Source organism: Streptomyces flaveolus (genome assembly GCF_044765825.1).
Classification (GTDB): domain Bacteria; phylum Actinomycetota; class Actinomycetes; order Streptomycetales; family Streptomycetaceae; genus Streptomyces; species Streptomyces flaveolus.
Genome location: NZ_JBIWKU010000001.1, coordinates 1,080,611 through 1,138,281 on the forward strand (window position 1 = coordinate 1,080,611; position 57,671 = coordinate 1,138,281).

Genomic DNA, 57,671 nt, shown 5'->3' on the forward strand with positions numbered 1-57,671 from the left:
CGGTGGAGCACGTGTCGCCCACGGCCGGCTACGGCGTGCCGGTCACCGCGGCCGCGCTCGCCCTGCTGCTCACCCTGTCGGCCCTCCCCCGCCGGTCCCGCCCGGCCGTCGCCCGGGCATGACGAAGGCCCCGCCGCTCGGGAGCGACGGGGCCTCGGCCCACATGGGAATTGTGGAGATGGCGGGAATCGAACCCGCGTCCAACGGTGTGGAATCAGGGCTTCTCCGTGTGCAGTCCGCTTCGATTTTCTCAGCCCCGGAGATCACGCGGACAAGTCTCCGACGGGCTCAGTCACTGTTTGATTTCCCTCTTCACCCCGTGACCGGGATCAAGGTTTAGTCCCCTAGCTGATGCCAGGATCCGGGTCGGGAACAGCCCCGGGCTGACACTCCCTTTGTAGGAGGCTCGCTTCGCTACCTGAGATCAGGCAGCGAGGGCGAAGGCCTGCTGGGAGGAATCGCGCTTGGAGTTGGCGATTATTTTTTTCGGCCTGTGGTTTACGAGATCATGGCCGCTTCCTCGACACGCTTCCCCTGCTTCGACAGCCGCTGTCGAAACCGATCATCCCCATGTTGTGTTTTCAAAACCCGCACCGTCCAGGCGGTGCAGGGCCCATCGTACGTGACCAACGCACGAGGGTGCCAGCCTATTCCCCCGGGGTCAGGCCCGCTGCTTGCGGCGGATCGCGGAGATCGTCCGCTCCGCCTCGCGCCGGTCCTGCTTCTCGCGCAGGGTCTGACGCTTGTCGTACTCCTTCTTGCCGCGTGCCAGCGCGATCTCCACCTTGGCGCGGCCGTCCTTGAAGTACAGGGCGAGGGGCACGATCGTGTGCCCGGTCTCCTGGGACTTCGACTCCAGCTTGTCGATCTCCACGCGGTGCAGCAGCAGCTTCCGCTTGCGGCGGGCGCTGTGGTTGGTCCAGGTGCCCTGGCTGTACTCCGGCACGTGCACGTTGTGCAGCCAGGCCTCGTGCCCGTCCAGCTGCACGAAGCCGTCGACCAGCGACGCCCGCCCCTGGCGCAGTGACTTCACCTCGGTCCCGGTGAGGACCAGTCCGGCCTCGTAGGTGTCGAGGATCTGGTAGTCGTGCCGCGCCTTCTTGTTCTGCGCGATCAGCTTGCGCCCTTTTTCCTTAGCCATAGTGCAGCCCATTTTGGCACTACGGAGGGGGTCCGCGGGAAGCCGATTTACGCGGGGCGGGGCGGGGCCGGACGGGGCGGGGCCTACCGTCCCAGTCCGCTGAGCACGGTCCGCGCCCGTTCCAGGGCGGCCGGGTCCGTCGGGTCGACGTCCAGGTCGGGTGTGATGCCGGTGCCGTCGACGCCGCGGCCGGAGGGGGTGCGGTAGTGCCCGACGGTCAGCTCGGCGACCGAGCCGCCGGGGAGCCGGCTCGGCATCTGCACCGAGCCCTTGCCGAAGGTGCGGGAGCCGATGACGACCGCCCGTCCGCGGTCCTGGAGGGCTCCGGTGAGGAGTTCGGCCGCGCTCATGGTGCCGCCGTCGACGAGCGTGACCAGGGGTCTGGTGGTGTCGCCGCCGGGTTCGGCGTGCAGGGCGCGCTGGTCGCCGTCGACGTCGTAGGTGGCGACGAGGCCGCCGTCGAGGAAGGCGGAGGCGGCGGTGACGGCCTCGGCGACCAGTCCGCCGGAGTTGCCGCGCAGGTCGAGGACGACGCCTGCGCCGGACGGCACCCGCTCCACGGCGGCGCACACCTGCCGGCCGACGCCCTTGGTGAAGGAGGTGACCTTGACGACGGTGACACCGTCGGCGTGCGTGCGGACGGTCACGGGGTCCGTGGACAGCCTGGCCCGGCGGACCGTCTGGGTCCACGCCCGCGTGCCGCGCTCCAGGCCGAGCCGGACGGCGGTGCCGGCGGGGTCCTCCTCGGCGTCGCCGCGCAGTATCGAGACGACCTCGGTGACCGGGCGCCCGTCGACCCGCTCGCCGTCGACGCTGCGCAGCCGGTCGCCCTCGCGGACCCCGGCGTCGGCGGCGGGCGACCCGGAGCGCACCCTGGTCACCTCGATGCGGCCGTCGCGCTCGCGGCGCGCGGAGAGGCCGACGCCGGTGTACTGGCCGTCGAGGGCCTCCTCCAACTCCTCGTACTCGCTCTGGGAGTAGACGGCTCCCCAGCGGTCCCCGCTGCGGCTGACGGCGCGTTCGGCGGCCTCCACCGGGGACTTGCCGTCGGCCATCGCCTCCGCCGCCGCGCGGGCCACGTCCTCGTGATGCCCGGCGGGTGCGGCCGAACGGGCCGCGTCCGACGTGGACTTCCGGTCGGACGCCGGGAACGATCCGGTGGCCGCCCCGGTGACGAGTACGCTCGCGAACACCAAGGTCAGGGCGGCCCCGTGGCGTGCGCGGCGGGGCTGACAGAACAGGTCACGACCTGACATGCCGGTGAGTCTAGGACAACGCGAGGGGGCCGAACGGTCGCTTGACCGTTCGGCCCCCTTGGCATGCGTCACACCTTCAAGTACTTGCGCAACGCGAAGAACGCGGCCAGCGCGGGCATCAGCAGACTGGTGGCCAGGATGAGCGGGAGCTTCGTCAGCAGGGCGTCCCAGCCGATGAAGTCGATCAGCGCCAACTTGTCGGACAGCGCGAGCCCGTGGTCGATGATGAAGTACCGCGCGGTCACCAGGAAGGCGCAGGCGACCGCGCCGCCGATCAGCCCGGCGACCGCCGCCTCCATGATGAACGGCGCCTGGATGTAGAAGCCCGAGGCGCCGACCAGCCGCATGATGCCGGTCTCGCGCCGGCGGCTGAACGCCGAGACGCGGACCGTGTTGACGATCAGCATCAGCGCGACGACCAGCATCAGCGCCATCACCGCCCGCGCGGCCCAGTTCATGCCGTTGAGAAGCTCGAAGAGGTTGTCCAGGGTGCTGCGTTGGTCCGCCACGGACTGCACGCCGTCCCGGCCGTCGAAGGCGGTCGCGATGACCTGGTACTTCTCCGGGTCCTTCAGCTTGACGCGGTACGACTCCTGCATCTGGTCCGGCGTGAGCGAGCTGGCCAGCGGCGAGTCGCCGAACTGCTCCTTGTAGTGCTTGTACGCCTCGTCCTGCGACTCGTACGTCACCTTCTCGACGACGTTCATCTCGTCGAGGTCGGCCAGGATCTGCTTCTTCTGGTCCTCGGTCACCGCGCCCTTGGCACAGGCCGGGTCGGACTTGGCGTCGCTCTTGTTGCAGAGGTAGACCGTGACGTTGACCTTGTCGTACCAGTAGCCCTTCATGGTGTTGACCTGGTCGCTCATCAGGAGCGAGCCGCCGAACAGGGCCAGGGACAGGGCGACGGAGACGATGACCGCGAAGGTCATGGTCAGGTTGCGGCGGAGACCGACGCCGATCTCCGAGAGCACGAACTGGGCGCGCATGGCGAGTGGTTGAGCCTTTCCGTGGAAGCCGGTGCGGTCTGCGGTCTCAGTGCTGGTAGCCGTAGACGCCGCGCGCCTGGTCGCGGACGAGGCGACCCTTCTCCAGCTCGATGACGCGCTTGCGCATCTGGTCCACGATGTTCTGGTCGTGCGTGGCCATCACCACGGTGGTGCCCGTCCGGTTGATGCGGTCGAGCAGCTTCATGATGCCGACGGAGGTCTGCGGGTCGAGGTTGCCGGTGGGCTCGTCGGCGATCAGCAGCTTGGGGCGGTTGACGAAGGCGCGCGCGATGGCGACGCGCTGCTGCTCACCGCCGGACAGCTCGCCCGGCCTGCGGTCCTCCTTGCCGCCGAGCCCGACGAGGTCGAGCACCTGCGGCACGGACTTGCGGATCTCGCCGCGGGACTTGCCGATGACCTCCTGGGCGAAGGCGACGTTCTCGCCGACCGTCTTGTTCGGCAGCAGGCGGAAGTCCTGGAACACCGTCCCCAGCTGGCGCCGCATCTGCGGCACCTTCCAGTTGGACAGGCGCGCGAGGTCCTTGCCCAGAACGTGCACCTGCCCGTGGCTGCACCGCTCCTCGCGGAGGATCAGCCGCAGGAAGGTGGACTTTCCGGAGCCGGAGGACCCCACGAGGAAGACGAACTCGCCCTTCTCGACCTCCAGGGAGACATCCCTGAGGGCTGGGTGGTTCTGCTTGGGGTAGACCTTGGAGACGTTGTCGAATCGGATCACGGATGCACCACGGGTCGCCGGGGGTAGATGAGCGTGACCATACGCGAACCGGGGAGCCGACCGCAGTCACCGGTCGGGGTTGCGCGGTAGTTGCGCGTTTTGTCCCGGCCACCGCCCCACCGGGACCGCGCGCAGGGACCCCCGGAACCTGGCACAGTGGAAGGGGAACGTTCACGGCTTCGTGGGCGTTGTGGTGAGTGAACCGGTTGCAAGGAGGGCGAGGCGCATGACGTACGACCGGTTGGTGTGCGCGAACTGCGCGGCGCCCGTGAGCGAGGGCCGGTGCCCGGTGTGCCGCGCGAACCGCGAGCGGCTGCAGCAGGACAACTTCCTCTCGGGGCTGAATCCGATGGCGCTGATCGCCCTGCTGGCGGTCCTGGTGGCGGCGGTGGCGCTGCTGGCCCACCAGACGGTGTAGAGCCCGCAAAGACACGACAGGGGCCCGGAGCGGTTGCGCTCCGGGCCCCTGTGTGTACGCGCTGTGCGCAGGCGCTGCCGTCAGGCGGCGGCGCCGCCGCGGCCGCCCATCATGCGCGGGAGGACGCGGAAGCCGATGCCGCCGGCGATCATCGTGGCGGCACCGATCAGCAGGAACGTGGTCTCCGCCGCACCGGTCTCGGCGAGCTCCTCACCGCTGCCCTGGGCAGAGGTGTCGGAGGCCTGGGCCTGTTCGCCGGTCTCGGTCAGGGCCGAGGAGCCCTGCTCCTGGGTGGAGGCGTTGGAGCCGCCGTCGGGGTTGGTGTTGTTGCCACCGCCACCGTTGCCGTTCCCGTTTCCATTGCCGTTCCCGTTCCCGTTGCCGTTGCCGTTACCGGGGGCCTCGGTGGGGTCGGTGGACGGGGTCCCGGTCGGGGGCTCCTCGGTGGGCGGTTCTTCGGTCGGAGGCTCCTCGGTCGGGGGCTCCTCGGTGGGCGGCTCCTCGGTCGGAGGCTCCTCCGTGGGCGGCTCCTGGGTCGGAGGCGTCTCGGGGTCCTCGGGGTCCTCGGGGATGGTGGTCGGCGGGGTCGACGGGTCCTCGTCCTCGCCGCCGGTGACGCTCAGGCCGAACCCGAGACCCTGGTCGTCGGCGCTCGCGCTGACACCGATCTCGAGCGCCGAGGCCGCGCCCGCGGCGGTCAGCGAGGCACCGGCCGCGATCACGGCACCGGCCGCTATGCGTGCGACACGGATCCGCGTCTTCTTGGTCATATGGTTGCTACCCCCAGTAGCTGAAATCGTCGGTGAGGCGGCGCCAGGGGCCGTGATCGACGGGGGGTTGGTAGCGCTGAAGCGAAGTCCCCCGGTTCACATGCGCCCCAGAAATACGCATGCCGCGCCTCACCCTTGCGAATGTTCAAAGCATCGTCAAGGTCATTGCGTACGCGATGTCCTGGTAAGGAACGTATGCCGGACACAAAGGGTGTGAGTGTGATGTAAAACCCGGACATCGCCGACGAAGAAAAGGCAACCGCCGCCCGTGAGGCGGCAGTTGCCTTGTCGACAAAGCGGTGCGGATTCCTTCCGCTACTTCTCCTGCTGCTTGCGCCAGCGAATTCCGGCCTCGAGGAAGCCGTCGATCTCGCCGTTGAACACGGCCTCGGGGTTGCCCACTTCGTGCTCGGTGCGCAGGTCCTTGACCATCTGGTAGGGGTGCAGCACGTACGAACGCATCTGGTTGCCCCAGGAGTTGCCGCCGTCGCCCTTGAGGGCGTCCATCTTGGCCTGCTCCTCCTGGCGGCGCCGCTCCAGCAGCTTGGCCTGGAGGACGTTCATCGCCGTGGCCTTGTTCTGGATCTGGGAGCGCTCGTTCTGGCAGGAGACGACGATGCCGGTGGGGAGGTGGGTCAGGCGCACCGCCGAGTCGGTGGTGTTGACGCCCTGGCCGCCGGGGCCGGAGGACCGGTACACGTCCACGCGCAGCTCGGACTCGTCGATCTCGATGTGGTCGGTCTGCTCGACCACGGGGAGGATCTCGACGCCCGCGAAGGAGGTCTGGCGGCGCCCCTGGTTGTCGAAGGGCGAGATGCGCACCAGGCGGTGGGTGCCCTGCTCGACGGAGAGGGTGCCGTAGGCGTACGGCACCTGCACGGCGAAGGTGGTCGACTTGATGCCGGCCTCTTCGGCGTACGACGTCTCGTAGATCTCGGTCTTGTAGCCGTGCTGCTCGGCCCAGCGCAGGTACATGCGCTGGAGCTTCTCCGCGAAGTCGGCGGCGTCCACGCCACCGGCCTCGGCGCGGATGTTGACGAGCGCCTCACGCGCGTCGTACTCGCCCGAGAGCAGGGTGCGGACCTCCATCTCGTCCAGCGCCTTCTTCACGGCCGTGAGCTCGGACTCGGCCTCCGCGCGGGTGTCGGGGTCGTCCTCCTCCTCGGCCATCTCGAAGAGCACGGCGAGATCGTCGATCCGGCCGCGCAGGGCCTCTGCCTTCCGCACCTCGGCCTGGAGGTGGGAGAGCTTGCTGGTGATCTTCTGCGCCTCGTCCGGGTTGTCCCACAGGGAGGGCGCTGCCGCCTGCTCCTCGAGCACGGCGATGTCTGCCCTCAGCTTGTCGAGGTCCAGGACGGCCTCGATCGACTCCATGGTCGAGGAGAGGGACTTCAGCTCTTCGGATACATCGACGACTGCCACGCATCCAGCGTAACGGCTCCGCCGGGCGGTCCACGCCGGGCCGTGGCGGACGGCGGCGGTGGCGGCGTGTCCGGCCTCACGGAGAGGCCGGTGCCGAGTTCCGCGTGTCCTGGGGGCCCGCGCCGCCCTCGTCACCGCTCGTGGCCAGCCAGGTACCGACGCCGATCGCCGCGACCAGGGCGACCGTGCCCGCGCCCAGCGCGAGCCGGCGACGCCGTGCGGCGGCGCGGTTGCGGGCCGAGCCGGGGCGGGGGGCGCCGGACGCGCGCGGGGCCCGGGCGGTGCCGCGGGCGCCGCCGGCCAGCTCGTCGGGGGCCGGTACGCGCATGGAGGTGTGCGTGTCGCGGTTGGAGTCGGCCGGCTTCGCGCCCGGCACCAGCGGCACCGCCCCCCGGCGCCGGACCGGCCGGCCGGCGGGCGCGGGCGAGGCGGCGGCCTCCTCGGGCTCGTCCTCCTCCTGGTCCGCGTCGGGCTCGTCCACGTCCAGCGGCGCCATCCCGGCCAGCATCGGCAGCAGCTCGCGCAGCCGGACGCCCAGCTCGGAGGCGCGCAGCCGGGAGGCCGGCGCCTTGGCCAGGCACTGCACGAGGAGCTGCCACAGCTCGTCCGGGATGCCGGGGAGGGGGACAACGGTCTCGGTGACGTGGCGGCGCAGGACCGCGCCGGGGTGGCCGCCGCCGAAGGGCGTGAAGCCGGCGAGCAGCTCGTACAGGACCGTGGCCAGGGCGTAGATGTCGACCGAGGCCCGCGGCGGCAGGCCCTCGACGATCTCCGGGGCCAGGTAGTCGGGAGTGCCGATGATCTTCGTGGCGCGGGTGCGCCGGGGGGTGTCGATGAGCTTGGCCACACCGAAGTCGGTCAGCAGCGCGGGGTGCGAGCCGCCGGGGCCGAGCGGTCCCTGCATGTCCAGCAGCACGTTCTCGGGCTTGACGTCGCGGTGCACGACCCCGGCGGCGTGCGCGGCGGCCAGGCCGTCGGCGACGTCGGCGACGATGGCCACGGCGGCCTCGGGCGCCAGGCGCCGCTCCCGGTCGAGGCGGGTGCGCAGATCCGTGCCGCGGACCAGGTCCATGACCAGCGCGAGGTCGTTGCCGTCGACGACCAGGTCGCGCACGGAGACGACGTGGGGGTGCTCCAGGCCGAGCAGGGCGGTGCGCTCCTGGACGAAGCGTGAGACGAGTTCCTGGTCGGACGCCAGGTCCTCGCGCAGCAGCTTGATCGCGACGGGGCCCTCGGGCCCCTCGCCCAGCCACACCGTGCCGGCGCTGCCCCGCCCGAGGATCTGGTGGGCGGTGTACCGGCTGCCGATCTTCCGTGCCAAGACTGCTCCTACCGACGCGTGTTGCGCACAAAACTACGCGTCCCGAGAGCCGGCCTTCACCGCGGAGGCGGAAATCACCCGCCAGTTGTCGACAAATCTCCAGAGTCGGGGTCGCGCGGCCCGCCGGAAGGTCAGTTGCCGCCCGAGCCGCCCAGATCCCCGATCCAGCCGGTCACGGTGCTGAACCAGTCGCTGAGCTGGTCCCAGTAGCCCTTGCCGGTGCCGATCCAGTCCTGGAGCGGGCTCAGCTCCCAGATCAGCCAGCCGGCCACGAACAGGATGACGAGGGTGACCAGGCATCCCTTGAGGCAGCCGAGTCCGGGGATGCGCATCGGGTTGGCGCTGCGCTGCCGCGGCGGCCGGGGCTCCCGCCGGGGCGGCTGAGGCTCGGGCGCGGGCGGCGGGGCGTAGCGCTGCGGCTGGGGCTGCTGGGGCTGGGGCGTGGCGTACCGCTGCGGCTGGGGCTGCTGCGGATAGCCGTAGCCCTGCGGCGGCTGCTGGGGCTGGTGCTGCTGGGGGCGCGGCTGCTGCTGCGGTCGGGCGACCTGCCGCTGGGGGCGGCGGCGCAGCGGGTCCTCGTTCGGGTCGAGGTACTGCACCTGCGTCTGCTCGTTGCGGTCGCGGGCGGCGCGCAGCTGGTTCTGCCAGGGGTGGGGATCCTCGGGCCCGCCCGACTGTCCCGGCGGCACCGGCGGCATCACGGCGGTCGGGTCGGCCGCGCCGCGGTTGGGCAGTACGGCGGTGGGGTCGGCGGCGCCCGCGGGGCTGCCGGTGTGCGGCAGGACGCTGGTGGCGCCGTTCGGGTCGTAGGCGCCGTTCGGGTTCTGCGGGAGGACCTGCGTCGGATCGGCGGCGCCTGGGGCGCCGGGCACCGGCGCGGGGGCCGGGTCGGGGGCGAGGAGCGCGCCGACGTTCTCGGCGGCGCCGATCCGGTCGCTGTTCGCGTGCACGCCGATGCCCTCGGCGACGACGCGCAGGCCGCGGGCGAGGTTCTCCGCGCTGGGGCGCTCGTCGGGGTTCTTGCGCAGGCAGCGCTCGATGACCGTCCACAGCGGGCCGGGGACGGTGGAGGGGCGGCGCGGCTCGGCGCTCAGGTGCTGGTGCAGCACCTCGAGGGCGGAGCCGCCGGAGAACGGCGGGCGGCCGGTGACCAGCTCGTACAGCAGGATGCCGGCGCCGTAGATGTCGACGGCGGAGGTCTGCGGGCGGCCCTCGGCGGACTCCGGGGCGACGTACGCGGGCGTGCCGACGAACTCGTGGGTGCGGGTGAGACCGGGCGAGTCGGCCAGGCGGGCGATGCCGAAGTCGGTGAGCATCGGGTGCATCTCGCCGCCGTTCTGCTTCAGCAGGACGTTGGCCGGCTTCAGGTCGCGGTGGACGACGCCGTCGGCGTGGCTGGCGGCGAGCGCGTCGGCGATCTGGGCGGTGAGCAGAGCGGCGGCGACCGGGGTGAACGGCCCGTTCTCCCGCAGGTAGCGGTGCAGGTCGGGGCCGTCGACGAGGTCCATGACCAGCGCCAGCAGCTCACCCTCGACGACCAGGTCACGGACCCGGACGATGTTGGGGTGGGTCAGCCGGAGCAGGACGGAGCGCTCCCGCAGGAAGCGCATCACGATGTCGGCGTCGCTCGCGAGCTCCTCCTTGAGGACCTTGATCGCGACGGTCTCGCCGGGCTGTCCGGCCACGGCCGCCTCGGCGCCCGCGGTCTCCCGCTGGCGGGCTCGCCAGACGGTGCCCGTGGCGCCGCGACCGAGGGGCTCCTCGAGGAGGTACTTGCTGCCTACCGGCCGCACGTCATGCGCTCCCTGTTGCTCGCTGGCTGTTCCGACCCACTGTAGTGCCGCGGTGTGCGGCCCGGGCTGTCGTCGTCCTGTGGTTCCCTTTGGTCCGCCGGTGCGTCTTACGTTCCGCTTCCGGCGCGTGTTCGAAGGAAAGACGCTCCACCCGGTCCCTTGGTTGCCGGGCCCGGACGTGACCGATCTCAAGCGGTCACTCCTCGATCATCGGCAGGCCGTCCGTCAGGCATTTTTACGGGCAGAGCCGACCAATCAAGATCATTTGGCGGTGGTGGGCGGGCGCGTTGTCAGTGGCAGGTGCGAGGATGCCTCCAGTACTGGCCGACGTGCTCGTGTGGCGGTGGGGGAAGTCCGCGGTGGGGGACCGCGGAGAGAAGGCTTCGTCCCAAGCGATCGCGGGCGCCCGCGCGAAGGGACCGCTGACGGCGATGCAGATCCGGCTGACCGTCGTAGATCCGCTGGGCCCGCACGTATCCACGGGGGGCCGCGCACACGCCGCGAGCTGCGACGTGCTGGTCACGGCGCCGGCCGGCACGGCGTTGGCCGCGGTCGCCTCCGCGCTGGCCTCGGTGGTCCCCGGCAGTGACGGCCAGGGATCCGGCCAGGTGGTCCTGTATGCCGGCGCGCAGCGGCTCGACGCCCAGCGCAGCACCCTGGGCGAGCCCCCGCTGATCGACGGCGCCGTGCTCTGCCTGGGCGCCCCGGGCGAGCCCGACCCGCACACCGAGCCCGCCGACGTCCCGGCCCAGCTGCACGTGGTCGCCGGCCCCGACGCGGGCGGCGTCCACCTGCTGCACGGGGGCCAGATCCGGCTCGGCCGGTCCGCCGACGCGGACGTCGCGCTAGACGACCCGGACGTCTCCCGGATGCACTGCGCCGTGACCGTCGCCGCCGACGGCCGTGTGTCGGTCGCCGACCTCGGCTCGACCAACGGCACCACCCTGGACGGCACCCGCGTCGGCGAGCGTCCGGTCCGCTTCGCGCCGGGGGCGCTGCTGCGGATCGGCGAGTCGGCGCTGCGGCTGGTCCCGGCCGCCCCGGGGGCCGCGATACGGGTGGCGACGACGCCGGACGGCGAGGGGTACGTGCGCCTGCCCGGCGCGGTGACCGACGGGGAGCAGGTGGCCCACGGGCGCGTGGGCGACGGCGCGGACATCCCCGCCGAGCGCACGCACCACGCCCACGGCACGGCGGCGTACGGCACCGTCGCGGCACCGGCCGGCCCCCCGCTGGTGCCCGGCCAGGGCGCCGCGCCCCGCGTCGAGAGCCACGGCACCGGCTTCCCGGGGGACGCGCCGTCCCCGGCCCCGCCCGGCGGTGCGCCGCGCCCGCTCCCCGGGGCGGGCGGTCCGCGGTCCGGCGCGGCCGGGGTGAGCGACACGCACGCCGGGGCTCCCGGGGCGGGGAGCGCCCCCGCGGGGGCGACCGGCGCGGGCTGGGGCTACGCGGGGATGGCTGACGCGGGCGGCCCCGGCCGTGCGGGGACGGCCGATGCGCGGGGCGTGGGCAGGGCGGGAGCTTCCGGGACGGACCGGGGACACGGAGAGACTTACGGCGCGGACCGGGGCGGCGAGCAGCGGGCCTACGGCGCGGGAAGTGCCGAGGCGGGGGCGTCCGGCACGGGCCGCGGAGGCGGGACCCGCCGTGCGGAGAGGTCCGGGCCGACCGGTACCGGCGCCGGGGTGTCCGGCACGGGCGGCCACGGAGCAGCGCCCGGCATGGAGGGCACGGACCCGGCGGGCGCCGGCCGCAAGGGGACGCCGCTGCGGGGGACCGACGTACCGCAGGGCGTGCGCAGGCGCGGTGGGCTCGGGGCGTGGGCGCGGCGGCTGACCGGCGGGCGCGGCGCGCAGGACGCCGCCGGGCCCGACGCGTACGCCTACGACGAGGAGGCCGCCGGTCCGGCGCAGGCGGCACCCCCCGTCGGCGCCTCCCCCGTGCCGGAGACATGGCCGGACTCCGCCTCGCTCCTGCTGACGGCGCTGGGACCGGGGCCGCGGCTGTGGGAGCGCGGACCGGGGCACCCCGAGGTGCTCGCCGTACGGCTCGGCACGGCCGACCGGATGGCGCCCGGCGGTGACGCACCGCTGCCCGCGGTCCCGGTGACCGTCGGGCTGCGCGAGGCCGGGGCGCTCGGGCTGGCGGGCCCGCGGGCGCGGCTCACCGGGCTGGCCCGCGCGGTGCTGGCCCAGCTCGCCGCGCTGCACTCCCCCGACCTGCTGGAGATCGTCCTGATCAGCGCGGACCGCTCGCGCCCCCTCGCGGAGCGGACCGCCGAGTGGTCGTGGCTGGGCTGGCTGCCGCAGGTGCGCCCGGGGCACGGCCAGGACTGCCGCCTGCTGCTCGCCTACGACCGCGATCAGGCCACGGCCCGCGCCCAGGAACTCCTGCGCCGCCTGGAGGATCACCTGACGGACGCGCGAAGCGGACCCCGGCCGCCGGCCCCCGCCGGCACGATCCCGGCCCAGCCGACGGCTCCCGCCCAGGACATGCGGCCCGGCGTACCGGACGCGCCCCGTACGCCGGACGGGCCCGGGGCCGTCACGGGGACCGCCCGGCGGCCCTCCTGGGCGCGGGCGGACGACGGGAGCGAGGCGGCCGACGGCTTCGCGGGCCCGTACACCGTGGTCGTCGTGGACGGCGACCCGGGCGGCGCCGACGTGCGCGAGGTGGTGGCGCGGCTGGCCCTGGAGGGGCCCCGGGCCGGCATCCACGTCGTGTGTCTCGCCGAGACGGCCGCCGCCTCCCCGACCTCGCCGGTGATGCAGACGTACGAGTCGGCCTGCGCGGCGTCGCCGGTCTTCCGCGACTGCGGTGCCGTGGCGCTGCTCAGCGGTGACGTGGCGACGACCCTGCGGCTGCTGCGCGTCGCGCGCAGCGGATCGTCCCCGAGCGGCCCGGTCGGCCACGGCACCCTCGGCACGGTGGACGCCGTCTCCCCCGCCTGGGCGGAGCGGTTCGCGCGCGCCCTGGCACCGCTGCGCACCGACGGCGCGGGGGGCGAGCGGCACGCGCGCGTGTCCACGCCGCTGCCCCAGGCGGCCCGGCTCCTCGACGAGCTGGGCCTCGCCCGGGCCACCCCGGCCTCCCTGATGGCCCGCTGGGCGGACGCGGCCGACGACGCGGAGTCCCTCGGCGGCCGCGCGCACGCCGTGCTGGGCGCGGGACCGCGCGGCCCGGTCGCGGTGGACCTCGCCGCCGAAGGGCCGCACCTGCTGATCGAGGGCCCTCCCGGCAGCGGCCGTACGGAGCTCTTGCGGGCGCTCGTCGCCTCGCTCGCCTCGGCCGAACGCCCCGACCGGCTCGGCATCGTCCTGATGGACGGCCGGGACAACGTGGGCGCGGGCAACGGGCACGGCGAGGGCCTGCGCGTCTGCACGGACGTGCCGCACGTCACCACGCACCTCATCGCCAACGACCCCGTCCGGATGCGGGAGTTCGCCCAGTCGCTGAGCGCCGAGCTCAAGCGGCGTGCCGAGCTGCTCGGGCGGTCCGACTTCGCCGAGTGGCACACCGGGCGCGAGGTGTCGGGGCGGATGGTCAGCCAGCGCACGCCGGCGGGCGGCCCCGGGACGATGTCGGAGACCGGGGACGTCGAGTCGCCGCCCAGTTCGACGCTGCGGCTGCGGCCGGGCGCGTCCCGGCGACGGGCGGGAGCGGTGCCGCCGCTGCCCCGGCTGGTGGTCGTCGTCGACGATCTGGACGCGCTCGTGACACCGCCGCTCGGGTCGCCGGGGCGGCCCGCGGCGGGGTCGGTGATGCGGGCGCTGGAGGCGGTGGCGCGGGAGGGCGACCGGCTCGGGGTGCACCTGGTGGCGGCCGCCGGGCCGGGGGGCCGTACGGCCCAGACGGAGCCGGCCCGCCGGGCGTCGCTGCGGGTCGTGCTCGACGCGCCGGCGGCGGGGCCGGACGAACCGTTGCCGGGGCGGGGGCGGCTGGACCGGGCGGACGGGCGGAGTGTGCCGTTCCAGGCGGGCCGGGTCACGGGGCGTATCCCTCGTACGGCGACCCTGCGGCCCACCGTCGTGGCGCTGGAGTGGCACCGGATGGGGGATCCGCCCGACCGGCGTCCCGTACGGGAGTTGGGGAACGGGCCCACGGATCTGGCGCTGCTGGCCAGTGCGTTGGAGCGGGCGGCCCGGGAGGTCTCGGCGGCGGAGGTGCCGTCGCTGCTGTGACGGGGGCGCGGGCCGGGTGGGAAACATCGCCACCCGGTGCTGCTGCTCTGCTCGGGGTGGGTTGCGCGGCCCGGCGTTGCGGGGTGCCGCATCCGGGGCCCGCAGGCCGCCGCCGCGAGTCACGACGCGATTACGATCTTCGGTCCCACCACGGACGCGCTCTTGCCGCCCTCACCCCCCTGGCGTACACCAGAGCGCACGGGACAGCGCCGGACGTTCGACGAGGAACGAAGAACGGGGCAGTGATGCGCACGAGCAGCACCATGCGGACAGGCAGCGCCGCGAAGAGGACCACCAGGGCCGCCGCCGCCCTCGCCGCGGGAGCCCTCGCGCTCTCGCTCACCGCGTGCGGCGGTGGCGATGACGACAACGGCGGTGGCGACGAGGGCAGTCAGGGCAACGGCACCAAGAAGCCCGCCACCCTCACCCTTCCCAAGCTGGACGGCGAGAGCCTGGAGGTCGCCGCCGTCTGGACCGGCGCCGAGCAGGAGAACTTCAAGAAGGTCCTCGCCGAGTTCGAGAAGCGCACCGGCGCCAAGGTGACCTTCGTTCCGGCCCAGGACCCGATCATCAACTTCCTCGGCTCGAAGATCGCGGGCGGCGCCCCGCCGGACGTGGCGATGCTCCCGCAGCCGGGCGCCATCAAGCAGGCGGTCGACAAGGGCTGGGCCAAGCCGCTGGGCGCGGAGGCCACCAAGGAGCTGACGAAGAACTACTCGCAGGGCTGGCAGGACATCGGCAAGGTCGGCGGCAAGCAGTACGGCGTCTACTACAAGGCCGCCAACAAGTCCCTGATCTGGTACAACGCGCAGGTCTTCGAGAACGCGGGCGCCGCCGAGCCCAAGACCTGGGACGAGCTCCTCACCACCGCTCAGACGATCTACGACTCGGGCGTCACGCCGTTCTCCGTGGGCGGCGCGGACGGCTGGACGCTCACCGACTGGTTCGAGAACGTCTACCTCTCGCAGGCGGGCCCGGAGAAGTACGACCAGCTGGCCAAGCACGAGATCAAGTGGACGGACCCCTCCGTGAAGGAGGCCCTGACCACACTCGCCCAGATCTGGGGCAAGAAGGACTTTGTCGCGGGCGGCGCGTCCGGCGCGCTGCAGACGGAGTTCCCGGCCTCGGTGACGCAGACCTTCACCGGCGGCGACCAGCCCAAGGCCGGCATGGTCTACGAGGGCGACTTCGTGCAGGTCAACATCGGCGAGACGGACGCGAAGGTCGGCACGGACGCGAAGGTGTTCCCGTTCCCGGCCGTCGGTGACACCGCGCCGGTGGTCTCGGGCGGCGACGCGGCCGTGATCCTCAAGGACTCGAAGGCGGCGCAGGCGCTGGCCACCTTCCTGGCCTCCCCGGACTCGGCGGCGATCCAGGCGAAGCTGGGCGGCTTCCTGTCGCCGAACAAGGCCATCGACACGAGCGCGTACCCGAACGAGGTGCAGAAGAAGATGGCCGACGCGCTGATCGCGGCCGGTGACGACTTCCGCTTCGACATGTCGGACCAGGCCCCGCAGGCCTTCGGCGGCACGCCCGGCAAGGGCGAGTGGAAGGCGCTGCAGGACTTCCTGAAGAACCCGAAGGACATCGCGGGCGCGCAGGCGAAGCTGGAGGCGGACGCGGCCGCCGCCTACGGAGGCTGACGCGATGGCGTCGGCCACGGCGGCAGGGGCCTCACCGGGCCCTGCCGCTCCCAAGTCGCGCAAGAGCGTGACCGGCACCCGCCGGACCGTGGCGGCCCTGTTCCTGCTGCCCGCCCTGGTGCTGCTCGGCGCGCTCGTGGTGTACCCGATCGGGTACTCCCTGGTCCGCAGCTTCTACGACCAGTCCGGCGACTCGTTCGCCGGATTCGACAACTATCAGGCGCTGTTCACCGACGACGGCATCCGCACCGCCCTGAAGAACAACGTCATCTGGGTGGTGTTCGCGCCCACGGTCGCCACCGCGCTCGGTCTGATCTTCGCGGTGCTGACCGAACGGGTGCGCTGGGGCACGGCGTTCAAGCTGGTCGTCTTCATGCCGATGGCGATCTCGATGCTGGCCGCCGGGATCATCTTCCGCCTGGTGTACGACCAGGCGCCGGAGAAGGGCGTCGCGAACGCGGTGTGGGTGGGGGTGCACGACACCTTCGCCGAGTCGTCGGCGTTCCCGAAGGCGCACCCGGGCCGCGATTCCCCGCTGAAGCCGGCCGGCGGGGGCGCGTTCATCACCAAGGAGCCGGTCGGCGCGGGCCAGGTCGTCACGCTGCCGCTCGTCGGCGTGGCCCCCGACCAGATGCCGGACGGCGCGGAGAAGGCCGTACCCGCCCGGCCCGAGGACGGGAAGATCACCGGCACCACCTGGCAGGACTTCACCCGCGGCAAGGGCGTCGGCAAGCTGGGCGGCGTCGACGCCGCCGAGCTGGGCTATGCCGGGATGACGATCGAGGCCGTCAAGGACGGCAAGGTCGTCGCGTCGACGAAGGCCGCCGGCGACGGCACGTTCACGCTGCCCGCCGAGGCCGACGGGGCGCTGCTCAGGCTGCCCGCCGACAACTTCAAGGAGGCCTACAACGGCCTGAACTGGCTCGGCCCCTCGCTCGTCACCCCGGCCATCATCGGGTCGTACGTGTGGATGTGGGCGGGCTTCGCGATGGTGCTGATCGCGGCCGGGCTGGCGGGCGTCCCCCGGGAGCTCCTGGAGGCCGCCCGGGTGGACGGCGCCAACGAGTGGCAGGTCTTCCGCCGGGTCACGGTGCCGCTCCTCGCGCCGGTCCTCGCGGTCGTGGTCGTCACCTTGATGATCAACGTGCTGAAGGTGTTCGACCTGGTCTTCATCATCGCCCCCGGCTCCTCCCAGGACGACGCGAACGTGCTCGCCCTGGAGCTGTACCGCAAGGGCTTCGCCTCGGACCAGCCGGGCGTTGCCAGCGCCATCGCGGTGTTCCTGCTGCTCCTGGTCATCCCGGTGATGTGGTTCAACGTACGGCGGCTGCGGCGGGAGGTGCGGCGATGACGGAGCGTCCGCCGTGTGACGGCTGGGGGTCCGGGGGTCGCCCCCCGGGAGGACGCAGTAACGTACGGCGGCTGCGGCGGGAGGTGCGGCGATGACCGTGGACGCGGGTTCTCCCACCAAGGCGGCCACCGAGCCGTCCGGGACCGCCGTGAAGGCGAAGCCGTCGCTGGGCTCGCGGCTCGCCGAAGGCGTCAGCGGCGGTCTGGTCCGGGTGTTCCTGATCGTGGTGGGCCTGTTCTGGCTGGTCCCGACGATCGGACTGCTGCTGTCCTCGCTGCGCACGCCGAGGGACATGGCGGCCAGTGGCTGGTGGAAGGTCTTCACCGAGCCGTCGCAGCTCACCTTCCAGAGCTACGAGGAACTGCTGAAGAACGGCGACATCACCTCCTCCCTCGTCAACACCGTGCTGATCACGGTCCCGGCGACGGTCCTGGTCGTCGTCATCGGCTCGCTCGCGGGATACGCGTTCGCGTGGATGGACTTCCCGGGCCGCGACTGGTGGTTCCTGGCCGTGGTCGGGCTGCTGGTCGTCCCCGTCCAGGTGGCGCTGATCCCGATCGCCGAACTCTTCGGCAAGATCGGCCTGTTCGGGTCGATCCTGGGAGTGATCCTGTTCCACGTCGGCTTCGGCCTGCCGTTCGCGGTGTTCCTGCTGCGGAACTTCTTCGCGGAGATCCCGAGGGAGCTGCTGGAGGCGGCCCGGCTCGACGGAGCGGGCGAACTGCGGCTGTTCGCCCGGGTGGTGATGCCGCTCGGCGGGCCCGCGATCGCGAGCCTCGGCATCTTCCAGTTCCTGTGGGTGTGGAACGACATGTTGGTCGCGCTGATCTTCTCGGACTCCGGGAGCCAGCCGATCACGGTCGCCCTGCAGACGCAGGTACGGCAGTTCGGCAACAACATCGACGTACTGGCACCGGGCGCGTTCATCTCCATGGTGATCCCGCTGGCCGTGTTCTTCGCGTTCCAGCGGCAGTTCGTCTCCGGCGTGATGGCGGGCGCCGTCAAGTAACCGCCGTCGCATCACCCTTGAGGGGGCGGGCCGGAAACCGGTCCGCCCCCTTCTTCGCGCGCGCGAGATCCCTCGAATGCCGCGACGACCGTAACCAAGGCGCCCTCTGGGCCGTTCCCGGGCCGAACGCCCGCGCCGACCCATGGATGTCCCCGTGCCCCGGTTCAGTGTCATCGTCCCCGCCTACCAGGTTCAGGCGTATCTGCACGAGTGCCTGGATTCGGTGCTGTCCCAGTCCTGCCCGGATCTCGAACTGATCGTGGTCGACGACTGCTCGCCGGACGCCTGCGGCGAGATCGCCGACGAGTTCGCGGAGCGCGACGCGCGGGTGCGGCCCGTGCACCTGCCCCGCAACGAGGGCCTGGGCCCGGCCCGCAACGCCGGGATGGAGCGGGCGACCGGTGACTACCTGGTCTTCCTCGACGGCGACGACACCCTCGCCCCGGACGCGCTGCGGAGCATCGCCGACCGGATCAAGGAGACCGGCGAGACGGACGTCCTGGTCTACGACTACGCCCGCACCTACTGGACCGGCGAGACGGTCCGCAACCGGGCCGCGGCGCACCTCACCGAGCAGGGCCCGGCACCGTTCCGGCTGACCGACCGGCCGGGGCTCATGAAGCTGCTGATGGTGGCCTGGAACAAGGCCGTACGGCGGGAGTTCGCCGAGCGCGAGGGCTTCGTCTTCCCGCCCGGCCACTACGAGGACACCCCGTGGTCCTACCCGGTGCTGATGGCCGCGGAGTCCCTCGCCACGCTGGACCGGGTCTGCGTTCACTACCGGCAGCGCCGGCGGGGCAGCATCCTGGGCACCCCGAGCGAACGCCACCTCGACGTCTTCGCCCAGTACGACCGGGTCTTCGCGTACGTCGAGTCCGACCCGGAGCTGGCCCGCTGGCGGCCGGTGCTGTTCCGCCGCATGGCCGACCACCTGGCGACGGTGTTCACCCGTCCCGACCGCCTCCCGCGCTCCCTGCGCGCCGAGTTCATGCGCCGGGCCCGCGTCCACTGCCGCCGCTACCGCGTCCCCGGCGCCCCCGTCCCGCCGGCCGTCCGGCTGCGCCACGCCCTGCTCCGCCTGGGCCTGCGCCGCACCTACGAGGCCCTGCGGCTGGTGTCGGCCCTGCGCCGCCGGACGCTGAAGGGCTGCGCCAAGCTGCTCGGGACGGCACGCACGGCCGCCCTGCGGCTGCACTACCGGATCCAGCGCCGCCTCCCCCTGCGTGCCGACCGCGCCGTCTTCGCCGACGGCGGCGGCCGGGGGTACGGCGGCGACCCGGCCGCGCTGGAGGAGGCGTTCCGCACCTTCGCGCCGCACGTCCGCACCGCGTGGGCCGCCGACCCCGCGCACCACCACACGGTCCCGCCCGGCACCCGCCGGCTCACCCCGGACACGGCCGCGTACTGGACGGCGCTGGCCCGCTCCCGGTACCTGGTGCACCACACCGGTCTCGACGCGGGCCTGGTCAAGCGCCGGGGTCAGGTGGTGGTCCGGACGCAGGCCGGGACACCCCTCGCGTACACGGGCCTGGACCTCCAGGAGCGCCCGGCCGCCGCCCGCGGCACCGACTTCGCCCGGCTCCTGGACACCGTGGACTCCTGGGACCACCTGGTCTCCGCGAACCGCCACTCCACCCTGACCTTCGAGCGCGTGTACCCGGGCCGCTACACCACGCTGGAGTACGGCCGGCCGCGCACCGACGTGCTCCAGCGGGCGACGGCGGCGGACGTGGCCCGGCTGCGCGAGACGCTCGGCATCCCCGAGGGCACCGTCGCGCTGCTGTACGCGCCCACGTACCGCGACTACCGCCGCACCCAGCGCGCGGGCCTCGACCTGGAGCGCCTCGTCACCCGTCTCGGCCCGCACTTCATGGTGCTGGCCCGCGCCCACCCCCGGCACGGCGGCCCGCTGACCACCGCCCGGCACGACCGGATCGTCGACGTCACCGGCCATCCGAGCGTGGAGGCGCTGTGCCTCGCCTCGGACGCGCTGATCACCGACTGCTCGACACTGATGTTCGACTACGCGGGCCTGGACCGGCCGATCGTGCTCCACGCCGACGAACCGGAGGCCTTCGAAGCGGCCCTCGGCACCTATGTGGACCTCCGCTCCTTCCCGCCGGGCGCGGTGGCGAGCGACGAGGACGAGCTGATCGGCGTCTTCGCCGGCGGCCACTGGTGCGGCCCGCGGTCCGCCCAGCTCAGGGCCGCTTTCCGGGAGCGGTTCTGCCCGTACGACGACGGCCGCGTCGCCGAGCGCGTCGTCCGCCGCGTCGTGCTGGGGGAGACGGACCTCCCCCCGGTGGTGCCGCTCGCCGAACGGCACCCCGCCCCCTCCGCCGCCGCGGCCCTCTCCCGGCCCCCGCTCGCCACCGTGCCGCAACCCGCCGGGCCGCGCACCGTCACCGACAGCCTCTGATCGCCGTTTGTCCACTGGGAGTTCGCATGCCCCGCAGCTCGTCGCGGCCCACTCCGACCCGGCCGCCCACCTGGCGGCCGACCGGACGGCCGGGCCGCCAGGCGGCCCGAGCGACGGGGGTCTCCCGTCGGACCAGGACAACGAGAGAAAGAGCAGTATGCCCCGCTTCAGCATCATCGTCCCGTCCCATGGGGTCGCAGGGCGGCTGTCCCAGGCCCTGGACTCGGTCCTCGCCCAGTCCTTCGGCGACTTCGAGCTGATCCCCGTCTGCGACGCCCCGGACTGCGCCGCGGCGGACATCGCCGCCGACCGCGCCGCGCGGGACTCCCGGGTGGCGCCCGTGCACTCGCCGCCGTCGGGGGGCCCGGCCGGTGCGCGCAACACCGGGGCGCGGGCGGCGACCGGCGCCTATCTGCTGTTCCTCGACGGCGACGACGTCCTGGTGCCGGGCGCGCTGGCGGCGCTGGACGCGCGGCTGGCGGAGACCGGCGGCGCCGACGTGCTGTACTTCGAGCACGAGCGCGTCCCCTGGTGGGAGGGCGAGCCGGCCAACCCGGCCGCCCCGCTGCTGGCGAAGACACCGGACGGGGCCTTCTCGCCCGGCCGCGCCCCGCACCTGACCGGCGTGCAGCTGCCCGCGTGGAGCGCCGTCTACCGCCGCGCCTTCCTCGCCGAGCGGCGGCTGGAGTTCCCCGCCGGGCACTACACGGACATCGGCTTCGCCACCCGGGCCGCGACGGACGCCGACCGCATGACGGTGCTGCGCGCCATCGTCGTACGGCACCTGGTGCGGCGCCAGGGCAGCCGGCTGAACCAGCCCGGCGAGCACCATGCCGAGCTGCTGGACCAGGCCGAGCTGGCGCTGGCGTACGCCGCCGGGCGGGGGCTGCCGGCCGAGCGGCGCGGGCCGCTGTTCGAGCAGCTCTTCGCCCTGATCCTGAAGACGGCCGCCCACCCGAGGCGGCTGACCCGGGGGCGTCGCGCCTTCTTCCGCCGGGCGAGCCGCCTGTACCGGCGCCACCGTCCCGCCGGTTTCCGCGCGCCGGGCGGCCGGCTCGGCGTGCAGCACCGGCTGCTGGCGTCCGGGTCGTACACGGCGTTCCGCACCCTGCGGGCCGCCAACCGCGCGGCGGCCGGGATCCTCGGCCGGCTGCCCCGCCCGCAGGGGCTGCGGACCCGCCTGCGCTATCGGCGCCGGCTGCGCGCTCCGCTGGACCCCAACCTCGTCGTGTACTGCGCGTACTGGGGCCGCGGCTACGCCTGCAACCCGGCCGCGATCCACGCCAAGGCCCGCGAACTCGCCCCGCACCTGCGCGGGGTGTTCCTGGTCGAGCCCGACCAGGCGCACACCGTGCCGGAGGGCGTCGAGCACGCCGTCATCGGCAGCCGGCGCTACTGGGAGGTGCTGGCCCGGGCCACGTACCTGGTGAACAACGCCAACTTCGCCGAGGGTGTCGTCAAGCGCCCCGGCAGCGTGCACCTGCAGACGCAGCACGGCACCCCGCTGAAGACGATGGGCGTGGACCAGTCGACGTACCCGGTGGTGGCGGCGGCCAGCGGCAGCTTCGCCAAGCTGCTGGGCCGCGTGGACCGCTGGGACTACAACCTGTCCTCCAACCGCCACTCCACCCAGATGTGGGAGCGCGCCTTCCCCGGCTCGTACGAGCACCTGGAGTACGGCTATCCGCGCAACGACGTCTACTACACGGCGACCGCCGACGACGTCGCCCGCATCCGGCGCGAACTGGGCGTACCGGAGGGGAGGACGGCCGTCCTGTACGCGCCCACGCACCGCGACCACGAGACCGGGTTCGGCGCGGGCGGCCTGGATCTGGAGGCGTTCTGCGAGGCGGCCGGCGAGGACGTGGTGGTGCTGCTGCGCGCCCACTACTTCTACGACCGGGGCGGCCGGAGGGAGGGCAGCGGCCGGATCATCGACGTCACCGGGCACCGCTCCTCGGAGGACGTGTGCCTGGCCGCCGACGCGCTGGTCACCGACTACTCGTCGATCATGTTCGACTACGCCAACCTCGACCGGCCGATCGTCGTGTACGCCGACGACTGGGACGTGTACCGGGAGACCCGCGGCGTCTACTTCGACCTGACCGCGGCCCCGCCCGGCCCGGTGGCGCACACCCCCGAGGAGCTGGCCCGCGTCTTCCGCGACGGCTCGTACGCGGGCGCCGAGTCGGCGGCGCTGCGGGCGGCGTTCCGGGAGCGGTTCTGCGAGTTCGACGACGGCCGGGCCGCCGAGCGCGTGGTGCGCCGGGTACTGCTCGGCGAGCCGCCGGAGGCGATCGCGCCCGTGACCCCGCTCGCGCAGCGCGTCCCGGCCCCCGCCGCCGCCACCCTCGTAAGGAGCTGACCCGCAGTGCCCCGCTTCAGCGTCATCATCCCCTGCTTCAAGGTGCAGGGCTTCCTGCGCGAGTGCCTCGACTCGGTCCTGGACCAGTCCTACCGGGACATCGAGGTGATCGCCGTGAACGACTGCTCGCCGGACGGCTGCGGCGCGATCCTCGACGAGTACGCGGCCCGCGACGACCGGCTGCGCGTGCTGCACCTGGAGGAGAACGTCGGCCTCGGCCGGGCCCGCAACGCCGGGATGCCGCACGCCACCGGCGACTACCTGTTCTTCCTGGACAGCGACGACACCCTCACCCCGGGCGCCCTGCGGGCGATGGCCGACCGGCTCGCGGAGGCGGACGACCCGGACGTCCTGGTCTTCGACTACGCGCGCACCTACTGGTGGGGCGGCACCCGGCGCAACGTCCTCGCCCGGGTCCTCGCGGAGGCCGGCAGCGGCACCTTCACGGCCGCCGAGCACCCGGAGATCCTCGAGCTGCTGATGGTGGTGTGGAACAAGGTCTACCGGCGCGACTTCACCGAGCGGGAGGGCTTCACCTTCCCGCCGGGCTACTACGAGGACACGCCCTGGACGTTCCCGGTGATGTTCAGCGCCGGGCGGATCGCCGCGCTGGACCGCATCTGCCTGAACTACCGGCAGCGGCGCAGCGGCAACATCCTGTCCACCACCAGCCGCAAGCACTTCGACATCCACGAGCAGTACGAGCGGGTCTTCGCGTTCGTCGACGCCCGGCCCGAGCTGGCCGGCTGGCGGCCGTTCCTGCACGCCAAGATGGGCGAACACTGCCTGGACATCCTGTCCAAGCCGGACCGGCTGCCCCCCTCCGACAAGGCCGAGTTCTTCCGTCGCACCGCCGAGATGTTCCGCGCCCACCGGCCGGAGGGTGCCCCGGTCCCGCCCGGGCTGCGGGTGCTGGAGCGGGGCTACACGGCGTACCGGCTGCGGCGGCAGTCCGGGCGGGCGGCCCGGGAACTGGTGCGGCGGACGCGGCAGGCGGGCGGCGCGGCCGCCGGGCGCCTGGGCCGGGTCCGCTCCGCGGTGAACACCCGCCGCCCCCTGGACCCGCACCTCGCCGTGTACTCGGCGTTCTCCCACCGGGGCGTCCTCGGCGACCCCGCGGCGGTCTACCACAAGGCCCGCGAGATCGCGCCGCACCTGCGCGGAGTGTGGGTGGTGCGCGACGAGGAGGACGCCAGGCTGCTGCCGCCGGGCACGGAGCACGTGCTCCTGGGCAGCTCGGCCTACCGCCGGGTGACCGAGCGGGCCACGTACTTCGTCAACAACGTCAACTGGCCCGGCTCGCTGGCCAAGCGCCCCGGCAGCGTCCACATCCACACCCACCAGGGCACCCCGCTCAAGTTCATGGGCGCCGACCTGCTGGACAAGCCGGGTGCCCGGCACGGCCTGGACGTGCCGCAGATGCTGCGCCGCGCCGACCGCTGGGACTACAGCCTGGTCGCCAACCGGCACTCGGAGCTGGTGTGGGAGCGGGCGTACCCGTGCCACTTCACGTCCGTGCGGACCGGCAGTCCGCGCAACGACGTCCTGGTCGGCGCCGGTCCCGAGCACGGCCGCCGGGTGCGCGAACGGCTCGGTGTGCCCGAGGGCCACACGGTGGTGCTGTACGCGCCGACCCGCCGCGACTACCGGCGGGGCGGGCACGTCGACCGGATCGACCTGGCCCGCCTCGCCGCCGACCTCGGCGAGGACCACACCCTGGTGGTCCGGCTGCATCCCTCGCTCGCCACCGGGCACGCCCGCGGCATGGGCCTGTCCGAGCTGCACCGGCGGGGCGTGGTCGTCGACGCGACGGACGAACCGCACGTCGAGGACGTGATGCTCGCCTCCGACCTGCTGATCACCGACTACTCCGCCCTGATGTTCGACTACGCGCTCCTGGACCGGCCGATCGTCGTCCACGCCGACGACTGGGGTGCCTACGCGGCGAGCCGCGGCGCCTACTTCGACATCACCGCGGACGCGCCGGGCCATGTGGCGCGCTCCTACCGGGAGCTGGCGTGGCTGCTGGAGTCGGGGGCGTGGCGGGACGAGGAGTCGGCGCGGCTGCGGTCCGCGTTCCGGGCGCGGTTCGGCGAGTACGACGACGGGCGGGCCGCCGAGCGGGTCGTGCGGACGCTGATGCTGGGAGAGGTGATGCCGGCACCGGCTCCCGCGGTCACCGTCCCCGCGGCCCGTACCGTCCCCGCGGCCCGTGCCGTCCCCGCCGACGACCGCGACCTGCTGACCTCCTCGTGAGGCCGCGCACCTGGGTACTGGCCCTGGCCGCGGTGTTCGCCGTGCTCCAGCTCGCGAACGTCACCGGCCGGGACACGCCCGACACCAAGAACTACCTGGCGTACGCCCTGAGCCTGTCCGGCGAGAGCAAGCGCGGGGCGGCGGCGGCCACCATCGACTACGTGTGCGCGAGCCAGGCGTCGGTGGCCCGCCGCGACCAGGGCGTGCACGTGGTCCGCTTCCACCGCCCCGACCCCACCGACCGGGTCGTGGCGGACTGCCGGGAGCGGGAGTGGGGGCAGGTGGAGCCGCGGCTGGCGGCCGGGCAGACCGGCGGGCACACCGTGCCGTACATGCCGGAGCGCTTCATGCGGATCTTCGAGGTGCGGCCCGGCTATCCGGTGTTCCTGGTCCCGTTCGTCACCACGCTGGGGGTGACGTGGGGGCTGTGGGCGGCGGGCGTGGTCATCGCGTGCGCGGGCGGCGTCCTCGCCTTCCTGATCCTGCGGGCGCTGTCCGTGCCGCTGCCGCTCGCGCTGACCGGGCAGGCCCTGTACTACGTGCTGCCGAGCGGCACGACCGCCGTGCGCCCGATGACCGAGGGGCTGCTGATGGCGCTGACGCTGGCGGTGGTGTGGGGCTGTGCACTGGTGCTGCGGGCGGGGCGCGAGCGGGCGGGTCTCGCCCTGGTCGCCGGGTCGCTGCTCGCGCTGTTCGCCGTCAAGCACTCCCAGGCGCTGTTCCTGGGGGTGTGTCTGGCGGCGGCCGGCGCCGCCATCGCGCTGCGGCGGCGCCGACGGGGCCGGCCCCCGGGCCGGGACGTGCTGGCGCTCGCGGCCGTCGGCCTGGCCGGGGCGCTGGTCACGATGACGCTGGCCCGGCTGCTGCACTACCCGTCCGAGTCCGACAGCCTCCAGGACCTGCTCACCGGCCACTTCGCGCGGCCGGACCGGGAGGATCCGTGGCCGGAGTTCTGGCAGTTGCAGGGCAACTTCTGGGTGGAGTGGCTGCGCCGGCAGGCGTGGGAGCCGCTGTTCGTCGCGGCCCTGGGCGCCGGGGCGTGGGGCGCGTTGCGGCGGGGGCGCGCGGTCGGCGTCTTCGTGGTCGCGGCGGCGTTCACCGGCGTCCTCACCCAGGCCGCGCACCCGGACATCAACATCTGGGGCGAGCGGCTGATCGTGCTGGCCTGGCTGCTGCCGGTGGTGGGCGTCCCGCTGCTGCTGGAGCCGGTGCTGCGGGGCCGGGTGGCCCTGCCCGCGCAGGGACACGCCGACCGGGAGCGGGCGGTCAGCTGAACCCGGCGCTCACCCGTTGAGGTGAAGTGACGTCAAGCCGTTGACGTCGGCGGGAACATACGGCAAATGCCCCGGATGTCCCCCTTTCCCGTCCTCCAGTGAGCGCCGGCGCCCTCGCCCGGCGGACCGTGCGCGGCGCGACGGCGCTGCGCGGCGGCCGCTCCTGGCGCCCCACCCCGTTCCAGGCCGCCGGCTTCCTGTTCTTCCTGGTGATGTCGCTGGCGTACTGGCGGGTGCCGCTGTGCTGCGACGCCGGCCAGCACGCGGCGGTGGTGGAACGCCTGAAGGCCGACCTCCTCCGTCCGCGTCACCCGATGGCCGACCTGCCGGGCACGGGCAGCGCCTACTACTCGCCGTACGCGGTGGCGCAGGGCCTGTTCGCCCGGTTCGCGGGGCTGGGCGGCTGGGAGGTGGTGCGGCTCGCCGGACCGCTGAACCTGGTGGTGCTGCTGACCGGACTGGGCCGCTTCGTGCGGGTACTGAGCCCGCGGCCGTGGGCGCCCGTGCTGGCGCTGGGCGCGATGACGCTGCTGTGGGGCACCGACCGGGCCTGGTGGAGCGGCTACCTGGGGCTGATGTCGATGACCGGCAACCTCGGCTATCCGTCGGCGTTCGCGATCGGCCTCACCTTCTGGGCCTGGGCGCTGACGGGAACGCTGGCCCGCGACGCGCGCCGGGTGCGGTACGTGGGGCCCAGCGGGCTGCGCGGCTTCGGCGGCTACGCGGGACTGGGCGTCCTGTACGGGCTGATCCTGCTGGTGCACCCGATCACGGCGGTGGCGGCGGCACTGGGCGGCGTCGCGCTGGTGGCCGGGTGGCAGCGGGGCCGGCACGGCGCGGTCATCGGGCGGTGGGCGCTGACGGGGGCGGTGGCGCTGCTGTCGGCGGCCTGCTGGCCGTACTTCGACGTCTTCGCGCTGGCCGGTGACGACAGCGTGGACGGCATGCACCGGGTCCTGTACCTGGACCTGCCCGGGGAGTTCTGGCTGGCACTGCTCGGGCTGCCGGCGCTGTGGCTGCGCGGACGCCGCTCGGCGCGGGATCCGCTGGTGCTGATGTTCGCGCTGGACTGCGCGGTGGTGGCCTACGGCTGGCTGAGCGGCCACTACACCTACGGCCGGATTCTCGGGCTCACGCTGGTGCCGCTGCAGTTCGCGGCGGCGATCGAGCTGGCGGCTCCCCGGCCGTGGGGGCGGTGGCGGCGGCTGCTCGGCACGGTGGTGGCCGCGGGGGCCCTGCTGGGGTTCCTCACGGTCCAGGCGGGGGCGGTGGTGCCGCGCCCGCTGGACCCGGTCGGCTTCGAGCAGCCGCCCGACTGGCCGACCTACGCGTGGGCGGCCCGGCACATCGGGCCCGGCGAGGTCGTGATCACCGATGGCTACCACGCCGCGCACGCCATCGCCGGGTACGGGCCGAACCTCGCGGCGCCCGCCTGGCCGGACCCGTCGCTGGACGAGCGGGAGCGCAGGCGGCGCGTGGCCGATGTGAAGGCGTATCTCGCCCCCGGCTCGACCCGCGCCGTGCGCGCCGCCGTCGTGCGCCGCTACCACGTCCGCTGGTTGCTGCTGACGCGCTGGCACCCGGTGCCCGAGGAGGCGGTGGTGATGGCGTGGAGCGAGCGGACGGGGGAGGTGCTGGCGCGGGTCGGGGGATGACCCGGGCTCCGGTGCCTACTCGATGACGAGCTCGACCTCGATGTTGCCGCGGGTGGCGTTGGAGTAGGGGCAGACCTGGTGGGCCTGCTCGACCAGCTTGCGGCCGGTCTCCTCGTCCACGCCCTCGGGCAGCTCGACGCGGAGGGTGACGGCGAGCCCGAAGCCCTGGCCCTGCTTGCCGATGCCGACCTCGGCGGTCACCGCGGCGTCGCTGACGTCGACCTTGGCCTGCCGGCCGACGAGGCCGAGGGCGCTGCCGAAGCAGGCGGCGTACCCGGCGGCGAACAGCTGCTCCGGGTTGGTGCCCTGCCCGTCGCCGCCCATCTCGACGGGGGCGCTGAGGGCGAGGTCCAGCTTGCCGTCGGAGCTGACGGCGCGGCCGTCACGGCCGTGGGTGGCGGTGGCGGCGGCGGTGTAGAGCGCGTCCATGGAAATCCCGTCCCTCTGAGAGCTGAAGCGTTCCGACGACTGAAGTAGAGCACACAATTAAGTTGTGCACAACTTACTGGCCTCCAAAGCTACCCTGGACCCATGACCACGCCACCGCCCCCGCCCCCGCCCGCGACGGACTGGCTCCGCCTCGACCAGCAGATCTGCTTCTCCCTGAACGCGGCCTCGCGCGCCTTCGGCGGCGTGTACCGGGTGCTGCTCAAGGAGCTGGGGCTCACGTATCCGCAGTACCTGGTGATGCTGGTGCTGTGGGAGCACGGCGAGCTGCCGGTCAAGAAGCTCGGCGAACATCTGCGGCTGGACTCGGGCACGCTGTCACCCCTGCTCAAGCGGCTGGAGGCGGCCGGCCTGGTCCACCGGGAGCGCAGCGCGCGGGACGAGCGGTCGGTGCGGGTGCGGCTGACGGAGGAGGGCGTCGCGCTGCGCGAGCGGGCCGCCGAGGTGCCACGCCGGATCGCCGCGGCGACCGGCCTGGACCTCACGGAGATCCAGGACCTGCGCTCCCGCCTCGACCGCCTGACGACGGCATTGGACACGTACGCCCCGGAAGCAGCCACAAACTGACCCTGCCCCGGCAACCTCAGCAGTGCTCACCCGCCGTAGCTGCGGGCACTCGGGCCTCCCCCAGCGCCTGAACGGCCCAGGAGGTATCCCCAGGGACAGCACGGGTGGGCGGTGGGGCCCCCTCTCATGGGGGTCCCCCCGCGCGAGCGCAGCCGAGCGTGGGGGAGAAGCCGAGAGCGGGGGGAGGCACCCCGCGACGCCGGGCTGCGGACCCACCCGTCCCCAACGCCCCCGCCGAGGTCAGACGCCCCGGGGGCAGACGCGCCGCCTCACAACGCCTTGAGCCCCTCCGCCGTGGCCCGCGCCAACGCCCCCAGATACCCCTTGGGCAACTTCCCGCCCCGCACGACCACCGACCGCCAGTACAGCGGCCCCGAGATCAGATCCAGCGCCAGATCCGCGTCGACCCCCGCACCCAGCTCCCCCCGCTCCACCGCCGCCGCCAGAATCTTGCTGGCGACCCCGTCCTGCCCCTCCCGCACCGTCTTCTGCAACGCCTCCGCGATGTCCGGATTGCGCGCCGCCTCCGCCTGGAGGTCCGGAATGACCTGCGAGGCCACCGGATGCCGCAGGGCACGGGACGTCACCTCGTACAGCAGCCGCAGATCCCCCTCCAGGGACCCGGTCTCCGGCGCGGGCAGCCCCTGCACCGCGAGCGCCGACACGATGTCGAGCACCAGGTGCAGCTTGGAGCGCCAGCGCCGGTACACCGCCGTCTTGCCGACCCCCGCACGGCGCGCGATCCCCTCGATGGACATCCGCGCGTAGCCGACCGCCGCGAGCTCCTCGAAGACGGCCGCCCGGATGGCCTCCGTCACGTCCTCGCGCAGCACGGCCGCCCCGGCGGGGGCCCGGCGCGGGCGCGGCTGCGGCTCGTCGGCGACGGCGTCGGCATCGGCGTTGGTCGTCATACGAGCCAAGCATAGGGGCGTCACGACGAAACGGTTGCGTTCCGACGCCACCCGGGCCTACGCTCACGTCACGACGATACGGTGCCGTCCCGACGTAAGCGAACGGTCGGCGTCCCACCGGGAAACACCGGGAGTCGCCTCCGTCACCCCTCCCCCGAGCGAAAGCAGCGGATGTGAGCCAGGTCCTCGACACACCGCCTCCGACACCGGCCGGCCCGGCCGCCCCCACCGCACCCCACGACCTCGCGGCCCTCGCCGCCCGCCACGGTCTGTCGGTCAGCGGCGCCCGGCCCTCCCTGCCCGAGTACGTCCGCCAGTTGTGGGCGCGCCGGCATTTCATCGGCGCCTTCGCCACCGCCAAGCTCACGGCCCAGTACAGCCAGGCCAAGCTGGGCCAGCTGTGGCAGGTGATGACGCCGTTGCTGAACGCGGCGGTGTACTACTTCATCTTCGGCGTGCTGATGAACACCAAGCGCGGCGTGGAGGACTACGTCCCGTTCCTGGTCACGGGCGTGTTCGTGTGGACGTTCACGCAGAGCTCGCTCATGGCGGGCACCCGGGCCATCTCCGGCAACCTCGGCCTGGTGCGGGCCCTGCACTTCCCGCGGGCCTCGCTGCCGGTCTCCTTCTGCCTCCAGCAGCTCCAGCAGCTGCTGTTCTCGATGGCCGCCCTGGCCGTCATCCTGCTCGCCTTCGGCGTGCCGCCCGGCGTCTCCTGGGTGCTCACGGTGCCGGTCCTCGTGCTCCAGTTCGTGTTCAACGCGGGGGTGTCGCTGGTCATGGCCCGGCTGGGCGCCAAGTTCCCCGACATCGCCCAGCTGATGCCGTTCCTGCTGCGCACCTGGATGTACGGCTCGGGCGTGATGTTCAGCATCGACCACATGACCGGCCCGGACAGCGGCCTGCCGTCCTGGGTCGGCACGGCGCTCCAGCTCAACCCCGCCGTCGTCTACATCGACCTGATGCGCTTCGCCCTGATCGACAGCTTCGACGGGAGCCACCTGCCGCCCCACGTCTGGGCGCTCGCGGTGGGCTGGGCAGTGGTCGCCGGGATCGGCGGCTTCATCTACTTCTGGAAGGCCGAGGAGACCTACGGTCGTGGCTGACAACACCGGCACCCCCCAGCGGACGGACGAGCGCGTCCCCACCGTCGTCGCCGACGGCGTCGACATCGTCTACCGGGTCAACGGCACCGGCGCCGGACGGGGCTCCGCGACGGCCGCCCTCAACCGCATCGTGCGGCGCGGCAAGGCCGAGAAGGCCGCGGGCGTGCGCCGGGTGCACGCGGTGAAGAACGTGTCCTTCGTGGCGTACCGCGGCGAGGCGATCGGGCTCATCGGCACCAACGGCTCCGGCAAGTCCACCCTGCTCAAGGCGGTCGCGGGCCTCCTCCCCGTGGAGAACGGCCGCATCTTCACGGACGGCCAGCCCTCCCTGCTCGGTGTCAACGCGGCCCTGATGAACGACCTCACCGGCGAGCGCAACGTGTACCTCGGCGGCTTGGCGATGGGCATGACCCGTCCCCAGATCAAGGAGCGGTACCAGGAAATCGTCGACTTCTCCGGCATCAACGACAAGGGCGACTTCATCACCCTGCCGATGCGCACCTACTCCTCCGGCATGGCGGCCCGGCTGCGCTTCTCCATCGCCGCCGCCAAGGACCACGACGTCCTCCTCGTCGACGAGGCCCTCGCCACCGGCGACCGCTCCTTCCAGAAGCGCTCCGAGGAACGCATCCGCGAGCTGCGCAAGCACGCCGGCACGGTGTTCCTGGTCAGCCACAGCAACAAGTCGATCCGCGACACCTGTGACCGGGTGCTGTGGCTGGAACGGGGCGAGCTGCGCCTGGACGGGCCGACGGACGAGGTGCTGAAGGAGTACGAGAAGTTCACCGCCCGCTAGGGCCTGTCCGACACGAAGGCGCCCCGGGTCCGAACGGACCCAGGGCGCCTTCACGGCATTACGCGGTCTCCCGCACGGCTACGCCGTCACGAGTGCGTCCGTAGCAGCGTCCGCATCGTCCGCATCGCCACCGACAGGTTGGAGAGGTCGAAGGCGTCCGAGCCCTTGATCTCCTCCAGCGTGGTGCGGGCCCGGCCGAGGATCGCCGCGTTCTTCTGCTCCCACAGCTTGAACCGCTGCTCGGGCGTCGACGTGCCGTTGCCCGCCGCCAGGACGTCCGCGGTGAGCGCCGCGTGCGCCGCGTACAGGTCCTCGCGGATCGCCGCGCGGGCCATGGACTGCCAGCGGTCGGCGCGGGGCAGGTCGCTGATCCGGTCCATCAGCTGGGTGATGCCCAGCCGGTCGGCGACGTCGTAGTACACCTCGGCGACGTCCAGCGGCTCCTTGCCCATGCGGTCGGCCACCGAGACGATGTCCAGCGTCGGGAAGGCCGAGGAGAACCCGGCCACCCGGGTGGCCGGCTCGTCCGGGACACCGGAGGCGGTCAGCTCGTCGTAGATGTGCTGGTACCACTCCGCGTCCGCGCCCCGCAGCAGCTTGGGCAGCTGCGCCCAGACCTGCCCGACGCGCTCGGCGAAGAAGTCCACCGTCTCGGCGAGCTCCAGCGGCTGCGGCCGGTTGTTGAGCAGCCAGCGGGTGCCGCGCTCGACCAGCCGGCGCGAGTGCAGCCGGATGCGGGTCTGGACGGCGGCCTCGACCTTGGTGTCCAGGGCCTCCACCGCGTCCCACACCGGGGAGGCGCGGAAGATCGCGCGGGCCGCGGTCTGCGCCCGCACGATCTCCTCCAGCGACGCGCCGGTCTCCTCGCGCATCCGGTGCAGATACGTCGTACCGCCCGTGTTGACCGTGTCGTTGACCAGGACCGTCGTCGTGATCTCACGGCGCAGCGGGTGGCTGTCGATCTGGTCGAGGAACTGCTCGCGCAGCGCCGTCGGGAAGTACGCGTGCAGCAGGCCCTTGAGGTACGGGTCGTCCGGCAGCGAGGTGTGCAGCAGCTCCTCGGCGACCGTGATCTTCGTGTACGCCAGCAGGACGGCGGTCTCCGGGCCGGTCAGGCCCTGCCCGGCGTTCAGGCGCTCACGGATCTGGCGGTCGGTGGGCAGGAACTCCAGGGCCCGGTCCAGGCTGCCCTCGCGCACCAGGTGGCGCATGAAGCGCTGCTGGGCGTTGAGCATGTCGTTGGACTGGGCGAGCGCGTTGGCGATGGCCGTGTTCTGCGCGTAGTTGTTGCGCAGGACCAGCGCGCCGACCTCGTCGGTCATCTCGGCGAGCAGCTTGTTGCGCTGCTTGACGGTCATGTCGCCGTCCTTGACGAGACCGTTCAGCAGGATCTTGATGTTCACCTCGTGGTCGGAGGTGTCCACGCCCGCGCTGTTGTCGATGGCGTCCGTGTTGATCTTGCCGCCCTTGCGGGCGAACTCGATCCGGCCCAGCTGGGTCAGGCCGAGGTTGCCGCCCTCGCCGACGACCTGGACCCGCAGGTCGCCGCCGTCGACGCGGATGGGGTCGTTGGCCTTGTCGCCGACGTCGCCGTTGGACTCGGTGGACGCCTTGACGTACGTACCGATGCCGCCGTTCCACAGCAGGTCCACCGGGGAGGTGAGGATCGCCTTCATCAGCTCGGCCGGGGTCATCTTGGTGATGCCGGCCTCGATGCCGAGGGCCTCGCGGATGTGCGCGTTGACCGGGATCGACTTGGCCGTGCGCGGGAAGATGCCGCCGCCGGCCGAGAGCAGCTCGGTGTTGTAGTCCTCCCACGACGAGCGCGGCAGGTCGAACAGGCGGCGCCGCTCGGCGTACGAGACGGCCGCGTCCGGCGTCGGGTCGATGAAGATGTGCCGGTGGTCGAAGGCGGCGACCAGGCGGATGTGCTCGCTGAGCAGCATGCCGTTGCCGAACACGTCACCGGACATGTCGCCGATGCCGACGACCGTGAAGTCCTGGCTCTGGGTGTCCACGCCCAGCTCCCGGAAGTGCCGCTTGACGGACTCCCAGGCGCCCCGGGCGGTGATGCCCATGCCCTTGTGGTCGTAGCCGGCCGAGCCGCCGGAGGCGAAGGCGTCGCCGAGCCAGAAGTTGTAGGACTCGGCGACCTCGTTGGCGATGTCCGAGAACTTCGCGGTGCCCTTGTCGGCGGCGACGACGAGGTAGGTGTCGTCCTCGTCGTGCCGGACGACGTCCGCCGGGTGCACGATCTCGCCGGCCACCATGTTGTCGGTGATGTCGAGCAGCGCCGAGATGAACGTCCGGTAGCTGGCGATGCCCTCGGCCAGCCAGGCGTCGCGGTCCGCGTTCGGGTCGGGCAGCTGCTTGGCGACGAAGCCGCCCTTGGCGCCGACCGGCACGATGACGGTGTTCTTCACCATCTGCGCCTTGACCAGGCCCAGGATCTCGGTGCGGAAGTCCTCCCGGCGGTCGGACCAGCGCAGACCGCCGCGCGCGACCTTGCCGAACCGCAGGTGCACGCCCTCGACGCGCGGCGAGTACACCCAGATCTCGAACGCCGGGCGCGGCGCGGGCAGGTCCGGGATGGCCTGCGGGTCGAACTTCATGGAGACGTAGTCGTGCGGCTCTCCGCCGCTCGTCTTCTGGAAGAAGTTCGTCCGCAGCGTCGCCTTGATGACGGTGAGGAAGGAACGCAGGATCCGGTCCTCGTCGAGCGACGCCACCTGGTCGAGGGCCGCGTCGAGCTCTTCGAGCAGGGCGTCCACGATCTCGAGCCCGGCGCGCTGCCGCTCCGGCGACATCCGCGCCTCGAACAGGGAGACGAGCAGGCGGGTGGTGTGGACGTTGTTGCGGAGGGTGTCCTCCATGTAGTCCTGGCTGAAGGTGGAGCCCGCCTGCCGCAGGTACTTGGCGTACGCGCGCAGCACCATGGCCTGCCGCCAGGTCAGCCCGGCGCTGAGCACGAGGGCGTTGAAGCCGTCGTTCTCCGCCTGGCCGGTCCAGGTGGCGGCGAAGGCGTTCTGGAACCGCTCGCGCGCGTCGTCGCCGAGGTACTCGCCGGCGGCGGCCTTCGGCATGCGCAGACCGAAGTCGTAGATCCAGGCCGTCGTGCGGTCCGCGCAGCGCAGCTCGTACGGGCGCTCGTCGGTGACCTCGACGCCGAGCCGGCTGAGCACCGGGAGCACCTGCGAGAGGGAGACCGAGCCGCCCTTCTGGAAGATCTTGAACCGGCGTTCCTCGGGCACGGCGCCCACCGGCTCGTACAGGCTCAGCGCGAACGTCCGGTCCTCGTCGAGCCGCTCCAGGTGACCGAGGTCGGCGACCGCGGAGCGCGGGCCGTGGTCGGCCTTGTAGCCCTCGGGGAAGGCCGCCCCGTAGCGGCGCATGAGCTCCGCGGAGCGCTCCTCGCCGAACTCGGCGGTCAGCGCCTCGGCGAAGCCGTCGGCCCAGGAGCGGGCGGCCTCGACGAGGCGGGCCTCGATGCGCTCCTTGTCGGCGTCGGACAGCTCCGGCAGCTCGGTGCCCTGCGGCACGCGGACCACGAAGTGCAGCCGGGACAGGATCGACTCGGTGTTCCAGGCCGTGAAGTCGACGCTGGTGCCGCCGAGCTCCTCCTTGAGGATGTCGATGATCCGCAGCCGGACACCGGTGGTGTAGCGGTCGCGGGGGAGGTAGACGAGGGCCGAGTAGTAGCGGCCGTACTCGTCCTGGCGCAGGTAGAGCCGCAGCCGGCGGCGCTCCTGGAGGTAGAGCACGGAGGTGACGATCGGCTCCAGCTCCTCGACCGGCATCTGGAACATCTCGTCGCGCGGGTACGTCTCCAGGATCTGGAGCAGGTCCCGGCCGTCGTGGCTGTTGGGTGAGAACCCGGCCCGGTCCAGCACCTCCTCCACCTTGCGCCGGATGACCGGGACGCGACGGACGGACTCGGTGTAGGCGGCGGACGAGAACAGGCCGAGGAAGCGCCGCTCACCGACGACGTTGCCCTGCTCGTCGAACTTCTTGACGCCGATGTAGTCCAGGTAGGACGGCCGGTGCACGGTGGCCCGGCTGTTGGCCTTGGTCAGCACGAGCAGCCGGTGCTCGCGGGCCTTGGCGCGGGCGTCGGCGGGCAGCCGCTCGAAGGACGGGCTGACGGGGTGGCTCTCGTCGGTCGCGTGGTGCGGGTCGGAGCGCAGGATGCCGAGGCCGGTGCCGGCCACGGCCGCGAGGGAGTCGTCGCCGCGCAGCTGATACTCGCGGTAGCCCAGGAAGGTGAAGTGGTCGTCCGCCAGCCAGCGCAGCAGCTCGCGGGCCTCCTCCACCTCCTGCCGGCTCAGGTCGCCGGGGGCGGGCTCGTCCGGCAGCCCCTCCGCGATGCGGACGGCCGCGTCGCGCATCTTGCCCCAGTCCTCGACGGTCTCGCGGACGTCGTTGAGGACGCGCAGCAGGTCGGCGGTGATCTGCTTCAGGTCGCCGCGGTCGGTCTCGCGGTCGATCTCGACGTGGATCCAGGACTCGACGTGCGCGTCGTGCGGGAGGCCGTCGGTGGGCGGGCCGGCGAGGACCTCGACGAGCTTGCCGGTGACGTCGCGACGGACCACGAACTGCGGGTGGACGACGACGTGGATGCCGCGGCCCTGGCGGGTCAGCTCGTTGGTCACGGAGTCGACGAGGAAGGGCATGTCGTCCGTGACCACCTCCACGACGGAGTGGCTGCACGTCCAGCCGTTCTCCTCCACCGTCGGGGTGTGGACCCGCACGTTCGCGGTGCCCTGCGGACGGTTCTCGGCCAGCCGGTAGTGCGAGACGGCGGCACCGAAGATGTCGACCGGGTCGCGGTCGGCCAGGTCCTCCGGGGCGGTGTGCCGGTAGTAGCGCCGAAGGAACGCGAACACGGACGCGTAGTCCGGGGTGCCCGGGGTCCCCGGGGGGGTGTCCGGAGTGCCCTCGTCCGTCGTCCCAGTCGGTAGGTGCCCCCCGACCGGGCTGTTCTCAGCTACCCGCGCGGCCCTCTCGAGCAGCTCGGCCTTGGCTTCGTCCAGCTTGGTCTGCATTGTCCTCTGGCTCCTGTCGCGCGCCGTTGCGTGACGTAGAAGGAAGTACGGTCTCCGGCCTTCCGGCGTGGCATCGAGACGCGGGGTGTCCGGTCTGTTCCGACGCTATGCCGCAAGGTGAGAGGAGCGGGGGCAAATCAGCCAATGTCGACGCGCCCGCCGGGTGTGATGTCGCTCTCGCGGTCACTGCCCGGGGAGTGCGCGGCGCCGAACCGGGGACCTTCGATGCCCCGTCCCGCCCGCGAAAACCAGCGACCGCCGCCCGGTCACGGATGTGGTCCGTGCTCGCCGGGCGCAGAGCAGGGGCGCCGGTGCCCCCGCGAGCTATCGCGCTGATCACGCCACAAGGCTATCGCCCCCGACAGGTCATCCGTCACGAGCCGCATGTGTACAAAACAGAGCCAAGAACTTGGACATTCTGCACAGTCATGACGTCCCCAACCGCTGGTACACCACCCCACAGCCGCAGCCGGCCACCGCCGGACCACACCGGTCGCAGCTGCGGGCAGTCGTGCCTCCCCGGTGCCTGAACGGCCTGGCACGGGTGCGCGGTGGGGGTCCCCCCGCTCATGGGGGTCCCCCCGCGCGAGCGCAGCCAAGAGCGGGGGAGGCACCCGCCGGCGCCGGGCCACGCGACCCACCCCCGGCCAGCGCCCACGCCGGACGCCCCTCACTCGAGGGCACCCCGCCCCCGGCCCCCGCCCAAAGACCTACGCCGCCGCCACCAACCGCTCCGCCTCCGCCACGGCCTCCCCCAACGTGTCCACCACCGGCACCCCCGCCCCCACCAGACTGGCCCGACTGTGCGACCCCCCGGTGTACAGCACCGCCCACGCCCCCGCATGCCGCGCGGCCACCGCATCATCCGCGGCATCCCCGATCACCACCGTACGAGCGGGCTCCACCACCGAGCCCAGCGCCGCGAGATGCCGCACCATGTGCTCGGCCTTGCTGCCCCCGGAGGGCCCCGTCCGCCCGTCGACGCGCAGGAAGTGCGCCTCGATCCCGAGCCCCCTCACCAACGGAACGAGCTCCTCGTGCCCGTACATGCTGAGGATCGACTGGCTGCGCCCCGCCGACCGCCACCTGGCGAGCAGCTCGGTCACGCCCTCGGTGAGCCCGCACCGCACCCGGTGCTCGGTGTAGTACCGGTGGAAGGTCGCGTCCATGACCTCCCACTCGGCGTCCGTGGGCAGCCGCCCCATCAGCCGTTCGTAGAACTTCGGCACCGGCACGCAGTACAGCGCCCGGTACTGCTCGAGCGTGATCGGCGTCAGCCCGAACTCGGCGAACGCCGCGTTCGTCGCCCCGATGATGGCGTCGTTGTCGTGGAACAGCGTGCCGTTCCAGTCCCAGACGATGTGCGCCCCTGTCCGCGTTTCCATGCCAGAAAACGTACCCGCCGCCACCGACAGTCAAGACGGCCGGCGAAGGCCGCCGCCCGTCAGTCGCCGGCCCCGACCAGGTTCGGGATCTCCTGCGTCGCGTACCAGAGCAGCTCGTGGTCCTCGGCCCCGTCCACGACGAACCCGGCCTCGTCGTCCCCGCCGTCCGCCGCCGCCAGGGCACCGGCCGCGGCGGCCACGTCCCTCTCCGCGTCGGCCGAGTCGACGTGCACGGCGGCCGTCTTGGCCAGCGGTACGGCCCGCTCGACCCGCACCTCGCCCAGCGCCGCCGGATCGGCCCCCCGGTCCGGCCCGGCCGCCACCGCGCCGTCGGGTACGTCGGCCGCGACGACGACCCGGCGTCGCGCGGCCCCGGCGTCCGCCGCCAGCAGCCGCAGCGAAGCCAGCGCGGCCCGGCTCAGGGCGGCGTACTCCAGCTCCTCGATGTCGTCCGAGCGGACCCATTCGCGCACCGCCGGCGTGACGGCGTACGCGACGAGCGGCCCGGCCCCCAGTTGCCCCGTCCTGTGCGCCTCGGCGAGACCGGAGAGGGTCAGGGGGACATAGACGCGCATGACGGCCGCTTTCGTGGTCGGGAGTCCGGAGAGCACAGGAACCGGGCGGAGATCCACCGGAGGGCCTTCAGGATACGTGCGGCGTCCCCTTTCGGGCGCCCGCCCAGGGCACCGGACGCGTCCACTCCCGTCCCCGGAACTCACCCGGTGCGCCCGCTCCGTCCCGGCCGTTCCCATGCCCCCGGCCACTCGGATAGGTGAACCTCCCGGCCACCCCGACCCGGCCCTCCGCCTCCTTGCCGCCGTCGCCCGCCACCCCGTACAAGATCCCCGACCATGAAGTTACCGCCCGGTATCACCCGGGCCACCGAACGGGGAGTCCCATGCAGCCCACACCGACCGTGCCGCCCCTGCGCAAGGTCATGACCAGGACCCGCCCGACCTCCCAGGTACCCGCCGCCCCCGCGGGTGGCGCACCCGTCCGCGTCCCCGGCGCCGCCGAGGGCGCCTCGCTCGCCCTGGTGGACCCCGCACCCGGCGCGAGCACCGGCGCGCCCTCCGGCGCTCCCCGTGGCGCCACGCCCCGCGCACCGGGCGGCGTACCGCCCCGCTGGCCCGGCGGAAGCGGCGTCCGGACCGCGGCGCCGGGCGGACGTCCCCCTGGCTCTCCGGGCCGGTCCGCGCGCGCCCGTACGAGGCCCACCGACAACCGCCCGGCGACCGCCGGTCCGGGCGGCACGGCCAGGGCGAGCGCACGCGCGGCGGCCACCGCCGCCGTCCCGGACCGCGTCTCGGCCGCCGCCCGCCGGATCGCCGCGCCCGCCGGGACCCCGCCCACGGCCGTCCGGACGGTCCCTGCCGCTCCTGGCGGCCCCACGGGGGCGCCCGCCCCTGCCGCCCGGGCCGTCCCCGCCCGGACGCCTCGCCGGCCGGTCCCGCAGCTCCGTCCCACGGACCACTTCGCGGAGCTCCTCCTCGACGTGCTCAGCGGCCGGCGTCCCGTGCACGCGATGCTCCGGCACACCGTGGGCCGCGCCTACGACGAACTGGCCCGGCTCGCCGAACGCGGCCCGCTGCGCACCCGCGGCACCCTCCCCGTCGTGCGCGACATCGGTTACTACGAGGCCCGTCCGGGCGCGCTGGAGGTCTTCGCCCGCATCGGCGCGGGCGACCAGCTGCGTGCCATGGCCTTCCGCCTGGAACAGGGCCGGGACCTGCGCTGGCGCTGCACCGCGGTGGAACTGGGCGGCCCCCGCGGGCCGCAGACGGACGACGACTGACCGCGGGGCACGGCCACCACACCGGACAGGCCGAAGGGCCGGGCTCCCCCAGGGGTGCCCGGCCCTTCCCACCGCTACGGCGCCCCGAGGCGCCGCTGCGTCACTTCTTGCGGCGCCGCCCGCCCTTGGCCTGCTTGCGGCGCTCCGCGCGCGTGAGACCGTCGGCCGAGGACCGCGCGGGCTCCTCGTCGGTGGTGAACTCGCCCTGGATGACACCGCCCTCGCCGTCCACGGTCGGAGCGGAGAAGTGGAGGTCCCGGCGCTGCGGCGCGTCGAGCCCCTTGGCGCGGATCTCCGGGCGCGCACCGGCCTGGGCCGGGACGGCGTCCTGCGGGGCCTTCTCCAGCGAGGGGGCGGCGTCCTCGACGGGAACCTCCTCGACCTGCTGCTCGACCTGGACCTCCAGGTTGAACAGGTAGCCGACGGACTCCTCCTTGATGCCCTCCATCATGGCCTGGAACATGTCGAAGCCCTCGCGCTGGTACTCGACCAGCGGGTCCTTCTGCGCCATCGCGCGCAGGCCGATGCCCTCCTGGAGGTAGTCCATCTCGTAGAGGTGCTCGCGCCACTTGCGGTCCAGGACCGAGAGCACGACCCGGCGCTCCAGCTCACGCATGATCTCGGAGCCGAGCTGCGTCTCCCGCGCCTCGTACTGCTCCTGGATGTCGTCCTTGATGGACTCCGCGATGTACTCGGCGGTCAGTCCGGCCCGGTCGCCGGCCGCCTCCTCCAGCTCCTCGACGGTGACCTTCACCGGGTAGAGCTGCTTGAAGGCGCCCCACAGACGGTCGAGGTCCCAGTCCTCGGGGAAGCCCTCGGCGGTCTCGGCCTGCACATAGGCGTCGATCGTGTCGTTCATGAAGTGCTGGATCTGCTCCTGCAGGTCCTCGCCCTCCAGGACGCGGCGCCGCTCGCCGTAGATGACCTCGCGCTGCCGGTTGAGCACCTCGTCGTACTTCAGGACGTTCTTGCGGGTCTCGAAGTTCTGGGTCTCGACCTGCGACTGGGCGGAGGCGATCGCGCGGGTGACCATCTTGTTCTCGATCGGCACGTCGTCCGGGACGTTCGCCATCGACATGACGCGCTCGACCATCTGGGCCTTGAACAGGCGCATCAGATCGTCGCCCAGGGAGAGGTAGAACCGGGACTCGCCCGGGTCGCCCTGACGGCCGCTACGACCGCGCAGCTGGTTGTCGATGCGCCGCGACTCGTGCCGCTCGGTGCCCAGCACGTAGAGGCCGCCGAGCTTCTCGACCTCTTCCTTCTCGGCCTTGACCGCCTGCTCGGCCCGCTCCAGGGCGGCGGGCAGGGCCGCGGCCCACTCCTCGATGTGCTCCTCGGGGTCGAGGCCCCGCTGACGCAGCTCCGCCTCGGCGAGGTCCTCGGGGTTGCCGCCGAGCTTGATGTCCGTGCCGCGGCCGGCCATGTTGGTCGCCACCGTCACGGAGCCCTTGCGGCCCGCCTGCGCGACGATCGACGCCTCACGCTCGTGCTGCTTGGCGTTGAGCACCTCGTGCTGGATGCCGCGCTTGCTGAGCTGCTGCGAGAGGTACTCGGACTTCTCGACCGAGGTGGTGCCGACGAGGATCGGCTGGCCCTTCTCGTGCTTCTCGGCGATGTCGTCGACGACCGCCTCGAACTTGGCGACCTCGGTGCGGTAGATCAGGTCGGACTGGTCCTTGCGGACCATCGGCCGGTTGGTCGGGATGGGCACCACGCCGAGCTTGTAGATCTGGTGGAACTCGGCGGCCTCCGTCATCGCCGTACCGGTCATGCCGGACAGGCCGGGGAGTTCCTTGCCGTGGTGATCGTGGCGCTTGTAGAGGCGGAAGAAGTTCTGGAGGGTGATCGTGGCGAGCGTCTGGTTCTCGTCCTTGATGTCCACCCCTTCCTTCGCCTCGATCGCCTGGTGCATGCCCTCGTTGTAGCGGCGGCCGGCGAGGATACGTCCGGTGTGCTCGTCGACGATCATGACCTCGCCGTCGAGGACGACGTAGTCCTTGTCCTTCTTGAAGAGTTCCTTGGCCTTGATGGCGTTGTTCAGGTAACCCACGAGCGGGGTGTTCACCGACTCGTAGAGGTTGTCGATGCCCAGCCAGTCCTCGACCTTGCTGACGCCGGACTCGTGGATGGCGACCGTGCGCTTCTTCTCGTCGACCTCGTAGTCGCCGGTCTCCTCGATGCCCTTGAGCGGGTTGCCCGCCTCGCCCTTCTTCAGGCGCGTGACCAGCTTGGCGAAGTCGCCGTACCACTTGGTGGCCTGGTCGGCCGGGCCGGAGATGATCAGCGGCGTACGGGCCTCGTCGACGAGGATGGAGTCGACCTCGTCGACGATGGCGAAGTTGTGGCCGCGCTGGACGAGTTCGTCCTTGGACCACGCCATGTTGTCGCGCAGGTAGTCGAAGCCGAACTCGTTGTTCGTGCCGTAGGTGATGTCGCAGGCGTACATCTCGCGGCGCTGGGCCGGCGTCTGGTTGGCGAGGATGCAGCCGACCTCGAGCCCGAGGAACTTGTGGACGCGGCCCATCATCTCGGAGTCGCGCTCGGCCAGGTAGTCGTTGACCGTGACGATGTGGACGCCCTCACCGGACAGGGCGTTCAGATAGGCGGGCAGCGTGCCGACCAGGGTCTTGCCCTCACCGGTCTTCATCTCCGCCACGTACCCCAGGTGCAGGGCGGCGCCGCCCATGATCTGCACGTCGTAGTGGCGCTGGCCGAGGACGCGCTTCGCGGCCTCGCGGACGGTGGCGAAGGCTTCCGGCAGCAGGTCGTCCAGAGTCTCGCCGTCGGCGTAGCGCTGCTTGTACTCATCGGTGAGGGCCCGCAGCTCGGCGTCGGAGAGGTCGACGAAGTCCTCTTCGATGGAGTTGACCTGGTCCGCGATGCGGTGCAGCTTGCGCAGGATCTTGCCTTCGCCTGCACGCATGATCTTCGAGAGGACGGACACGGGGGTTGGTCTCCTTGCCGGTCGGGCCTGGGACGGTCGGTTTCCTTTGACTGACTGAGCAACGGCCATCGTATGCGAGGACCCCGCCGCCCCGGGAGGCCTGCCGTGGCGGGGACCGCGCGCTCCTTCATCCTGCTTCCGGTCGCTGTCACATGGTTCAACGTGCGAGGCCTGCGGATGGTGCCGCACCCGCCGTCCAAATGCACGAAAAGTGACCGCTCGTTCACGCACGGCAAAAGGATGGCGTGTGTCGCGGGTCGCCCCGCAGAATCGGCCGATGGAACCCCAGACGCTCACCACCGACCGCCTCGTCCTGCGCACGGTCGGCCCCCAGGACACCGAGGCCGTGTACGCCGCCTGCCAGGATCCCGACATCCAGCGCTGGACGACGATCCCCTCGCCCTACCTCCTGGAACACGCGCGGGGCTTCACGGAGGGGCTGGTCCCCGACGGCTGGGCGAACGACTCGATGTTCACCTTCGGCCTCTTCCTGCCCTCCGGTGACCTGGTGGGGATGCTCGGCGTCACGATGATCGCCCCGGGCGCCGGCGAGATCGGTTTCTGGGGCATCAAGGAACATCGCGGGCGCGGCTACGTCACCGAGGCCGCCTCCGCCGTCGCCCGCTGGGCCTTCGGCCACCGGGCGATCGACCGCTTGGAGTGGCGCGCCGAGGTCGGCAACACGGCCTCCCGCGCCGTGGCCCAGCGTGTCGGCTTCATCATGGAGGGCACGCTGCGCTCCGCGATCAACAACAACGGCACCCGCCGCGACTGCTGGATAGCCTCCCTCCTCCCCTCGGACCTCTCCCTCCCCTCGACATCCCCCTACCTCCCGTCCCACCCCTGACCACCACGCCACCCAGCCGCAGCAGCGCACCACCCCGCCGCAGCCGCGCCACGCCGCCATGGCCGCGGGCAGTCGCGCCTCCCCCAGGGGCGGCACGGGTGAGCGGTGGGGGTCCCCCCGCGCGAGCGCAGCCGAGCGTGGGGGAGAAGCCGAGAGGGGGGAGGCACCCCGCAACGCCGGGCAACGCACCCCACCCCCGGCCGGCACCAACACCCCGCACCCCTCACCCCCGTTCACCCCACCGCACCCCTCACCCCCACTGTCAGACCCACCCCCTATCGTGCGGACGCATGACGACCCTCCCGCCCCCCGCCACGGACCTGTCCGCAGACGAGGCCCGCCGCATCGTCCTCCGCGCACAGGGCTTCCTCGGCGCCCCCGACCGCCGCGCCGGCGTCCGCGGCATACTCCGTCACCTGGGCGCGGTGCAGCTCGACACGATCTCCGTCCTCGCCCGTTCCCACGAGCTCATCCCGTACGCCCGCCTGGGCGCCGTCGGCCGCGGAACCGTCGAGAACGCCTACTGGACGGACACGCACGCCTTCGAGTACTGGTCCCACGCCGCCTGCATCCTCCCCATCGAGGAGTGGCCCCACTTCGCCTTCCGCCGCCGCGCCTACCGCAACCGCCCGCACTGGAACCACCACCTCCCCGACGGCGCCTACGACCAGGTCATCAAGCAGCTCCGCTCCGAGGGCCCCCTCACCGCGACGGACCTCGGCGGGGCGAAGAAGACCAGCGAGTGGTGGGACTGGTCGGGCACGAAGGTCGCCGTCGAGCGCGCCCTCATGTACGGCGAGGTGGTGTGCGTCGAGCGCCGCGGCTGGAAGCGGGTGTACGACCTGGCGGAGCGCGCGGTCCCGAAGACGCTGCTGCACGACGATCTGGACGACACCGAGTGCCTGCGCCGCCTGGTCCGCCTGGCCGGCCGGTCCCTGGGCGTCGGCACCCGTGCGGACATCGCGGACTACCACCGCCTCAAGGCCGAGCAGGTCGACGCCGTGATCGCCGACTCGGGCCTGGTCCCGGTGACGGTGGAGGGCTGGGGCAGGCCGGCCTGGGCGGACCCGGCGGCCCTGGAGACACCCCCGCGCGGCCGTCACCGCACCACGCTGCTGTCCCCCTTCGACTCCCTGATCTGGGAGCGCGCGCGGACCGAGCGGATCTTCGGCTTCACCCACCGCCTGGAGGCCTACGTGCCCAAGCAGAAGCGGGTGCACGGCTACTTCGCGATGCCGGTCCTGGCCGGCGGCCGGCTCGTCGGCCGCGTGGACCCGGCACGGGAGGGACGCACCCTGGTCGCCAGGCAGGTCACGCTGGACGGCCCCAAGGCGGCCCCGGCGGTGGCCCAGGCCCTGGTCGAAGCGGCGAGCTGGGTGGACTGCACGGACGTGCGCGTCGAGCGGGTGGACGCGCCGGAGCTGCGCGAGCCGCTCACGAGGGAACTGTCCCTCCTGCTCGCCTGATCCGCGGGCGGCGACAGGCCGTCAGCGAATCTCGAGGATCTTCTCCCGCATCGCGTACACCACGGCCTCCATCCTGGAATGCAGCTGCAGTTTCTCCAGGATGTTGCGCACGTGGTTCTTCACGGTGTTCTCCGAAATGAACAGCTCCTTGGCGATGTCCCGGTTGTTCATTCCCGTGGCGACGAGCTTGAGGACCTCCAGCTCGCGGTCCGTGAGGCGCGGTGCGGGCACGAGCCGGCGCTCGTCGGTGCGCTGGATCATCGACTTGAACTCGGTGAGGAGTTTCGACGCCATGGACGGGCTGATCTGCGACTGTCCGTCGGCCACCGCGCGGATGGCGGTCGCCACCTCGTCCGTCGAGATCTCCTTGAGGAGATAACCGGTGGCGCCCGCCTTGATCGCCTCGTAGAGGTCGGCTTCCTCGTCGCTGATCGTCAGCATGATGATCTTGGCGCTGGGCGCCACCTCCTTGATGGAGGTGCACGCCTCGATCCCGCCGCGCTTGGGCATCCGCACGTCCATCAGGATGATGTCCGGCAGCAGGTCGGCAGCTTTCTCCACGGCCTCGGCACCGTCACCGGCCTCCCCGACGACCTGGATGTCCTCCTCGGCGGCGAGCACGATCTCCAGGCCGCGGCGGAACAGGGCGTGGTCGTCCACGACCAGGACCCTGATCGGCTCCTCGCGTGACGACCCCGCGTCCGGGCCCATGCCGACGACGCCGTCGTCGGCGCCCTCGTCCCGCATCGGTCCGAAACTGTCCGCCATCGTTCCTCCCCCTGAAGGCCTGGCCTGTGGTCCTGAGCCATCGCCAACCCAAGGCAACGACCCACCGGTTGGGTGGTTGCCGCCATGATTCCATGCCGCGCCGACACGGGGGTGACAGAGCGGACCGCGCGGGGGTCGCATACCTCGCGCACCGTCGCACGCCGGTGCCCCTGGGGGCGCACGCGCGCTCCAGGGGCACCGGTCGACTGTCACCCGGCGTGGTCAGCCACCGAGCGCATCGCCCGCCTCGGGGGCGTGCGCCTGCGTGACCATCGTGTCCGTCGTGAGGTGGATCACGCCGTAGTCGTAGGCGTGCCGCCGGTAGACGACGCTGGGCTCCTTGGTCTCGGAGTCGACGAACAGATAGAAGTCGTGCCCGACCAGCTCCATCTCGTAGAGGGCCTGGTCGAGGGTCATCGGCGCGGCCACGTGGGTCTTCTCGCGGACGACGAGGGGGCCGTCGCCCTGGACCTCGAGCGAGCCGATCTTCTTGGTGGGTACGCCGTCCTGCTTCTCCTCCGGGACGATCTCTCCGTTCCCGTTGAGTGTCGCGGCGCCGGGGACGTGATCGGCGACCTCGGCCGCCGAGATCCGGCGCGCTCCGCGCCGCGAAAAGCGCTTGTCGTGCTGCTTGCGCAGCCGGGCACCGAGCTTCTCCGCCGCCAGGTCGAGCGCCGCGTACGGATCGCTCGCCGCTGCCTCCGCCCGGATCACCGGACCGCGGGAGCGGAGCGTGATCTCCACTCGGTCGCAGCGGTCGGCCTGTCGGGGGTTGGGCTCCTTGGACACCTCGACGTCGAGGCTGATCACCTTGCCGTCGAGCTTCTGGATCTTCTCCAGCTTCAGCTTCTCGGCCACGTGCTTCCGGAACCGCTCGGGCACCTCGGTCTTGCGGCCCTTGACGACGATGTCCACGCAGAACTCCGTTCCCGGATCGCTCCGCTTCGGCGGCGGAGCATCTCCCTTTTGCACCAGGTTCCGGTTGTCCCGGAACCTCGGACTCGGTGACTTCCACCTCCTCCCCCGCGGGCGAGGTATCCACTCCACCGGTGCGGGTGATGACGGCTGGACCCGCAGTACGGCATTCGGATTAGAGAGGTGTGGCCTGCGGCTTTGCCTCACAACCGAACATATCTCGCCCGGACGGATGTCGTCACCCTCTACCGCGACGTACCTCCGTTCCGGTGAATTGACCTTCTCATTACCTGCAACGAAGCATGTATTCGATCAGTTCCGGTTTATTTCGAAAGCATCTGGTGAAGCCGCGACCACAGCCGCGCAGATCACTTCACGGATCACGTCACCGCCTCCGTACGGACCCGCCTTTCGGGGCCCGTTCTTCCGTTCCTCTCTGCCTTCCCATGCCGCCGACGAATACACAGCCGATCTCGCCGTCCTGTACGTGTCCGCACCCGCTTCCCGCTCAACCGGGACCGCGCACGCCTCCCGCACGGCACGCGCCGCCTCCGCGAGGGACGCCCCCGTGGTCATCAGGTCGTCGACGAGGACGACCGGCTCACGGCCGCCCAGCAGCCGGGCCCCGCCCGGGGCCACCGCCAGCGCACCGGCGAGATTGTCCCGTCGCTGCCGGGCACCCAGCCCCGACTGGTCCGCCACGGCGTGCCGCTGCCGCAGTACGGCGAGCACCCGGGCAGACGTCCCGGTCCGCCGCAGCTCACCCGCGGCCGCGAGGGCGATCCGCCGCGCCGGATCATGACCGCGCGCCCGCACCGCCCGGCGCGCGGAGGGCACGGGCACGAGCAGCACCGGCTCCCCCGCACCCCCGGACCACGCCTCGCCCGAGCCCGCGCCCGCCTCCCGGAGCCCGGCCCGCACGGCCCCGGCCAGCGCCGTGCCGAGTGGCCCGGCGAGGGCCAGCACACCCCGTTCCTTGTGGGCCAGCAGCGTGGCCCGCGCCTCGTCCGCGTACCGCGCCGCCGCGTGCACCACCGGCAGCCCGGGCGGCTCCGGATCCGGACGGACCCGGCACGGCGCGCCCCCGCTCAGCGCCGCACGACACCGAGGGCACAGCACCGTGCGAGCCCTGCCGCAGCCTCCGCACTCGGCCGGCAGCACCAGGTCGCCGAGGTCCCGCCACCATCCGCGCATGGCCACCACTGTGCCCACGCCCGCACCGCCCGGCCGGGCCTGTGGAAAACTCCCGGGCGCTCCCTGGGGACAACCCCGCGCCGACGCCGCCCGGCGTCACCCGCCCGGGTGAACGCGCGTCGGCACCGGCCTCACCCCGGATAGACCGGCGCCGTCCCTTCCGTCACCTTCTGCCACTGCATGCCGGACGGCAGCCGGACGATCAGGTCCTCCGAGTACGCCACCAGCGGCAGCCGTTCGTCCTCGGTCGCGGCGATCTCCTTGACCCCGGTCAGCGCCGCCGGCACCGATGCCTCCGGCGTGGAGCCGTCGACCTGGACGTATCCGATCTGCTGGACGCCCTCGCGCTCGCGCCCGACCACCACGAGGCGACTGTCACCGGCCCAGGACATGGCCGTGACCTCCTCCAGCTCGGGCGTGGCGGAGCGCAGTTCGACGACGGTGACCGTGGGCTGCTCGCCGGCCCGCCCGTCGCGTTCGATCCGCCCGATGAGCAGCGACCGTTCCCCGTCCTTCTCCACGACGAGCGCGATCCGCACCCCGTCGGCCGCCACCCGCACGGCCTGCACCCGTCCGTCCAGCCCGGGGAGCCGCACCTGCACCGGCTCGCCCGCGCCCTCCCGCAACAGCAGCAGCCGGGGATTCTTCGGGTCCCGGTCGGCGATCCACAGGTCGCCCTGCGCGTCCCAACTGGGCGGCGTCAACCGGTCCGCCTCCGTCTTGCCCGCGCTGACCAGCAGCGGGTCGCCGAGCGAGCTGCCCGGCACCAGCGAGGCGACGTACAGCGACTTGGAGTCGAAGCCGATACCGGCCGCACTGTGCTCGTCCCGCGACACCGCCACCGACCGCAGAGCCGTCGTGCCCTCGCCCAGCGCCCCGGGCACCGTCTCGGGGTGGGTGGCGGTGCTGCCCGCGGCGATCCGCACCAGACGGTGCTTGGCGTCCACGAAGTACAGGTAGTCGGGCCGCTGGGCCGAACCGCGCGTCGCGACCGTCTCGGCCCGGTCCTCGCCGAGCGAGCACAGCCGCTTGTTCCCCGAGGTCAGCTCCACCTCGTCCACGGCGGGCGTGAGGTTCTGCAGGGTGAACAGGAGCTGCGTCGCCATCTCGTCGCACTTGTCCGCACCGACCCCGGCGGCCTTGGCGTTCAGCGGCACCTCCAGCTTGTTGCGGTCGTCGGGCGTCAGCGAGTCGACGTTGTCCGCCAGTGCCGTACCGGTCGGGAAGCTCGACCTGACCACGGGCCCCAGCAGGCGCGTCGGCCCGCCGATCAGCGACCGCACGGCCTGGGTCAGCGGGTCCACCAGCCGGCGCACATAGACCGGATCGGCGACGGCCGCAGGCTGCGCACTCGTACCGGCCTGGGCCTTCGGAACGGTGTTCGAGGCGAAGTAGTACTTGTTGACGGACATGTAGGTGCGCTGGAAGTCGGACTTGCCCATGACCACGCCCTGCGGCAGGACGTCGATGCGCCACTGCCGGCTCTTCGGGTCACGGGTGAGGTGCACCGGTTCGCGGTACTGTCCCGATGCCGGCGAGTACGACTGCTGCGAGTCCACCGTGGCCACCCTGGTACCCGTCAGCGTGGCCGAGTACGAGTAGTCGTCGGTGTCCTCACGGCTCGCCAGGTGATCGGCCTCGGTCCCGGCCCCGCCCGCCAGCACCGTCGTGGACCGCTCCGGCTGCCAGGTCTTCGCCGCGTCGGCCGTCAGGTACTTGCGGGCCGTCTCGTAATGCGGGTCGTTGCTGGTCAGGGCCTCCAGAAAGCCCTGCACGATCACCGCCGGCGAGGCGTCCTCCGCCGGCGGCATCGCGAACACCCGCACCTGCGGGTCCTGCCGGGGCGTGGACTCCACGCCCCGCAGATCCCCGTGGTCGGGCATGGACGCACACCCCGCCAGCAGTACGACGCCGCAGACCGCGTACGTCACCGCGCGCGTCGGCGTCCGCCGGCCGCTCCCCTCGCGGTCAGCGCCCACGAAATGCCTCCCCTTGCCTGCTCGGCTCCTCCGGCCCGGCGTCCGGGCGGCTCGCCGCCTCCGGCCCGGGCGTGCCGTCCTGTGTACGGGCGCCCGAGGCGGGCCGCGGCACCACACGCGCGCCGTTGCCGGGCAGCGCCGTCGGATCGGCGGTGGCAGTGGCGGACGGCCGCGGCGGTATCGGGCCCCGGGCGGACGCCGAGGGCGCCTGGCCCAGCGCCGCCTGCGCCGGGACGGTGGCCGCCCTGTCCGCGCCGTGCGCGTGGCCGCCGTCCTGGAGACCGGCGTCGTTCAGCCCGCGATTGCGCCGCGAGTCCGCCGGCTCCAGCGGTATCGGCGAGCCCCGCAGCGGCTCGTCCGCCGTCCTGGGCAGCGTCAGCCGGAACTGCGAACCGCCGCCCGGCTCGCCCCAGGCCTGCAGCCAGCCGCCGTGCAGCCGCGCGTCCTCCAGGGCGATGGACAGGCCGAGTCCCGTACCACCGGTGGTACGCGCGCGTGCCGGGTCGGCCCGCCAGAAGCGGCTGAAGACCCGGGTGGCCTCGCCGGGCTTGAGCCCGACACCGTAGTCGCGCACCGCGACGGCGACCGCGCCGCCGGCCGCGGCGAGCCGGACGACGACGTCCTGGCCCTCGCCGTGCTCGACGGCGTTGACGACGAGATTGCGCAGCACCCGCTCCACGCGCCGGGCGTCCGCCTCGGCGACGACGGGCTGCTGGTCGCCGACCACGCGTATCCGCGTGCCCTTGCGCTCGGCGAGCGGCTCGGCCCCGCTGACGACCCGCCGCACGACCTCCCGGAGGTCGATCGGCTCCGCCTCCAGCGCCGCGGCACCCGCGTCGAAGCGGCTGATCTCCAGGAGGTCCGCCAGCAGCGTCTCGAACCGGTCCAGCTGGTCCGCCAGCAGCTCTGCCGACCGCGCGGTCACCGGATCGAAGTCCACGCGCGCGTCGTGGATGACGTCGGCCGCCATCCGTACGGTCGTCAGCGGCGTCCGCAGCTCGTGCGACACGTCGGAGACGAACCGCCGCTGCATCCGCGACAGGTCCTCGAGCTGGCTGATCTTCAGCTGGAGGTTCTGGGCCATCTTGTTGAAGGCCTCGCCGAGCCGCGCGATGTCGTCCTCGCCGGTGACCTTCATCCGTTCCTGCAGCCGCCCGGCGGACAGCCGCTCGGCGATGCTCGCCGCCATCCGCACGGGCGTGACGACCTGGCGCACCACCAGCCAGGCGATGGCGCCGAGGAGGACGACGACGAACAGCCCGGCCGTCGCCAGCGTGCCCTTGACCAGGCTGAGCGACTTCTCCTCCTGCGTCAGCGGGAAGAGGTAGTACAAGTGGTACGGCTCACCGTTCGGGTCGTTGACCTGCTTGCCGATGACCAGGCCCGGCTGGGAGGGCTGGTCGGAGTCGTAAACGATCCGCGTGTAGCTCTGGGCCGCCGCCGGATTGCCGTCGATCCGCTCGCGCAGCTCCTCGGGCACACTGGCCGACCAGTTGACCAGGCCGGAGGCGCGCGGGCCGCGCCCGCTGCCGCTGTCCCCGCCCATGGGGAGCGTGACCACGTCGAAGGCGCCCTGGCCGCCGCTGGAGAGCGACTTCACGAGGTCGCTCATCCACTGGATGACGTTCTGCGGCGCACGGCCGTCCACGGGGGCGCCCTCGTCGCCGGTCGTACTCGCCGTCTCCTCGGCCTTCTGCTTGGCCACCGCGAAACCGCCGGTGGCCTGGCTCTGCGACGCCTTCACCTTGGCGTCCAGCAGACCGTTGCGGACCTGCCCGATCACGACGAAGCCGAGCAGCAGCACCACACCGAGCGACATCAGCAGCGTGGTGGCGACCACCTTGAGCTGGATGTTGCGCCGCCACAGCCGCATCACGGGCAGCAGCGGACGGCGTACCCAGCGCATGAACAGGCGGAGCACCGGGCTGCCCTGGACCCCGCCGTGCAGCAGCCCGCCCTCGAGCAGACGCGCCCAGCGCGAGCGCCCGGGCCCGTGGCCGACAGGCCGCCCGGCACCGTCCCCGGACCGGCCGGGCGCCGAAGCGGCACTGTCCCCGCTCATGTCAGCTCGGTCCGGCCTTGTAACCGACGCCACGGACGGTCACCACGATCTCCGGCTTCTCCGGGTCCTTCTCGACCTTGGAGCGCAGCCGCTGCACATGCACGTTGACCAGCCGGGTGTCGGCCGCGTGCCGGTAGCCCCAGACCTGTTCGAGGAGCACCTCGCGGGTGAACACCTGCCACGGCTTGCGGGCCAGCGCGACCAGCAGGTCGAACTCCAGCGGCGTCAGCGCGATCGACTGCCCGTCCCGCTTCACGGAGTGCCCCGCCACGTCGATCACCAGGTCGCCTATGGCGAGCTGCTCCGGCGCCGGCTCCTCCGACCTCCGCAGCCGCGCCCGGATCCGGGCCACCAGCTCCTTCGGCTTGAACGGCTTCACGATGTAGTCGTCGGCGCCCGACTCCAGCCCCACCACCACATCGACGGTGTCGCTCTTGGCCGTCAGCATCACGATCGGCACGCCGGACTCCGCCCTGATCAGGCGGCAGACTTCGATACCGTCCCGGCCGGGCAGCATCAGGTCGAGCAGCACCAGGTCGGGCTTGGTCTCACGGAAGGCGGCCAGCGCCTTGTCACCGTCGGCTACGAAAGACGGCTCAAAACCCTCACCACGCAGCACAATGCCGAGCATCTCGGCCAGTGCGGTGTCGTCGTCGACGACAAGGACTCGTCCCTTCATAAACGACATCATCCCATTCTCGTAACGACGACAGAGGTGCTGGTGAGCGAGGTCACTGGCCTGTGACGATAGTCGTACCGAGCCATCACTGTCTGCCCCGCTCCGCCGCCGCCCGGCCGCGCTCACAGCACGTCCGCGCGGCACTACGGACCGCAACAGCCGCTCACCCGCCGCCGCGAGACGGCCAGGAAGCCCGCTCAGCCGCCGGACGGCCGCCGCGAGCCGGCACCCAGCCCGGCGAGGGCCTCGGCCGTCACGGGCGAGACCACGCCCTCCTCGGTGACGATCGCCGTCACCAGCTCGGGCGGCGTCACGTCGAACGCCGGGTTGTACGCCTGCGTCCCCAGGGGAGCCACCGGAATCCCGCCGCCCGCTCCCGTCACCGGAACCTGAGGCGCTGTGACCTCGGTCACCTCGTAGCCGGGGCGCTGCTCGACCTCGATGGACGCCCCGTCCGGCGTCTCCGCGTCCACCGTCGTCACCGGCGCCACCACGATGAACGGCACATGGTGGTACCGCGCCAGCACCGCGAGCGGATAGCTTCCCACCTTGTTCGCCACCGAGCCGTCGGCCGCGATCCGGTCCGCCCCGATCAGCACCGCGTCCACCTCACCCGCCGCGAACAGCGAACCGGCCGCGTTGTCGGTGAGCAAGGTGTACGGAATGTCGTTGCGCGCCGCCTCGTAGGCCGTCAGGCGGGCACCCTGCAGCAGCGGACGCGTCTCGTCCACCCACAGGCGCCGCAGCCGCCCCGCCCGGTGCGCGGCGAGCGCCACCGCGAACGCCGTCCCCTCACCGCCCGACACCAGCGACCCGGTGTTGCAGTGGGTGAGGACACGGTGCCCGCCGGCGGGCAGCAGCTCGTCCAGCAGCGCCAGACCGTGCGCCGCCATCCGGGCGCTGGCCTCGGCGTCCTCCGCGTGGAGCGCCCGCGCCGCGGCCAGCGCGGCCACGGCGGCCTGCCGGGTGTCACCGGTCCTGGCGAGCGTCTCCTGGTGCGCGGCCTGAGCTCTGCGCACACCTACCGCGAGATTCACCGCGGTGGGACGCGCCCCCGCCAGCGCGGCGGCGGCCTCCTCCACCTCGAAGCCCCGGACGGCGGCGAGCGCGACCCCGTAGGCGCCCGCGATGCCGAGCACCGGTGCCCCGCGCACCGCCAGCGAGCGAATCGCCTCCACCAGCGCGGACGGGTCCGTGCAGACCAGCTCGACCTCCTCGGCCGGCAGTCTCGTCTGGTCCAGCAGGACCAGCACCGGGCCCTCCGGGGGTTCCTCCCAGCGGATGACAGGTATCTCGGTCGGCCGCTTGTCCTCGCCGCTTTGCGCGTACTGATCAGCCATGCGGTCAGTCTGCCCCCATTCCCGGGGACAATTGAAGGTGCGCTGCCCCTACCTCGCCCGGTCCACAGCCGACCACCCCATGGCACGATGGCTGCCAACCTGCCGCCGCGACCGCGGAAGGGCACCGTGAAGGAGCGACGATGAACGACACTCCGGGCTGGACCTCGCCCGGATCCGCCCCGTCCGACGGGCAGGAGCCCGGCGCGTCCGGCCCCGCCGACCGCCCGGCAACCGGCGAACCCGCGGACCGGCCGAACGCGGAACCGACGAGCCCCGGCACGAAGTGGTCCAAGGAGCAGCCGCCACCCGGCCAGTGGTCCGCACCCACCGGCCCCGGCCAGACCCCGCCTCCCCCACCGCCCCGCACCGGCTGGGGCACCCCGCCCCCGGGCGGATACGGCGGCCAGGGCCGTGGCTACGGAGGCCCCGGCGGCTACGGCTGGGGCGGCCCGCCGCCCGCGGCCAAGCCCGGCGTGATCCCGCTCCGCCCGCTCGGCGTCGGCGAGATCCTCGACGGCGCGGTCTCCACCATGCGCACCTACTGGCGCACGGTCCTCGGCATCTCGCTGACCGTCGCGATCTTCACGGAGATCATCGTCGTGCTGCTCCAGGGCCTCGTCCTGGACAACACCAGCTCCGACGCCCTCAACGACCCCGACGCCACCCTGAGCGAACTCGCCGACGCGCTCACCGCCACCACGGTCAACTCCGGCGTCATCTTCCTGATCTCCCTGATCGGCACCGTCGTCGCCACGGCCCTGCTGACCACCGTCACCAGCCGCGCCGTCCTCGGCAGGCCGGTGACCACCCGCGAGGCCTGGCGGGACGCCCGCCCTCAGGTGATCAAGCTGTTCGGCCTGATCGTCCTGCTGCTGCTGATGGTCGCCGGCATCCTCCTGGTCGCCATGCTGCCCGGTCTCCTCGTCACCGCCACGGCGGGCGGCGAGGGAGGCGTGGCCCTGACCGCCCTGGGCTTCCTGGCAGGCGCCCTCGTCGCCGTGTGGCTCATGGTCCGCTTCTCCCTGGCCTCCCCCGCCCTGATGCTGGAGAAGCAGGGCATCAAGAAGGCGATGGGCCGCTCGACGAAGCTGGTGAACGGCTCCTGGTGGCGGGTCTTCGGCATCCAGCTGCTCGCGACGGTCATCGCGAACATCGTCGCCTCGATCATCGTCATCCCCTTCACCTTCCTCGCCGCCACCCTCAGCGGCGACGGAGTCAGCGGATTCCTCGAAGGCGGCGGCGACCTCGGCTGGACCTTCCTCGTCGTCAGCGGCGTCGGCTCGGTGATCGGCTCCATGATCACCTTCCCGATCACGGCGGGCGTCACGGTGCTCCTCTACATCGACCAGCGCATCCGCCGCGAGGCCCTCGACCTCGAACTGGCCCGCGCCGCCGGCGTCCAGGGCCCCGGCAGCCCCGGCGCCGTCCCGGGGAGCTGATGCGGTGAGAGCGACGGGGGGAGTTCTCGCAGAGGTGCTGCCACGCGCCGCCGTACGGACGTTGCTGCGCGCCGGCGACCCCTCCGTGCTGTCCCTGGCACGCTCCGGCGACGAACCGCCGGTGACGACTCCACGCGACCCCGCACAGGAGGCGGCGCGGCGCGAGCTGTCCAAGCGCATGTACCACGAGAACGACCCCAGCTGGATCCAGCGGGCCCTGAACGCCCTCTGGGACTGGATCGACGAGCTGTTCGCCAGGGCCTCCACCGCGACGCCCGGAGGGACGCTCGGGCTGATCGTCATCGTCGTGGCCGTCCTGGCGGTACTGGGCGCCCTCTGGTGGCGCCTGGGCACCCCGCGCCGCACGCCCGTCTCCGCTCCCGCCCTGTTCGACGACGGCCCCCGCAGCGCCGCCGACCACCGCGCCGCCGCCGAGGCGCACGCCGCCCAGGGCCACTGGAGCCAGGCCGTCCAGGAACGCATGCGGGCCGTCGTCCGCGCCCTGGAGGAACGCGCCCTCCTCGACATCCGCCCCGGCCGCACCGCCGACGAGGCGGCCACCGAAGCCGGCCGCGCCCTGCCCGCCCACGGCGACCGGCTGCGCGCCGCGGCCCGGGACTTCGACGACGTCGCATACGGCGGCCGGCCCGGCACCGAGCAGTCGTACCGACGCCTGGCCGACCTCGACCGCGACCTCGAACGCAGCAAACCGCTCCTGGTCGCCGGCACCCCCGACGGCGCGGACGACCCGAACACCCACCGGGGAGCCGCCGGATGACCACCGAGGCCACACTCCCCACCACCTCGGCCTCGCCCACCGTCCGCCACCTGTGGACCCGCGCGCGGGGCATCACGCTCGCCCTCGTGCTGCTGCTCGCCGGCGCCGTCGCGATCGCCGTCGTCCGCTCCGACGCCCGGCACGGCGAGCTCGACCCCCGCTCCGCGGACCCCTACGGCAGCCGCGCCGTCGCCGAACTCCTCGCCGACCGGGGCGTGTCCACCCGGGTGGTCACCACCCTGGACGACGCCCGCGCCGCGACCGGGCCGGACACCACCCTCCTGGTGGCCGTCCCCGACCTGCTCACCGAGCGCCAGCAGACCGAGCTGCACTCCGCGACCGCCGGCTCCGGCGGACGCACGGTCCTCATCGCCCCCGGCGGCTCCTCCGTCGAACGGCTCGCGCCCGGCGTCACCGCCGACCCCGCGCTCAGCTTCGACTCCACGCTGTCCCCCGACTGCGACCTGCCCGCCGCCCGCCGCGCCGGCACCGCCGACACGGGCGGCATCCGCTACACCAGCACCCACCTGCGAGCCGACGCCTGCTACCCCAGCGAGCGCCTGGCCACCCTGCTCCGCATCCCCGAGACATCGCCGTCGTCCGGCGAAGCGACCCCGGGCGACACGATCGTCCTCGGCGCGCGCGACATCCTCTACAACAAGCGCCTCGATGAGCACGGCAACGCCTCGCTCGCCCTCCAACTGCTCGGCTCCCGCACCCATCTGGTCTGGTACCTCCCCTCGCTCTCCGACGCCACCGCCCCGGACGACGAGCGCGGCTTCTTCGACCTGCTCCCCTCCGGCTGGCTCTGGGGCACGCTGCAACTGCTCATCGCCGCCGCCCTGGCCGCCCTGTGGCGGGCACGCCGACTCGGCCCCCTGGTGCCCGAAAAACTCCCCGTGGCGATCCGCGCCTCCGAAACCACCGAGGGCCGCGCCCGCCTCTACCGCAAGGCCAACGCCCGCGACCGTGCGGCCGCCGCTCTTCGCTCCGCCACCCGCACCCGCCTCGCCCCCCTCGTAGGCGTCCCCGTCGCCCAGGCGCACGCGCCCGAGGCCCTGCTCCCCGCGCTGTCCGCCCACCTCCACGGCGACGGACAGTCCCTGCACACCCTTCTCCACGGCCCGCCGCCCGGCGACGACGCGGCACTCATCGCCCTCGCCGACCAACTCGACGCCCTCGAAAGAGAGGTACGCCGTCCATGATGGACCC

At 72.6% G+C, this 57,671-nt stretch carries 42 protein-coding genes and 1 other RNA gene (2 of these 43 running past the window's edge); 21 read left to right on the top strand and 22 right to left on the bottom strand.

Going from position 1 to position 57,671, the window contains the following annotated elements:
* On the top strand, positions 1-122 hold the 3' end of the coding sequence (locus ACIRG6_RS04830; protein ID WP_403320712.1) for an MFS transporter. The gene continues 1,204 nt to the left of window position 1, outside the view; only the last 122 of its 1,326 coding nucleotides appear in the window; its start codon lies beyond the left edge, outside the window; the stop codon is at positions 120-122.
* Positions 123-170: 48 nt separating this feature from the next.
* Here ACIRG6_RS04830 and ssrA read toward each other — a convergent pair.
* From ssrA to ftsE, 5 genes are all read right to left on the bottom strand, one after another.
* Positions 171-570: a transfer-messenger RNA gene (gene ssrA, locus ACIRG6_RS04835) on the bottom strand.
* A gap of 91 nt (positions 571-661) precedes the next feature.
* Positions 662-1,141, bottom strand: a complete 480-nt coding sequence (smpB, locus tag ACIRG6_RS04840) for an SsrA-binding protein SmpB (RefSeq protein WP_189231037.1) — start codon at positions 1,139-1,141, stop codon at positions 662-664.
* 83 nt (positions 1,142-1,224) lie between these two features.
* The gene (locus ACIRG6_RS04845) at positions 1,225-2,397 is read right to left on the bottom strand and encodes a S41 family peptidase (protein ID WP_364674974.1); all 1,173 of its coding nucleotides are present in this window, start codon (positions 2,395-2,397) and stop codon (positions 1,225-1,227) included.
* A gap of 68 nt (positions 2,398-2,465) precedes the next feature.
* Positions 2,466-3,383 carry a permease-like cell division protein FtsX gene (ftsX, locus tag ACIRG6_RS04850; protein WP_189231039.1) on the bottom strand — a complete coding sequence of 306 codons (918 nt, stop codon included), beginning with the start codon at positions 3,381-3,383 and terminating at the stop codon, positions 2,466-2,468.
* Positions 3,384-3,429: 46 nt separating this feature from the next.
* A complete protein-coding gene (gene ftsE, locus ACIRG6_RS04855) occupies positions 3,430-4,119 on the bottom strand; it encodes a cell division ATP-binding protein FtsE (protein ID WP_239766276.1) in 690 nt (229 codons plus the stop codon).
* Positions 4,120-4,345: 226 nt separating this feature from the next.
* Between ftsE and ACIRG6_RS04860 the strand changes: the two genes are divergently transcribed.
* Complete coding sequence (locus tag ACIRG6_RS04860) at positions 4,346-4,537, top strand: hypothetical protein (RefSeq protein WP_225638027.1); 192 nt, start codon at positions 4,346-4,348, stop codon at positions 4,535-4,537.
* A gap of 80 nt (positions 4,538-4,617) precedes the next feature.
* On the opposite strand, the gene ACIRG6_RS04865 is transcribed toward ACIRG6_RS04860, so the two are convergent.
* The 4 genes from ACIRG6_RS04865 to ACIRG6_RS04880 form a co-directional block, all read right to left on the bottom strand.
* Positions 4,618-5,307 carry a hypothetical protein gene (locus ACIRG6_RS04865; RefSeq protein ID WP_403320715.1) on the bottom strand — a complete coding sequence of 230 codons (690 nt, stop codon included), beginning with the start codon at positions 5,305-5,307 and terminating at the stop codon, positions 4,618-4,620.
* A 315-nt stretch (positions 5,308-5,622) separates the two neighbouring features.
* Positions 5,623-6,729, bottom strand: a complete 1,107-nt coding sequence (gene prfB, locus ACIRG6_RS04870) for a peptide chain release factor 2 (RefSeq protein ID WP_225638024.1) — start codon at positions 6,727-6,729, stop codon at positions 5,623-5,625.
* Positions 6,730-6,805: 76 nt separating this feature from the next.
* On the bottom strand, positions 6,806-8,050 hold the full coding sequence (locus tag ACIRG6_RS04875) for a serine/threonine-protein kinase (RefSeq protein ID WP_365021190.1): 1,245 nt from the start codon (positions 8,048-8,050) through the stop codon (positions 6,806-6,808).
* Between the two features lie 131 nt (positions 8,051-8,181).
* Positions 8,182-9,843 carry a serine/threonine-protein kinase gene (locus ACIRG6_RS04880; RefSeq protein ID WP_318213072.1) on the bottom strand — a complete coding sequence of 554 codons (1,662 nt, stop codon included), beginning with the start codon at positions 9,841-9,843 and terminating at the stop codon, positions 8,182-8,184.
* A 431-nt stretch (positions 9,844-10,274) separates the two neighbouring features.
* Between ACIRG6_RS04880 and ACIRG6_RS04885 the strand changes: the two genes are divergently transcribed.
* The 9 genes from ACIRG6_RS04885 to ACIRG6_RS04925 all read left to right on the top strand — a co-directional run bounded on the left by ACIRG6_RS04885 (position 10,275) and on the right by ACIRG6_RS04925 (position 27,996).
* Positions 10,275-14,024 (top strand): FHA domain-containing protein, encoded by a 3,750-nt coding sequence (locus ACIRG6_RS04885; protein ID WP_403320763.1) that lies wholly within the window; start codon positions 10,275-10,277, stop codon positions 14,022-14,024.
* Between the two features lie 245 nt (positions 14,025-14,269).
* The gene (locus tag ACIRG6_RS04890) at positions 14,270-15,667 is read left to right on the top strand and encodes an ABC transporter substrate-binding protein (protein WP_364674982.1); all 1,398 of its coding nucleotides are present in this window, start codon (positions 14,270-14,272) and stop codon (positions 15,665-15,667) included.
* A gap of 4 nt (positions 15,668-15,671) precedes the next feature.
* Complete coding sequence (locus ACIRG6_RS04895; RefSeq protein WP_403320717.1) at positions 15,672-17,018, top strand: carbohydrate ABC transporter permease; 1,347 nt, start codon at positions 15,672-15,674, stop codon at positions 17,016-17,018.
* Between the two features lie 91 nt (positions 17,019-17,109).
* The gene (locus tag ACIRG6_RS04900; protein WP_350722649.1) at positions 17,110-18,027 is read left to right on the top strand and encodes a carbohydrate ABC transporter permease; all 918 of its coding nucleotides are present in this window, start codon (positions 17,110-17,112) and stop codon (positions 18,025-18,027) included.
* 154 nt (positions 18,028-18,181) lie between these two features.
* The gene (locus ACIRG6_RS04905) at positions 18,182-20,446 is read left to right on the top strand and encodes a bifunctional glycosyltransferase/CDP-glycerol:glycerophosphate glycerophosphotransferase (protein WP_403320720.1); all 2,265 of its coding nucleotides are present in this window, start codon (positions 18,182-18,184) and stop codon (positions 20,444-20,446) included.
* A 157-nt stretch (positions 20,447-20,603) separates the two neighbouring features.
* Positions 20,604-22,811 (top strand): bifunctional glycosyltransferase family 2 protein/CDP-glycerol:glycerophosphate glycerophosphotransferase, encoded by a 2,208-nt coding sequence (locus ACIRG6_RS04910; RefSeq protein WP_403320722.1) that lies wholly within the window; start codon positions 20,604-20,606, stop codon positions 22,809-22,811.
* 6 nt (positions 22,812-22,817) lie between these two features.
* Positions 22,818-25,067: a bifunctional glycosyltransferase/CDP-glycerol:glycerophosphate glycerophosphotransferase gene (locus ACIRG6_RS04915; protein ID WP_365022758.1), complete on the top strand. Its 2,250-nt coding sequence runs from the start codon at positions 22,818-22,820 to the stop codon at positions 25,065-25,067.
* On the top strand, positions 25,064-26,341 hold the full coding sequence (locus tag ACIRG6_RS04920; RefSeq protein WP_364674996.1) for a hypothetical protein: 1,278 nt from the start codon (positions 25,064-25,066) through the stop codon (positions 26,339-26,341). Before ACIRG6_RS04915 ends, ACIRG6_RS04920 begins: the two co-directional genes overlap by 4 nt.
* 98 nt (positions 26,342-26,439) lie before the next feature.
* The gene (locus tag ACIRG6_RS04925; RefSeq protein WP_403320726.1) at positions 26,440-27,996 is read left to right on the top strand and encodes a hypothetical protein; all 1,557 of its coding nucleotides are present in this window, start codon (positions 26,440-26,442) and stop codon (positions 27,994-27,996) included.
* Between the two features lie 15 nt (positions 27,997-28,011).
* On the opposite strand, the gene ACIRG6_RS04930 is transcribed toward ACIRG6_RS04925, so the two are convergent.
* Positions 28,012-28,425 (bottom strand): organic hydroperoxide resistance protein, encoded by a 414-nt coding sequence (locus tag ACIRG6_RS04930; protein WP_189231054.1) that lies wholly within the window; start codon positions 28,423-28,425, stop codon positions 28,012-28,014.
* Positions 28,426-28,527: 102 nt separating this feature from the next.
* On the opposite strand from ACIRG6_RS04930, the gene ACIRG6_RS04935 reads away from it, so the two are divergent.
* Positions 28,528-29,010 (top strand): MarR family winged helix-turn-helix transcriptional regulator, encoded by a 483-nt coding sequence (locus ACIRG6_RS04935; protein ID WP_381691150.1) that lies wholly within the window; start codon positions 28,528-28,530, stop codon positions 29,008-29,010.
* Between the two features lie 269 nt (positions 29,011-29,279).
* Here the strand turns inward: ACIRG6_RS04935 and ACIRG6_RS04940 are convergent, their stop codons facing one another.
* Entirely contained in the window at positions 29,280-29,921 is a 642-nt protein-coding gene (locus ACIRG6_RS04940) for a TetR/AcrR family transcriptional regulator (protein ID WP_364675006.1), read from the bottom strand.
* Between the two features lie 173 nt (positions 29,922-30,094).
* Between ACIRG6_RS04940 and ACIRG6_RS04945 the strand changes: the two genes are divergently transcribed.
* Entirely contained in the window at positions 30,095-31,027 is a 933-nt protein-coding gene (locus ACIRG6_RS04945) for an ABC transporter permease (protein ID WP_364675009.1), read from the top strand.
* On the top strand, positions 31,020-31,823 hold the full coding sequence (locus tag ACIRG6_RS04950) for an ABC transporter ATP-binding protein (protein WP_318213083.1): 804 nt from the start codon (positions 31,020-31,022) through the stop codon (positions 31,821-31,823). The genes ACIRG6_RS04945 and ACIRG6_RS04950 overlap by 8 nt, the downstream gene beginning before the upstream one ends.
* Before the next feature lie 86 nt (positions 31,824-31,909).
* On the opposite strand, the gene ACIRG6_RS04955 is transcribed toward ACIRG6_RS04950, so the two are convergent.
* The 3 genes from ACIRG6_RS04955 to ACIRG6_RS04965 form a co-directional block, all read right to left on the bottom strand.
* Positions 31,910-36,865: an NAD-glutamate dehydrogenase gene (locus tag ACIRG6_RS04955; RefSeq protein WP_364675012.1), complete on the bottom strand. Its 4,956-nt coding sequence runs from the start codon at positions 36,863-36,865 to the stop codon at positions 31,910-31,912.
* Between the two features lie 710 nt (positions 36,866-37,575).
* Entirely contained in the window at positions 37,576-38,250 is a 675-nt protein-coding gene (locus tag ACIRG6_RS04960; RefSeq protein ID WP_403320729.1) for an HAD family hydrolase, read from the bottom strand.
* A 59-nt stretch (positions 38,251-38,309) separates the two neighbouring features.
* Positions 38,310-38,825: a DUF6912 family protein gene (locus ACIRG6_RS04965; protein ID WP_350725864.1), complete on the bottom strand. Its 516-nt coding sequence runs from the start codon at positions 38,823-38,825 to the stop codon at positions 38,310-38,312.
* 323 nt (positions 38,826-39,148) lie between these two features.
* Between ACIRG6_RS04965 and ACIRG6_RS04970 the strand changes: the two genes are divergently transcribed.
* Positions 39,149-40,045 (top strand): Rv3235 family protein, encoded by an 897-nt coding sequence (locus tag ACIRG6_RS04970; RefSeq protein WP_364675020.1) that lies wholly within the window; start codon positions 39,149-39,151, stop codon positions 40,043-40,045.
* A gap of 100 nt (positions 40,046-40,145) precedes the next feature.
* On the opposite strand, the gene secA is transcribed toward ACIRG6_RS04970, so the two are convergent.
* Positions 40,146-42,992 carry a preprotein translocase subunit SecA gene (gene secA / locus ACIRG6_RS04975; RefSeq protein WP_364675022.1) on the bottom strand — a complete coding sequence of 949 codons (2,847 nt, stop codon included), beginning with the start codon at positions 42,990-42,992 and terminating at the stop codon, positions 40,146-40,148.
* A gap of 277 nt (positions 42,993-43,269) precedes the next feature.
* On the opposite strand from secA, the gene ACIRG6_RS04980 reads away from it, so the two are divergent.
* Both ACIRG6_RS04980 and ACIRG6_RS04985 read left to right on the top strand, forming a co-directional pair.
* Positions 43,270-43,839 carry a GNAT family N-acetyltransferase gene (locus tag ACIRG6_RS04980; protein WP_364675024.1) on the top strand — a complete coding sequence of 190 codons (570 nt, stop codon included), beginning with the start codon at positions 43,270-43,272 and terminating at the stop codon, positions 43,837-43,839.
* Between the two features lie 290 nt (positions 43,840-44,129).
* Entirely contained in the window at positions 44,130-45,305 is a 1,176-nt protein-coding gene (locus tag ACIRG6_RS04985; RefSeq protein ID WP_364675026.1) for a winged helix-turn-helix domain-containing protein, read from the top strand.
* A 21-nt stretch (positions 45,306-45,326) separates the two neighbouring features.
* Here the strand turns inward: ACIRG6_RS04985 and ACIRG6_RS04990 are convergent, their stop codons facing one another.
* The 7 genes from ACIRG6_RS04990 to mtnA form a co-directional block, all read right to left on the bottom strand.
* Entirely contained in the window at positions 45,327-46,073 is a 747-nt protein-coding gene (locus ACIRG6_RS04990) for a response regulator (protein ID WP_189231065.1), read from the bottom strand.
* Between the two features lie 222 nt (positions 46,074-46,295).
* Positions 46,296-46,988 carry a ribosome hibernation-promoting factor, HPF/YfiA family gene (hpf, locus tag ACIRG6_RS04995; protein ID WP_318213091.1) on the bottom strand — a complete coding sequence of 231 codons (693 nt, stop codon included), beginning with the start codon at positions 46,986-46,988 and terminating at the stop codon, positions 46,296-46,298.
* Between the two features lie 312 nt (positions 46,989-47,300).
* Positions 47,301-48,182, bottom strand: a complete 882-nt coding sequence (locus ACIRG6_RS05000) for a ComF family protein (protein ID WP_364675074.1) — start codon at positions 48,180-48,182, stop codon at positions 47,301-47,303.
* A 131-nt stretch (positions 48,183-48,313) separates the two neighbouring features.
* Positions 48,314-50,161: an LpqB family beta-propeller domain-containing protein gene (locus tag ACIRG6_RS05005; protein ID WP_364822684.1), complete on the bottom strand. Its 1,848-nt coding sequence runs from the start codon at positions 50,159-50,161 to the stop codon at positions 48,314-48,316.
* Positions 50,151-52,223, bottom strand: a complete 2,073-nt coding sequence (gene mtrB, locus ACIRG6_RS05010) for an MtrAB system histidine kinase MtrB (RefSeq protein WP_365022748.1) — start codon at positions 52,221-52,223, stop codon at positions 50,151-50,153. The genes ACIRG6_RS05005 and mtrB overlap by 11 nt, the downstream gene beginning before the upstream one ends.
* Before the next feature lies 1 nt (position 52,224).
* A complete protein-coding gene (gene mtrA / locus ACIRG6_RS05015) occupies positions 52,225-52,914 on the bottom strand; it encodes a two-component system response regulator MtrA (protein ID WP_003975799.1) in 690 nt (229 codons plus the stop codon).
* A 185-nt stretch (positions 52,915-53,099) separates the two neighbouring features.
* Positions 53,100-54,242: an S-methyl-5-thioribose-1-phosphate isomerase gene (mtnA, locus tag ACIRG6_RS05020; RefSeq protein WP_365022746.1), complete on the bottom strand. Its 1,143-nt coding sequence runs from the start codon at positions 54,240-54,242 to the stop codon at positions 53,100-53,102.
* Positions 54,243-54,382: 140 nt separating this feature from the next.
* On the opposite strand from mtnA, the gene ACIRG6_RS05025 reads away from it, so the two are divergent.
* The 4 genes in view from ACIRG6_RS05025 to ACIRG6_RS05040 are tightly spaced (at most 34 nt apart) and all read left to right on the top strand, a layout consistent with a single transcriptional unit that may run on beyond the window.
* Entirely contained in the window at positions 54,383-55,681 is a 1,299-nt protein-coding gene (locus ACIRG6_RS05025; protein ID WP_403320733.1) for a glycerophosphoryl diester phosphodiesterase membrane domain-containing protein, read from the top strand.
* A 34-nt stretch (positions 55,682-55,715) separates the two neighbouring features.
* Positions 55,716-56,459 (top strand): DUF4129 domain-containing protein, encoded by a 744-nt coding sequence (locus tag ACIRG6_RS05030; RefSeq protein ID WP_403320735.1) that lies wholly within the window; start codon positions 55,716-55,718, stop codon positions 56,457-56,459.
* Positions 56,456-57,664: a DUF4350 domain-containing protein gene (locus ACIRG6_RS05035; protein WP_403320737.1), complete on the top strand. Its 1,209-nt coding sequence runs from the start codon at positions 56,456-56,458 to the stop codon at positions 57,662-57,664. The genes ACIRG6_RS05030 and ACIRG6_RS05035 overlap by 4 nt, the downstream gene beginning before the upstream one ends.
* Positions 57,664-57,671: the 5' end (the start) of an AAA family ATPase gene (locus ACIRG6_RS05040; protein ID WP_364675079.1), read on the top strand. The gene runs 982 nt beyond the window's last position; only the first 8 of its 990 coding nucleotides appear in the window; its start codon is at positions 57,664-57,666; its stop codon lies beyond the right edge, outside the window. The genes ACIRG6_RS05035 and ACIRG6_RS05040 overlap by 1 nt, the downstream gene beginning before the upstream one ends.

Bases quoted from the DNA above. Each gene is read 5' to 3' on its own strand.
- smpB (WP_189231037.1), bottom strand. From the start codon at position 1,141: ATGGCTAAGGAAAAAGGGCGCAAGCTGATCGCGCAGAACAAGAAGGCG.
- ACIRG6_RS04845 (WP_364674974.1), bottom strand. From the start codon at position 2,397: ATGTCAGGTCGTGACCTGTTCTGTCAGCCCCGCCGCGCACGCCACGGG.
- ftsX (WP_189231039.1), bottom strand. From the start codon at position 3,383: ATGCGCGCCCAGTTCGTGCTCTCGGAGATCGGCGTCGGTCTCCGCCGC.
- ACIRG6_RS04860 (WP_225638027.1), top strand. From the start codon at position 4,346: ATGACGTACGACCGGTTGGTGTGCGCGAACTGCGCGGCGCCCGTGAGC.
- ACIRG6_RS04865 (WP_403320715.1), bottom strand. From the start codon at position 5,307: ATGACCAAGAAGACGCGGATCCGTGTCGCACGCATAGCGGCCGGTGCC.
- ACIRG6_RS04885 (WP_403320763.1), top strand. From the start codon at position 10,275: ATGCAGATCCGGCTGACCGTCGTAGATCCGCTGGGCCCGCACGTATCC.
- ACIRG6_RS04890 (WP_364674982.1), top strand. From the start codon at position 14,270: ATGCGCACGAGCAGCACCATGCGGACAGGCAGCGCCGCGAAGAGGACC.
- ACIRG6_RS04895 (WP_403320717.1), top strand. From the start codon at position 15,672: ATGGCGTCGGCCACGGCGGCAGGGGCCTCACCGGGCCCTGCCGCTCCC.
- ACIRG6_RS04900 (WP_350722649.1), top strand. From the start codon at position 17,110: ATGACCGTGGACGCGGGTTCTCCCACCAAGGCGGCCACCGAGCCGTCC.
- ACIRG6_RS04910 (WP_403320722.1), top strand. From the start codon at position 20,604: ATGCCCCGCTTCAGCATCATCGTCCCGTCCCATGGGGTCGCAGGGCGG.
- ACIRG6_RS04930 (WP_189231054.1), bottom strand. From the start codon at position 28,425: ATGGACGCGCTCTACACCGCCGCCGCCACCGCCACCCACGGCCGTGAC.
- ACIRG6_RS04935 (WP_381691150.1), top strand. From the start codon at position 28,528: ATGACCACGCCACCGCCCCCGCCCCCGCCCGCGACGGACTGGCTCCGC.
- ACIRG6_RS04940 (WP_364675006.1), bottom strand. From the start codon at position 29,921: ATGACGACCAACGCCGATGCCGACGCCGTCGCCGACGAGCCGCAGCCG.
- ACIRG6_RS04955 (WP_364675012.1), bottom strand. From the start codon at position 36,865: ATGCAGACCAAGCTGGACGAAGCCAAGGCCGAGCTGCTCGAGAGGGCC.
- ACIRG6_RS04960 (WP_403320729.1), bottom strand. From the start codon at position 38,250: ATGGAAACGCGGACAGGGGCGCACATCGTCTGGGACTGGAACGGCACG.
- ACIRG6_RS04965 (WP_350725864.1), bottom strand. From the start codon at position 38,825: ATGCGCGTCTATGTCCCCCTGACCCTCTCCGGTCTCGCCGAGGCGCAC.
- ACIRG6_RS04970 (WP_364675020.1), top strand. From the start codon at position 39,149: ATGCAGCCCACACCGACCGTGCCGCCCCTGCGCAAGGTCATGACCAGG.
- ACIRG6_RS04980 (WP_364675024.1), top strand. From the start codon at position 43,270: ATGGAACCCCAGACGCTCACCACCGACCGCCTCGTCCTGCGCACGGTC.
- ACIRG6_RS04985 (WP_364675026.1), top strand. From the start codon at position 44,130: ATGACGACCCTCCCGCCCCCCGCCACGGACCTGTCCGCAGACGAGGCC.
- ACIRG6_RS04990 (WP_189231065.1), bottom strand. From the start codon at position 46,073: ATGGCGGACAGTTTCGGACCGATGCGGGACGAGGGCGCCGACGACGGC.
- ACIRG6_RS05000 (WP_364675074.1), bottom strand. From the start codon at position 48,182: ATGCGCGGATGGTGGCGGGACCTCGGCGACCTGGTGCTGCCGGCCGAG.
- mtrB (WP_365022748.1), bottom strand. From the start codon at position 52,223: ATGAGCGGGGACAGTGCCGCTTCGGCGCCCGGCCGGTCCGGGGACGGT.
- mtrA (WP_003975799.1), bottom strand. From the start codon at position 52,914: ATGATGTCGTTTATGAAGGGACGAGTCCTTGTCGTCGACGACGACACC.
- mtnA (WP_365022746.1), bottom strand. From the start codon at position 54,242: ATGGCTGATCAGTACGCGCAAAGCGGCGAGGACAAGCGGCCGACCGAG.
- ACIRG6_RS05025 (WP_403320733.1), top strand. From the start codon at position 54,383: ATGAACGACACTCCGGGCTGGACCTCGCCCGGATCCGCCCCGTCCGAC.
- ACIRG6_RS05035 (WP_403320737.1), top strand. From the start codon at position 56,456: ATGACCACCGAGGCCACACTCCCCACCACCTCGGCCTCGCCCACCGTC.